This window comes from Burkholderia metallica, assembly GCF_001718555.1.
In the GTDB taxonomy this organism is placed as follows: Bacteria; Pseudomonadota; Gammaproteobacteria; order Burkholderiales; family Burkholderiaceae; genus Burkholderia; species Burkholderia metallica.
Genome location: NZ_CP013403.1, coordinates 1 through 56,960, shown reverse-complemented (window position 1 = coordinate 56,960; position 56,960 = coordinate 1). Strand labels below are relative to the sequence as shown.

The 56,960-nt window shown below is 63.5% G+C and carries 54 protein-coding genes; 23 read left to right on the top strand and 31 right to left on the bottom strand.

The features are described from left to right. The first annotated feature begins 127 nt into the window (after positions 1-127). The 3 genes from WJ16_RS20100 to WJ16_RS20090 all read left to right on the top strand — a co-directional run bounded on the left by WJ16_RS20100 (position 128) and on the right by WJ16_RS20090 (position 4,124). Positions 128-1,075, top strand: coding sequence for an aldo/keto reductase (locus WJ16_RS20100; RefSeq protein WP_069258874.1), 948 nt, complete (start codon positions 128-130; stop codon positions 1,073-1,075). A gap of 357 nt (positions 1,076-1,432) precedes the next feature. After that, positions 1,433-2,413, top strand: a complete 981-nt coding sequence (locus WJ16_RS20095) for a helix-turn-helix domain-containing protein (protein ID WP_069258873.1) — start codon at positions 1,433-1,435, stop codon at positions 2,411-2,413. A 145-nt stretch (positions 2,414-2,558) separates the two neighbouring features. After that, positions 2,559-4,124 carry a GMC family oxidoreductase gene (locus WJ16_RS20090; protein ID WP_069258872.1) on the top strand — a complete coding sequence of 522 codons (1,566 nt, stop codon included), beginning with the start codon at positions 2,559-2,561 and terminating at the stop codon, positions 4,122-4,124. A gap of 74 nt (positions 4,125-4,198) precedes the next feature. Here the strand turns inward: WJ16_RS20090 and WJ16_RS20085 are convergent, their stop codons facing one another. Continuing rightward, positions 4,199-5,176, bottom strand: a complete 978-nt coding sequence (locus tag WJ16_RS20085; RefSeq protein WP_069258871.1) for a helix-turn-helix domain-containing protein — start codon at positions 5,174-5,176, stop codon at positions 4,199-4,201. A gap of 178 nt (positions 5,177-5,354) precedes the next feature. Here WJ16_RS20085 and WJ16_RS20080 point away from each other — a divergent pair, with 178 nt between their 5' ends. From WJ16_RS20080 to WJ16_RS20060, 5 genes are all read left to right on the top strand, one after another. Continuing rightward, entirely contained in the window at positions 5,355-5,888 is a 534-nt protein-coding gene (locus WJ16_RS20080; RefSeq protein ID WP_069258870.1) for a 2,4'-dihydroxyacetophenone dioxygenase family protein, read from the top strand. 18 nt (positions 5,889-5,906) lie between these two features. Further along, a complete protein-coding gene (locus WJ16_RS20075; RefSeq protein ID WP_069258869.1) occupies positions 5,907-7,208 on the top strand; it encodes an MFS transporter in 1,302 nt (433 codons plus the stop codon). 1 nt (position 7,209) lies between these two features. Then, a complete protein-coding gene (locus WJ16_RS20070) occupies positions 7,210-8,331 on the top strand; it encodes a 2,3-butanediol dehydrogenase (RefSeq protein WP_069258868.1) in 1,122 nt (373 codons plus the stop codon). Continuing rightward, the gene (locus WJ16_RS20065; protein ID WP_069258867.1) at positions 8,309-9,031 is read left to right on the top strand and encodes an SDR family NAD(P)-dependent oxidoreductase; all 723 of its coding nucleotides are present in this window, start codon (positions 8,309-8,311) and stop codon (positions 9,029-9,031) included. The genes WJ16_RS20070 and WJ16_RS20065 overlap by 23 nt, the downstream gene beginning before the upstream one ends. A 138-nt stretch (positions 9,032-9,169) precedes the next feature. Further along, positions 9,170-10,261: a porin gene (locus tag WJ16_RS20060; RefSeq protein ID WP_069258866.1), complete on the top strand. Its 1,092-nt coding sequence runs from the start codon at positions 9,170-9,172 to the stop codon at positions 10,259-10,261. A gap of 307 nt (positions 10,262-10,568) precedes the next feature. On the opposite strand, the gene WJ16_RS34960 is transcribed toward WJ16_RS20060, so the two are convergent. The 22 genes from WJ16_RS34960 to WJ16_RS19960 form a co-directional block, all read right to left on the bottom strand. Then, positions 10,569-10,733: a hypothetical protein gene (locus WJ16_RS34960; protein ID WP_157126837.1), complete on the bottom strand. Its 165-nt coding sequence runs from the start codon at positions 10,731-10,733 to the stop codon at positions 10,569-10,571. Between the two features lie 122 nt (positions 10,734-10,855). Further along, positions 10,856-12,643, bottom strand: coding sequence for an acyl-CoA dehydrogenase C-terminal domain-containing protein (locus tag WJ16_RS20055; RefSeq protein WP_069258865.1), 1,788 nt, complete (start codon positions 12,641-12,643; stop codon positions 10,856-10,858). Between the two features lie 45 nt (positions 12,644-12,688). Then, positions 12,689-13,474 carry an SDR family oxidoreductase gene (locus WJ16_RS20050; RefSeq protein ID WP_069258864.1) on the bottom strand — a complete coding sequence of 262 codons (786 nt, stop codon included), beginning with the start codon at positions 13,472-13,474 and terminating at the stop codon, positions 12,689-12,691. Positions 13,475-13,524: 50 nt separating this feature from the next. Then, positions 13,525-14,703 carry an acetyl-CoA C-acyltransferase gene (locus WJ16_RS20045; RefSeq protein ID WP_069261046.1) on the bottom strand — a complete coding sequence of 393 codons (1,179 nt, stop codon included), beginning with the start codon at positions 14,701-14,703 and terminating at the stop codon, positions 13,525-13,527. Between the two features lie 14 nt (positions 14,704-14,717). Continuing rightward, on the bottom strand, positions 14,718-16,799 hold the full coding sequence (locus tag WJ16_RS20040; RefSeq protein ID WP_069261045.1) for a 3-hydroxyacyl-CoA dehydrogenase NAD-binding domain-containing protein: 2,082 nt from the start codon (positions 16,797-16,799) through the stop codon (positions 14,718-14,720). Positions 16,800-17,022: 223 nt separating this feature from the next. Continuing rightward, positions 17,023-17,787, bottom strand: coding sequence for an enoyl-CoA hydratase-related protein (locus tag WJ16_RS20035; protein ID WP_069258863.1), 765 nt, complete (start codon positions 17,785-17,787; stop codon positions 17,023-17,025). 47 nt (positions 17,788-17,834) lie between these two features. Continuing rightward, the gene (locus WJ16_RS33525) at positions 17,835-18,599 is read right to left on the bottom strand and encodes an OmpW/AlkL family protein (RefSeq protein ID WP_076605975.1); all 765 of its coding nucleotides are present in this window, start codon (positions 18,597-18,599) and stop codon (positions 17,835-17,837) included. Between the two features lie 184 nt (positions 18,600-18,783). Further along, complete coding sequence (gene dmpG, locus WJ16_RS20030; RefSeq protein WP_069258862.1) at positions 18,784-19,806, bottom strand: 4-hydroxy-2-oxovalerate aldolase; 1,023 nt, start codon at positions 19,804-19,806, stop codon at positions 18,784-18,786. A gap of 12 nt (positions 19,807-19,818) precedes the next feature. Then, positions 19,819-20,769, bottom strand: coding sequence for an acetaldehyde dehydrogenase (acetylating) (locus WJ16_RS20025; protein WP_069258861.1), 951 nt, complete (start codon positions 20,767-20,769; stop codon positions 19,819-19,821). Positions 20,770-20,798: 29 nt separating this feature from the next. After that, the gene (locus WJ16_RS20020; RefSeq protein ID WP_069258860.1) at positions 20,799-21,578 is read right to left on the bottom strand and encodes a 2-keto-4-pentenoate hydratase; all 780 of its coding nucleotides are present in this window, start codon (positions 21,576-21,578) and stop codon (positions 20,799-20,801) included. Between the two features lie 96 nt (positions 21,579-21,674). Beyond that, a complete protein-coding gene (locus tag WJ16_RS20015) occupies positions 21,675-23,300 on the bottom strand; it encodes a 3-(methylthio)propionyl-CoA ligase (RefSeq protein ID WP_069258859.1) in 1,626 nt (541 codons plus the stop codon). Between the two features lie 80 nt (positions 23,301-23,380). Beyond that, positions 23,381-24,223 carry an alpha/beta fold hydrolase gene (locus tag WJ16_RS20010; RefSeq protein ID WP_069258858.1) on the bottom strand — a complete coding sequence of 281 codons (843 nt, stop codon included), beginning with the start codon at positions 24,221-24,223 and terminating at the stop codon, positions 23,381-23,383. Between the two features lie 15 nt (positions 24,224-24,238). Beyond that, positions 24,239-25,111, bottom strand: a complete 873-nt coding sequence (locus WJ16_RS20005) for a VOC family protein (RefSeq protein ID WP_069258857.1) — start codon at positions 25,109-25,111, stop codon at positions 24,239-24,241. Next, on the bottom strand, positions 25,108-25,956 hold the full coding sequence (gene hcaB, locus WJ16_RS20000) for a 3-(cis-5,6-dihydroxycyclohexa-1,3-dien-1-yl)propanoate dehydrogenase (RefSeq protein ID WP_069258856.1): 849 nt from the start codon (positions 25,954-25,956) through the stop codon (positions 25,108-25,110). Before hcaB ends, WJ16_RS20005 begins: the two co-directional genes overlap by 4 nt. Next, on the bottom strand, positions 25,957-27,168 hold the full coding sequence (locus tag WJ16_RS19995; RefSeq protein WP_069258855.1) for an NAD(P)/FAD-dependent oxidoreductase: 1,212 nt from the start codon (positions 27,166-27,168) through the stop codon (positions 25,957-25,959). It abuts the gene before it with no gap. Next, positions 27,165-27,488 carry a bifunctional 3-phenylpropionate/cinnamic acid dioxygenase ferredoxin subunit gene (locus WJ16_RS19990; protein WP_006752837.1) on the bottom strand — a complete coding sequence of 108 codons (324 nt, stop codon included), beginning with the start codon at positions 27,486-27,488 and terminating at the stop codon, positions 27,165-27,167. Before WJ16_RS19990 ends, WJ16_RS19995 begins: the two co-directional genes overlap by 4 nt. 11 nt (positions 27,489-27,499) lie before the next feature. After that, positions 27,500-28,048 (bottom strand): aromatic-ring-hydroxylating dioxygenase subunit beta, encoded by a 549-nt coding sequence (locus tag WJ16_RS19985; RefSeq protein WP_069258854.1) that lies wholly within the window; start codon positions 28,046-28,048, stop codon positions 27,500-27,502. After that, a complete protein-coding gene (locus tag WJ16_RS19980) occupies positions 28,038-29,360 on the bottom strand; it encodes an aromatic ring-hydroxylating oxygenase subunit alpha (RefSeq protein ID WP_069258853.1) in 1,323 nt (440 codons plus the stop codon). Before WJ16_RS19980 ends, WJ16_RS19985 begins: the two co-directional genes overlap by 11 nt. 362 nt (positions 29,361-29,722) lie before the next feature. Beyond that, positions 29,723-30,748 (bottom strand): helix-turn-helix domain-containing protein, encoded by a 1,026-nt coding sequence (locus tag WJ16_RS19975; RefSeq protein ID WP_069258852.1) that lies wholly within the window; start codon positions 30,746-30,748, stop codon positions 29,723-29,725. A gap of 55 nt (positions 30,749-30,803) precedes the next feature. Further along, on the bottom strand, positions 30,804-31,457 hold the full coding sequence (locus WJ16_RS19970) for a TetR/AcrR family transcriptional regulator (RefSeq protein WP_069258851.1): 654 nt from the start codon (positions 31,455-31,457) through the stop codon (positions 30,804-30,806). A gap of 1,091 nt (positions 31,458-32,548) precedes the next feature. Beyond that, the gene (locus WJ16_RS19965) at positions 32,549-32,839 is read right to left on the bottom strand and encodes a CopG family ribbon-helix-helix protein (RefSeq protein ID WP_069258850.1); all 291 of its coding nucleotides are present in this window, start codon (positions 32,837-32,839) and stop codon (positions 32,549-32,551) included. A 50-nt stretch (positions 32,840-32,889) separates the two neighbouring features. Beyond that, a complete protein-coding gene (locus WJ16_RS19960) occupies positions 32,890-33,534 on the bottom strand; it encodes a hypothetical protein (RefSeq protein ID WP_069258849.1) in 645 nt (214 codons plus the stop codon). A 217-nt stretch (positions 33,535-33,751) separates the two neighbouring features. On the opposite strand from WJ16_RS19960, the gene WJ16_RS19955 reads away from it, so the two are divergent. The 3 genes from WJ16_RS19955 (at position 33,752) to WJ16_RS19945 (ending at position 35,717) form a co-directional block, all read left to right on the top strand. Then, positions 33,752-34,462 (top strand): PadR family transcriptional regulator, encoded by a 711-nt coding sequence (locus tag WJ16_RS19955; protein ID WP_069258848.1) that lies wholly within the window; start codon positions 33,752-33,754, stop codon positions 34,460-34,462. A gap of 38 nt (positions 34,463-34,500) precedes the next feature. Then, on the top strand, positions 34,501-35,322 hold the full coding sequence (locus tag WJ16_RS19950) for a siderophore-interacting protein (RefSeq protein WP_069258847.1): 822 nt from the start codon (positions 34,501-34,503) through the stop codon (positions 35,320-35,322). A gap of 167 nt (positions 35,323-35,489) precedes the next feature. Continuing rightward, positions 35,490-35,717 (top strand): hypothetical protein, encoded by a 228-nt coding sequence (locus tag WJ16_RS19945; protein ID WP_069258846.1) that lies wholly within the window; start codon positions 35,490-35,492, stop codon positions 35,715-35,717. 29 nt (positions 35,718-35,746) lie between these two features. Here the strand turns inward: WJ16_RS19945 and WJ16_RS19940 are convergent, their stop codons facing one another. Beyond that, complete coding sequence (locus tag WJ16_RS19940; RefSeq protein WP_069258845.1) at positions 35,747-36,328, bottom strand: undecaprenyl-diphosphatase; 582 nt, start codon at positions 36,326-36,328, stop codon at positions 35,747-35,749. A 453-nt stretch (positions 36,329-36,781) separates the two neighbouring features. Between WJ16_RS19940 and WJ16_RS19935 the strand changes: the two genes are divergently transcribed. The 4 genes from WJ16_RS19935 (at position 36,782) to WJ16_RS19920 (ending at position 40,226) form a co-directional block, all read left to right on the top strand. After that, positions 36,782-37,522: an acetoacetate decarboxylase gene (locus tag WJ16_RS19935; RefSeq protein ID WP_069258844.1), complete on the top strand. Its 741-nt coding sequence runs from the start codon at positions 36,782-36,784 to the stop codon at positions 37,520-37,522. 54 nt (positions 37,523-37,576) lie between these two features. Next, entirely contained in the window at positions 37,577-38,362 is a 786-nt protein-coding gene (locus WJ16_RS19930; protein WP_069258843.1) for a 3-hydroxybutyrate dehydrogenase, read from the top strand. A gap of 121 nt (positions 38,363-38,483) precedes the next feature. Further along, a complete protein-coding gene (locus WJ16_RS19925) occupies positions 38,484-39,701 on the top strand; it encodes a patatin-like phospholipase family protein (protein ID WP_069258842.1) in 1,218 nt (405 codons plus the stop codon). 60 nt (positions 39,702-39,761) lie between these two features. After that, entirely contained in the window at positions 39,762-40,226 is a 465-nt protein-coding gene (locus WJ16_RS19920; protein ID WP_069258841.1) for a hypothetical protein, read from the top strand. 77 nt (positions 40,227-40,303) lie between these two features. On the opposite strand, the gene WJ16_RS19915 is transcribed toward WJ16_RS19920, so the two are convergent. Beyond that, positions 40,304-41,188, bottom strand: a complete 885-nt coding sequence (locus WJ16_RS19915) for a LysR family transcriptional regulator (protein ID WP_069258840.1) — start codon at positions 41,186-41,188, stop codon at positions 40,304-40,306. A 118-nt stretch (positions 41,189-41,306) separates the two neighbouring features. Between WJ16_RS19915 and argC the strand changes: the two genes are divergently transcribed. Then, the gene (gene argC, locus WJ16_RS19910) at positions 41,307-42,245 is read left to right on the top strand and encodes an N-acetyl-gamma-glutamyl-phosphate reductase (protein WP_069258839.1); all 939 of its coding nucleotides are present in this window, start codon (positions 41,307-41,309) and stop codon (positions 42,243-42,245) included. Positions 42,246-42,360: 115 nt separating this feature from the next. Here the strand turns inward: argC and WJ16_RS19905 are convergent, their stop codons facing one another. Next, positions 42,361-43,284 (bottom strand): LysR substrate-binding domain-containing protein, encoded by a 924-nt coding sequence (locus WJ16_RS19905; RefSeq protein ID WP_069258838.1) that lies wholly within the window; start codon positions 43,282-43,284, stop codon positions 42,361-42,363. A gap of 127 nt (positions 43,285-43,411) precedes the next feature. On the opposite strand from WJ16_RS19905, the gene WJ16_RS19900 reads away from it, so the two are divergent. Continuing rightward, complete coding sequence (locus WJ16_RS19900; protein WP_069258837.1) at positions 43,412-44,500, top strand: tartrate dehydrogenase; 1,089 nt, start codon at positions 43,412-43,414, stop codon at positions 44,498-44,500. 500 nt (positions 44,501-45,000) lie between these two features. Here WJ16_RS19900 and WJ16_RS19895 read toward each other — a convergent pair whose 3' ends face one another. Together WJ16_RS19895 and WJ16_RS19890 are read right to left on the bottom strand one after the other, a co-directional pair. Further along, positions 45,001-45,480 carry a nuclear transport factor 2 family protein gene (locus WJ16_RS19895; RefSeq protein ID WP_069258836.1) on the bottom strand — a complete coding sequence of 160 codons (480 nt, stop codon included), beginning with the start codon at positions 45,478-45,480 and terminating at the stop codon, positions 45,001-45,003. 63 nt (positions 45,481-45,543) lie between these two features. After that, complete coding sequence (locus WJ16_RS19890) at positions 45,544-46,149, bottom strand: TetR/AcrR family transcriptional regulator (protein WP_069258835.1); 606 nt, start codon at positions 46,147-46,149, stop codon at positions 45,544-45,546. A 182-nt stretch (positions 46,150-46,331) separates the two neighbouring features. On the opposite strand from WJ16_RS19890, the gene WJ16_RS19885 reads away from it, so the two are divergent. Beyond that, positions 46,332-46,970: a GNAT family N-acetyltransferase gene (locus WJ16_RS19885; RefSeq protein ID WP_069258834.1), complete on the top strand. Its 639-nt coding sequence runs from the start codon at positions 46,332-46,334 to the stop codon at positions 46,968-46,970. Next, a complete protein-coding gene (locus tag WJ16_RS19880; protein WP_069258833.1) occupies positions 46,967-47,383 on the top strand; it encodes a hypothetical protein in 417 nt (138 codons plus the stop codon). The genes WJ16_RS19885 and WJ16_RS19880 overlap by 4 nt, the downstream gene beginning before the upstream one ends. Before the next feature lie 405 nt (positions 47,384-47,788). Here the strand turns inward: WJ16_RS19880 and tdh are convergent, their stop codons facing one another. Continuing rightward, entirely contained in the window at positions 47,789-48,817 is a 1,029-nt protein-coding gene (gene tdh / locus WJ16_RS19875; RefSeq protein ID WP_047902093.1) for an L-threonine 3-dehydrogenase, read from the bottom strand. 13 nt (positions 48,818-48,830) lie between these two features. After that, positions 48,831-50,030 (bottom strand): glycine C-acetyltransferase, encoded by a 1,200-nt coding sequence (locus WJ16_RS19870; protein WP_069258832.1) that lies wholly within the window; start codon positions 50,028-50,030, stop codon positions 48,831-48,833. A gap of 161 nt (positions 50,031-50,191) precedes the next feature. Here WJ16_RS19870 and WJ16_RS19865 point away from each other — a divergent pair, with 161 nt between their 5' ends. The 3 genes from WJ16_RS19865 to WJ16_RS19855 all read left to right on the top strand — a co-directional run bounded on the left by WJ16_RS19865 (position 50,192) and on the right by WJ16_RS19855 (position 52,452). After that, positions 50,192-50,803 (top strand): helix-turn-helix domain-containing protein, encoded by a 612-nt coding sequence (locus tag WJ16_RS19865; RefSeq protein WP_069258831.1) that lies wholly within the window; start codon positions 50,192-50,194, stop codon positions 50,801-50,803. Positions 50,804-50,951: 148 nt separating this feature from the next. Then, positions 50,952-51,329, top strand: coding sequence for a DUF2471 family protein (locus WJ16_RS19860; protein WP_069258830.1), 378 nt, complete (start codon positions 50,952-50,954; stop codon positions 51,327-51,329). Between the two features lie 103 nt (positions 51,330-51,432). Continuing rightward, the gene (locus WJ16_RS19855; protein WP_069258829.1) at positions 51,433-52,452 is read left to right on the top strand and encodes a tyrosine-type recombinase/integrase; all 1,020 of its coding nucleotides are present in this window, start codon (positions 51,433-51,435) and stop codon (positions 52,450-52,452) included. Between the two features lie 136 nt (positions 52,453-52,588). On the opposite strand, the gene WJ16_RS19850 is transcribed toward WJ16_RS19855, so the two are convergent. Beyond that, the gene (locus WJ16_RS19850; protein ID WP_069258828.1) at positions 52,589-53,770 is read right to left on the bottom strand and encodes a DNA-binding protein; all 1,182 of its coding nucleotides are present in this window, start codon (positions 53,768-53,770) and stop codon (positions 52,589-52,591) included. Positions 53,771-55,592: 1,822 nt separating this feature from the next. Between WJ16_RS19850 and WJ16_RS19845 the strand changes: the two genes are divergently transcribed. Then, positions 55,593-56,960 carry a replication initiation protein gene (locus tag WJ16_RS19845; RefSeq protein WP_069258827.1) on the top strand — a complete coding sequence of 456 codons (1,368 nt, stop codon included), beginning with the start codon at positions 55,593-55,595 and terminating at the stop codon, positions 56,958-56,960.

Sequence of the window (56,960 nt, the reverse complement as noted above, 5' to 3'; positions counted from 1 at the left end):
CGCGCGCGCACGAAACTCGCCGGTGGGTGCGCCGGCGACGGAACCTGCCACGCGCTTCGCCGTCTCAACGCGACCGGCTTCACGTCCCGCAGTCCCCTCCCGTCACCCGCAGCTTACGGAGCAGAACATGGCACATCGCACCCTCGGTACATCCAGCATCCAGGTTTCGCCGCTCGCGTTCGGCGGCAACGTCTTCGGCTGGACCGTCGACGAAAACGCGTCGTTCGCGCTGCTCGACGCGCTCGCCGACACCGGCATCAACTTCATCGACACGGCCGACGTCTATTCGGCCTGGGTTCCCGGCAACCACGGCGGCGAATCGGAAACGATCATCGGCAAGTGGCTCAAGCGCTCCGGCAAGCGCGAGCAGGTCGTGATCGCGACCAAGGTCGGCCTGCTGGCCGCGCGCGCGGGGCTGTCGAAAGACAACATCCTGAAGGCCGTCGACGATTCGCTGCGCCGCCTGCAGACCGACTACATCGACCTGTATTTCTCGCACCGCGACCTCGCCGATACGGCCCCGCTCGAAGAAACGCTCGGCGCGTATCAAACGCTGATCGACGCGGGCAAGGTGCGCATCATCGGCGCATCGAACTACAGCGGCGCGCGCCTGCGCGAAGCCGCCGCCATCAGCGAGCGCGACGGGCTGCCCGCGTACCAGGTCATCCAGCCCGAATACAACCTGATCGACCGCGCCGACTACGAACGCGATCTCGAGCCGGTCGTGCGCGACCTGAAGCTCGGCGTCGTCAACTATTACGCTCTCGCGAGCGGGTTCCTGTCGGGCAAGTACCGCAGCGAGGCCGACCTGAAGAAGAGCGTGCGCGGCGATCGCGTCGCCGGCTATCTCAATGAACGCGGGCTGCGCATTCTCGCGGCGCTCGACGCGGCCGCGGAGAAGCACGGCACGCAACCGGCCGCGATCGCGCTCGCGTGGCAGATCGCACGGCCGACGATCACCGCGCCGATCGCGAGCGCGACGTCGCTTGCGCAGCTGAAATCGCTCGGCGATGCGATCCGCGTGCAGCTCGACGAGGACGACATTCGACGGATCGACGCGGCCAGCGCGGGCTGAAGCCGACGGTAGCGGGCCGCCGACACGATCGCGCGATTTGCACAGTCCGCGCGGATGCGCGGCGGCCCGGCCACGTCAGCGTCGCGTTCCGCGGGGCAAGATGGGCGACGAGCAGGACGTGTCGCTCGGGCTCCAATCGTCGTCATCGAAGTAAACCGGCACGACCTAACCCAAAATCGCATCGATGTTTTGACTGAAACGGCCGCTTCCGTTGACCCGGCCGGACATCGATCGCGCGTCCGCCCGCAGCGCCCCGCTGCACGCGCGTCACACGCCCGTCCCGGGTCTTTCACGGATTGACCGCGCCGTTCGGCGTGCCCGAGACTGCGCCGCTCAGGCGGTCATTGGGAGAACGTCATGCCGGACACCAGCACGGAGAGCGTCACGGTGTCGACGCGCGCCGTACGCGGCGCCGAGCGCGTCGACTTCTGGGTCGACCACGTCGCGCGCACGCTCGTGCGGATCGAATGCAGCGGGAAGTCGTCCGAAGGCATCGACGCGTCGATGCGCAGGCGCGATCTCGGGCTGTTCGGCGCGTGCGACATCGTCGCGAACCGGCACGCGGTCGTGCGCACGCCGCACACCATCCATGCGGACCCGCGCGACGCCGTGTTCATCTGCCTGATGCATGCGGGGCACGGCTATACGTTCCAGGACGTCGACTGCATGCAGCACGGCCCCGGCGACCTCGTCATGTACGACACGTCGATGCCGTACGGCCACGGCTTTCCCGCCGACATGGCGATGACCGTGCTCGACGTGCCGCGCGACGTATTCGAAGCGCGCGTCGGCCCGTGGCGCTACCGCAGCCTCGTCAAGATCGACCGCAACGACGGTATCGCGTCGTCGGCCGTGCGGCAGGTCTATGCGCTGCTCGCCGCGCCGACGGAACCGACGCCCGATGCGCGCGAGGGGCGCGCCGCCGCGATCCTCGATCTCGTGCGCTCGACGCTGCGGCTACGCGACGGCGACGCCTCGCCGACCAAGTCGACCGTGCATACGCTGTCGCGCGCGAAGGCGTTCATCGACAGCCATCTCGCCGACGACGACCTCGACAGCCAATCGGTGAGCCGCGCGATCAACCTGTCGCCGCGCCAGCTCGCGCGCGTATTCGAAATCGAAGGGATGCCGCTCACGCGCTACATCCTCGCGCGTAGGCTCGAACGCTGCCGTGCCGACCTGCGCGACCGGTCGCTCAGGCACCTGACGGTCAGCGAGATCGCGTTCCGCTGGGGCTTCAACAACAGCGCGCATTTCAGCCGCAGCTATCGCGCGCGCTTCGGCGAGACGCCGAGCGAGACGCGCGCGCCCGCGCCGGCACCGGCCGACGCGCGATAGTCCGCCCGTCGTCACGCTTGAACGTGTCCGTGCGAGGCAAGCACGGCGTCCGTCCCGGTCAAATCGTCCCGCAACCCGCTCGCTAAGCTGGCTTCCTGCGCGGCGGCATTCGTTTCGCCGCCCGACTGCAAGGAGAAGAAGCGGGATGGAGACGTACGACCATATCGTCGTCGGCGGCGGTTCGGCCGGCTGCACGGTCGCGCACCGGCTGGTGAAGGCCGGCAGGCGTGTGCTGCTGCTCGAAGACGGCCCGAAGGACGACAGCCTGTTCATCCGGATTCCGGCGACGTTCATCCGCGTGCTCGGCACGCGGCGCACGGTCACGTTCGAGAGCGAGCCGCAGCCCGGGGCGGCGGGACGCAAGACCTACGTGCCGCAGGGCCGCACGCTCGGCGGCGGCAGTTCGGTCAACGCGATGCTGTACGTGCGCGGCACGCGCGACGACTATGACGACTGGGCCGCGCTCGGCTGCACCGGCTGGGGCTGGGACGACGTGCTGCCCGTGTTCAAGCGCGCCGAATCGCATCTGCGGCTCGCCGAGCCGTTTCACGGCACCGACGGGCCGCTGAAGGTGGGCGACACGCGCTTCCGGCATCCGCTGAGCCTCGCGTTCGTGAAGGCCGCGCAGGAAGCCGGCATCGCGTACAACGACGATTTCAACGGCGCCGCGCAGCACGGCGCCGGCTTCTATCACACGACGATCTTCGACGGACAACGCGGCAGTACCGCGGCCACCTATCTCGCCGACGCGATCGGCCACCCGAACCTGCGCGTGCTGACCGGCTGCCGCGTCACGCGCATCCGGTTCGACGGCCGCCGCGCGACCGGTGTCGAATGGCGCACGGAAAGCGGCGCGACGGGTTCGGCCGCCGCGCGCGCCGACGTCGTGCTCGCGGCCGGTGCGCTGAGCACGCCGAAGCTGCTGATGCTGTCGGGTATCGGGCCCGGCGCGCACCTGCACGCGCACGGCATCGACGTGCTGCACGACAGCCGCGACGTCGGTGCGAACTATCAGGACCACCTCGAAGTGTCGATCTACGGCCGCAGTCACGCGCCGGTCAGCCTGCTGGGCGAGGATCGCGGGCTGAAGGCGCTGCGCCACGGGCTGCAGTGGATGCTGTGCCGCACGGGCCTGCTGACGTCGAACGTCGTCGAATCCGGCGCATTCGTCGATACGACCGGCAGCGGCCGCCCGGACATCCAGTTCCACGTGCTGCCGACGCTCGTCGGCGACGTCGATCGCGCACCGCTGCCCGGCCACGGCCTGTCGATCAACCCGTGCCTGCTCAGGCCGCGCTCGCGCGGTGCCGTGCGACTGCGCGGCAACGATCCGGCCGCGCCGATCCTGTTCGACAGCGGCGCGCTGTCCGATCCGGCCGACGTCGACGGGCTCGTGCGCGGCGTCGCGCTTGCACGGCAGATCCTCCGCGCGCCGTCGCTCGCGCGCATCGTTCGCGAAGCCGAGACGCTGACCGACACCGCACTCGCCGACTACGTGCGGCACCGCGCGAAAACCGTCTATCACCCGGCCGGCACCTGCCGGATGGGCAACGACGCGCACGCGGTCGTGACGCCGCGCCTCGCGGTGCGCGGGGTCAACGGGTTGCGGATCTGCGATGCGTCGGTGATGCCGCGCATCGTGTCCGGCAACACGAACGCGCCGACGATCATGATCGCCGAGCGCTGCGCCGAGTTCATGCTGGCGGCGTGACGCGGCCCCGCGCCGAAAGCGAAAGCGGCGCGTGAAGCACGCGCCGCCGCAGCTGCATCCGACCCGCGTTCGGTTCAACCGCTCGCGCGCGCCGCGTCGCGCAGCGCCATCGGCGACGCGCCGTAGCGCTCGCGGATCGCACGGCTGAAGTGCGCCTGGCTCGAAAAGCCCCAGCGAAATGCGATTTCGCCGACGCTCGTCTTGCGCAGCCGCGCATCGGTCAGTTCGCGATGCGCATGCGACAGCCGTTCCGACCAGATGTGCTGCGTGATCGATTCGCCTTCGGCCGCGAAGAGCCGGCCCAGATGCCGCAGCGACAGCCCGACCGCGTCGGCGACCGCCTGCGGCCCGAGTTCCGGATCGCCGAGATGCGTCGCGATGTATTGCTTCGCGGTCAGCAGGTACGACAGCGACGCACGCGATGCGCCCGCGCCGTTCACCTCCGCATCGATCAGCTCGGCGATCAGCGTGCGCGTGTGTTCGGCGAAGCGCGCGGCGTCGCGCTCGAGCGGCTCCTTCATGAACCGCTCGACGCTCGCGCGCAACGTCGTGCCGAGCATCGCGCCCGCGCCGGGCTTCGGCGCGATCCGCAGCGGCAGCGCGGCCAGTTCCGCATCGAGCCGGTCGTCGAAGGTCGTGACCGGAATATCGATCAGCAACTGCCGCATCGGTGTCAGGAATCCGAACAGATAGGGCACGCGCGTGTCGTAGACGACCACATCGCCCGCTTCCGCGAGCAGGCAGCGCTCGCGCTGGATGAAATACGCGCGCCCGCTCAGGATCTGGCACGCGAACAGCGATTCCTTCGGCAACTGGCGCACCAGCGCGGGGCTGCGCTCGATCACGTGATCCTGCCCGCTGATGTCGGCGACGCCGAGGCCCGGCAGCGCGATGTCGGTTTTCTCGACCTCGAGCCCGGCCGGCGAAAGCGACGAGCAACGCAACCCGACCAGCGTCGCCGCGTTGAACGCGTCCCAGTACGCCATCCTGTCGCGCGCCGGCACGTCGGCCGTCGAGCCTCGCGTGCGTGAAAGAACGGTCGAATTCGTCACGTCGCCTCCTGCGGGCGCCTGTCGTGCGGAGCGGCGCGGATTGGGGGATGGTTCGTCTGGATTCTGGTGCGATGCAATGTCCGGCGCGGTCAAGCAATTCGTCCCGCCCAGTCAAGAGCGGCGCGCTCCGGCTGGCTAAAGTCGAGCCCACGACAACCAACGCACCAGGAGACACGCCGTGGTCGACAAAGCCGTATCCGAATTCTGGCAAAACATTCCGCCGATTGCCAATCCGTTCAAGCCCGATGCGCTGCCCGAAGCGTACATCGCGAACGCGGCCACCGACGACGAACGCTATTACGTTCCGTTCACCGAAACGGTTTCGTCGCGGCCGCTGTGGATCTCGCCGTCGCAGAACAAATGGTGCGACATCCTGACGGCCAAGGAAGCCGGGCTCGTGAACCGGCACTATCACCCGCACGAGGTGTTCGCTTACACGCTGTCAGGGAAATGGGGCTATCTGGAGCACGAATGGACTGCGACGCGCGGCGATTTCGTGTACGAGACACCGGGCGAGGGCCACACGCTCGTCGCGTTCGACCACCCCGAACCGATGCGCGCGTTCTTCATCGTCAAGGGGCCGCTGATCTGGCTCGACGAAGCAGGCAATCCCGACGGCTACTTCGACGTGCATTCGTACATCGCGATGTGCAAGGCGCATTACGAGAAGGTCGGCCTCGGCGCGCACGCGATCGAGAAGCTGTTCCGCTGACGCGCGACGAGGCCCGCCATGACATCCGCTTCTTCGTCCCGATCCGCCTGCACGTACGAGAACAGGCTGCTGCTGATCCTGTTCATGACGTTCGGCTTTGTGTTCTTCGACCGCCTCGCGCTGTCGTTCCTGTTCCCGTTCATGTCGGCCGAGCTGCACCTGACGAATGCGCAGCTCGGCATGGTGTCGTCCGCGCTCGCGCTCACGTGGGCGCTGTCGGGCGCCGCCACCGGCGCGTGGTCCGACGCGCGCGGCACGCGCAAGCCGCTGCTGGTCGCGGCCGTGCTCGGTTTTTCCGTGTGCTCGGCGTTGTCCGGGCTCGTCGGCGGCTTCGCGAGCCTGATCGCGTTTCGCGCGCTGATGGGCATCGCCGAAGGCCCCGTGCTGCCGCTGTCGCAGTCGCTGATGGTCGAGAGTTCGACCCCCAGCCGCCGCGGGCTGAACATGGGCCTGCTGCAAGGCTCCGCCGCCGGCCTGCTCGGCGCGATGATCGGGCCGCCGGTGGTCATCGGCATCGCGACCGTGTACGGCTGGCGCGAAGCGTTCTACGTGTCGTGCATTCCGGGCTTCCTGATCGCGTTCTGCATCTGGCGCTGGGTGCGCGAAGTGCCGCCCGGCGGCGTGCGGCACGCACAGGCCGATACCGCCGGCGCGGCGGCCGCGAGCGGCGCCGCGGTCAGCCGCTGGGCACTGCTGAAGGAACGCAACATCCTGCTCTGCGTGCTGATCAGCTGCTTTTTTCTCACGTGGTTCGTCGTGATCATCTCGTTCGCGCCGGTATTCCTCGTGGAGAGCCGCCACCTGTCGCCGTCCGACATGGGCGTCGTGATGACCTGCCTCGGCGCCGCGTGGGTGTTCTGGGGCTTCGCGGTGCCGGCGATCTCCGACCGGATCGGCCGCAAGCCGACGATGATCGTGTTCGCGCTGATCGCGGCCGCATGCCCGATGGTGATGATCCACGTCGGCTCGGTCTGGGCGCTCGGCGCGCTCGTGTTCGTCACCTACACGGGCCTCGGCTGCTTCACGCTGTTCATGGCGACGATCCCGGCCGAGACGGTGCCGCCGCGCGCAATCGCGAGCGCGCTCGGGCTGATCATGGGCGCGGGCGAGCTGATCGGCGGCTTCGTCGCGCCGACCGTCGCGGGCTTCGCGGCGGACAGGTACGGCCTGCAATTCGCGATGTGGACGTCGACCACCGGCGCGATCCTCGCGTGCGTGCTGTCGTTCGGCCTCGTCGAAACCGCGCCCGCCGTGTTGCGCAAGCGCGCGCCCGCCGGCGCCGCCGGCCGTCTCGACACGCAAAACCTCGGAGGACGCTGACATGCGCGCACTTCAATGGCATGGCCCGCGCGACGTCCGTCTCGTGGAAATCGACACGCCGCGCGTCGGCGCCGGCGACGTGCGCATCGCGGTCGCATATTGCGGGATCTGCGGCAGCGACCTGCACGAATATGCGGACGGCCCGCATGCGATCCCGGTCGATGCACCGCATCCGCTGTCGCACCGCACCGCGCCGCTGACGCTCGGCCACGAGTTCTGCGGCACCGTCGTCGAAGTCGGCGAAGACGTGACGTCACTGCGCGCGGGCGACCGTGTCGCCGTCGAACCCGAATACCGCTGCAGCCAGTGCGCGTACTGCCGCTCGGGGTCGTACAACCTGTGCGTGTCGATGGGCTTCGCCGGACTGATGGGCGACGGCGGGATGGCCGACTTCGCGGTCGTGCCGGCCTACATGCTGCATCGTCTGCCGGACGACGTGAGTCTCGAACAGGCCGCGGTGATGGAGCCGGCCGCCGTCGCGCTGCACGCGCTGCGCCGCGGCCAACTGCGGCTCGGCGAAACCTGTGCGGTATTCGGCCTCGGGCCGATCGGCCTGCTGCTGATCATGCTCGCGAAGCTGCAGGGCGCAACCACGATCGTGGCCGTCGACGTATCGCCCGAACGGCTCGCGGCAGCCACGCGCTTTGGCGCGACGCATGCGTTCGATGCGCGGGCGTACGACGCACCGGCGCTGCAGGACGCCATCCGCGCGGCCACCGGCGGGCTCGGCGTCGACGCGAGTTTCGAAGCGGCCGGGTTGCAGGCCACGTTCGAATCGGCGATGCGGGCGTTGCGCAAGGGCGGCCGCGTCGTGATGGTCGGCCTGATGCCGCATGCGGGCTTCGACGCGTTCCGCGCGGTCAACGACGAGCTGACCTTCACGGCAAGCGTCGGCTACCGGCATGCGTACGAAGACCTGCTGCGCATCGTCGCATCGGGCGCGCTCGACCTCACGTCGATCGTCACGCGCACCGTGTCGCTCGAAGACGCCATCACCGACGGCTTCGACGCACTGCTCGCCGATCGCACGCAGATCAAGATCCTCGTTTCACCCGCGCAGCGGCCGGCCCGTCGCGCACACGTCACCGGGAGCGTCGAGCATGAGTCGTCAGTGGACGTTTGAGGGCCGGTCCGTCGTCGTGACGGGCGGCACGTCGGGCATCGGTGCCCGCACGGCGCTGCGGTTCGCGCAAGCGGGCGCGTCGGTCGTCGCGCTCGGGCTCGATGCGGCCGGCCCGCATGCGCCCGTGCATGCGGGCATCCGGTGTGTGGAACTCGACGTGACCGACAGCGATGCGCTGACGCGCACGATCGCGGCGCTGCCGCGGCTCGACGTGCTCGTCAACGGCGTCGGCATCAGCCGGCACGCGGACGAATACCGGATGGACCAGTTCGAGCTCGTGCTGAACGTGAACCTGACGTCGGTGATGCGTGCATCGGACGCCGCCTGGCCGGCGCTGTCCGCGCACGGCGGCAGCATCGTCAACGTCGCGTCGATGTACACGTACTTCGGCAGCAAGGACCGCCCCGCGTACAGCGCGAGCAAGGGCGGCATCGCGCAGCTCACGCGCTCGCTCGCGCAGGCGTGGGCCGATCGCGGCATCCGCGTGAACGCGGTCGCGCCCGGCTGGATCGATACGCCGCTCAGCCGCGGCCTGATGGCCGACACGCACGCGTCGCGGCGCATCCTCGAACGCACGCCGCTCGGGCGCTGGGGCACGGCCGACGAAGTCGCGGACGTGATCCTGTTCCTGTGCTCGCCCGGTGCGTCGTTCGTGACCGGTGCGGTCGTGCCGGTCGACGGCGGGTATTCGACGGTCTAGTGCAGTGTGCGCGGGCCGCGGCTTTCTTCGGCCGCGGTCGAATCGGCACCTCGGCCGATTCAGGTTTGTTCATACTAATCAGTAGTCCAATCAAAAAATATCCGACCCGATCGGAAACATGTGAGGAGCACATTGGAGATGACGAAAAAGACCCTTCTGGCGTTTGCGGCATGCGCCATTCCCGCCGCGTCGTTCGCACAAAGCAGCGTGACGATGTTCGGGCTGATGGATGCCGGCATCAGCTATGTCAGCAATCAAGGCGGCCACGGCGCCGCGAAATTCGACGACAACATCTTCTTTCCGAACCTGCTCGGTTTCGAAGGCAAGGAGGATCTCGGCGCGGGCACGCGTGCGATCTTCCGGCTCGTCAACCAGTATTCGCTCGGCAACGGGTCGATCATCGGCGGCGGGCTGTTTGCCCGCACCGCCTATGTCGGGTTGCAGAACGATCGCTACGGCACGCTGACACTAGGCAATCAGTACGAGTTCATGGTCGATTCGCTGGCCGCGAGCGGCAACGAGATCGCGCAGGATCTCGTCGGCCTGTACGGCTTTCGCAACGGGCCGTTCGACAAGCTCGCGCTGCCGAACAACCCGACCGGCGCCTTCGACTGGGACCGCGTCGCGGGCAGCAATCGCGTCGCGAATTCGGTCAAGTACACGAGCCCGTCGCTGGCGGGCCTCACGTTCGGCGCGCTGTACGGCTTCGGCAACGTCGCGGGGTCGGTCGGCGCGAACAACACGGTCAGCGTCGGCGCAAGCTACGACAACGGCCCGTTCGGCGCGGGCGCCGCCTATACGAACCAGAAATACGGCGCGGCCGGCGGGCTGCCGCCCACCAGCGTGCGCAACTGGGGCGCGGGCATGCACTACACGGTCGGCACGGTCACCGCAAAGGCGCTCTTCACGACCGTGCGCAACGCGCAGAACGGCGCGGGCGCATGGTCGGCGGAAACCGGTGCCGCGTGGCGCCCGTCGCCCGCGTGGGTGGTCGGCGCGAGTTACACGTACATGAAAGGCAACGACACGCTCGACGATGCGCACGCACACCAGTTCCTGGCTGCCGTCCAGTACTGGCTGTCGAAACGCACGATGGTGTACGTCGCGGGCGTTCATCAGCGAGCCGGTCATGGCAGCAGCGCGCAGATCAACGGCGTGATGGATGCCGAGGGCGCATCGAGCGGCGCGCAGCAGTCGATCGCGCGGATCGGGTTCAGTACGCGGTTCTGACTGTAGGTTCGCAGAAAAGGTGGCCTCCGACCGAAGCAAACTTTATAACGCCCGAAAAATCAATCCCTTACGCACAGATCAGGCCCCCGTGAACAAGTGGCTCTCGTGGATCGAGGCGGCGGCCCTTAGGCCGCACACGAACTCGTTGACCGTCAAATCGTTGGAGAATGTGCGCTTAAACATCGAGCAACGGTACGGACGGCGGCGAGTTCGAATAGATTCGGTCACTCTGATCACGCATGTTTGACCTGCAGTGCCAGATAGAGATTGCCTCGACGTTCGAGCCTGCGAGAGATCACGGTAATCATCAACTGTATAGGCCGGGAGCGTCGACTTTTCGCTTCAGTTCGGTATATGTCGCGCCGTAACCGTAGTATGAAATCGCGTTTTTTTCTGGATGGCGAGTCGCAGCAACATCGAGGTTGGAATACAGTGAAGCACCCGACGACGGTAAATTGGCGAAACGGCTCATATGAGTCTCCTCGAACACACTGGTACGGTTCACCGCGCCGTTCAGCTGCTTCCGTGGTTGGCGGACATGATCACACTCTCACAACTTGACGAAAGCACAGCTCCGCACGCACTGGGCTTCGTTCAAAATAGTGCCTCGTCAATCCCCATGATGGTCGTCGCACCGGAACGTGCTGCATGGATCGTGGTTTCGGTCTCGGGCAACAGTTTCGCGAAATAGAAACGTGCAGTAGCAAGCTTGGATTGATAGAACGCATCACCCGTCGCAATCTTGTCGAGGGCGATGCGCGCCATGCGAGCCCAGAAATACGAGAAAACGAGATGTCCCACCGTACGCAGATAAGGCACTGCCGCGGCACCGATTTCGTCTGGATCGCTGGCGGCCCTCATGCTCACTTCGTTCGTGAGCTGTTGAATCTTCTCGAGGAGACTAGAAAGAGGATGAACGAACTCTTCCATGTCGGGTCGCCCGTCGTGTTCCTCGATGAAATCGGCCACGAGCTTTTCAAGGCATTTCAACTTCGCGCTCATGTTCGGGAGCACCTTACGCCCGAGCAAATCGAGAGCCTGGACCGCGTTCGTCCCCTCGTAGATCGCATGGATTCGCGTGTCGCGAACGTATTGCTCCATCCCCCACTCAGTAATGAAGCCATGACCGCCGAACACCTGTAGCGCGTGATTTGTACACTCGAACGCGTTGTCGGAGAGGAACGCCTTGGCAATCGGGGTCAACAGTGCGATCAGGTCCGACGCACCGCTCCTCACGGTTTCGTCCGGATGCCCATGTTCCTTGTCGATCTGTAGCGCAAGCCAATAGGTAAACGCACGGCCACCTTCCGCATAGGCCTTTTGCGTCAAAAGCATGCGGCGCACATCGGGGTGCACGATGATGGGGTCGGCGGGTTTTCCGGGCGCCTTCGGGCCCGAGAGCGAACGCATCTGCAAGCGCTCCCTCGCGTAGGCGCGCGCGTTCTGGTAGGCGACCTCGGTCAGGCCGAGACTCTGCATGCCCACGTTTAGTCGGGCTGCGTTCATCATGACGAACATCGCCTGAAGGCCCCGATTGACCTCGCCGACGAGCCACCCGCTTGCATCGTCAAGATTCATTACGCAAGTGGCATTGCCATGAATCCCCATCTTGTGCTCAATCGAACCACACTGGATACCGTTTCGCTCGCCGGGTTCACCGCTTTTCGTCGGGATAAACTTCGGCACGACAAAGAGCGAAATTCCCTTCGTGCCCACCGGTGCATCGGGCACGCGCGCAAGCACGAGATGAACAATGTTCTCGGCGAGATCATGCTCGCCGCCCGAGATAAAAATCTTGGTGCCCGTGACCGAGTACGAGCCGTCGCCTCGCGGCTCGGCCTTGGTACGCAGGATGCCGAGATCGGTACCGCAATGCGGCTCGGTCAGGCACATCGTGCCGGTCCAGATACCTGAAACGATCTTCGGCAGATAGACCTGTTTCTGCTCCGGCGTGCCATGCGCATGCAGGCATTCGTAAGCGTCGTGCGTGATCCCCGGATACATGGTCCACGCCTGATTTGCCGAGTTCAGCATCTCGTAGAGCGCATTATTGACGCACCCGGGTAGCCCCTGGCCGCCATAATCTGGATCACAGGAAAGCATCGGCCATCCGGCTTCAACATATTGGCGATATGCGTCTTTAAACCCAGTCGGCGTTCGGACGGCGCCGTTGCCGTCGTAGTGACAGCCCTCGCGATCGCCGCTTTGATTGAGCGGAAACAGTACGTCGGAGCAGAACTTCCCGGCTTCGTCGAGTACCTGATCAATGGTCTCCCTATCGAGTTCGGCATGTTTCGGCATGCCCTTCAACTCGGCTTCGACGCCGAGCAACTCATGAAGCACAAATTGCATGTCGCGCTGCGGCGCGGTGTAAAGCCCCATTACTTTCTCCGACGATTTTTTGCGTAAGATCTCTCTGCATCACGGTTACAGTACGGCGGTCGCGCCATCGTCTACTGCAAGGATCTGTCCGGTGATGTGCTTGCCTGCATCCGATGCGAACAATGCGACGGCGCCCTTCAGATCCTCGCTATCGCCAATGCGCCGTAATGGGATTCCTTCCGCAACCTTGTCCGCGCCCAATTGGGTGAGCAAGCCCCGTGTCATGTTGGACGGAAAAAAGCCCGGTGCAATCGCGTTGACCGTAATGCCGTATTGCCCCCACTCACCTGCTAGCGTTTGTGTGAAATCGACAACCGCTCCCTTGCTCGCGTTATAGGCAATGGTGCTCATCGCATCAGGCGGATTTCCCCTGAGGCCGCCGATCGACGCCATGTTGACGATTCGGCCGTATCCACGCGGGATCATCGACCGCTTGCCAATTTGCTGGGTGAGCAGGAAGAGGCCCCGGATGTTGAGGTTCATGACCTTATCCCATGCCTCGATCGGGTGGTCCTCGGCGGGCGCGCTCCAGACCGCGCCCGCGTTGTTCACGAGTATGTCGACGCGACCCAACCTGGCGAGCACCTCGTCAGCCAGACGACGAATATCTGCGTCGATGGAACCGTCCGCTGCGATGAAGTCCGCCTCAATGCCGAGCGACGCCAGATGCGCCTGCGCCTCTTGCAACTCGTCGGTTTTGCGCGCAGAAAGAACGATGCGCGCTCCAAGTTCGCCGAGTGACTCGGCGAGTTGAAGACCGAGGCCGCGTGAGCCGCCAGTTATGAGCGCGGTTTTTCCTGAAAGATCGAATAGTTGTTTGAGCGTACCCATGGTGTCTAATCCGCACTATTCCTGTTTCTGCGACGCTTCTTGCGCAGACATCAAAAAACCTCGAACAACCCCGCTGCGCCTTGGCCGCCCCCGATGCACATCGTAACGACGACATATCGAGCACCACGGCGCTTACCCTCCAACAGCGCATGCCCGACGAGGCGCGCACCGGAAACACCGTACGGATGTCCCAATGCAATGGCGCCGCCATTGACGTTGAGGCGCTCCATCGGAATGCCGAGCTTGTCGGCGCAGTAAAGCACCTGGACAGCGAATGCCTCGTTAAGCTCCCAAAGGCCGATGTCATCGACCGTTAAACCGGCCTTCGCAAGCAGCTTAGGTACGGCGAACACCGGCCCGATACCCATTTCGTCCGGCTCACATCCGGCAACGGCAAAACCCCGGAATGCGCCGAGTGGCTGCAGGCCGCGGGCGGAGGCCAGCTTGCCGTCCATGACGACAGCAGCTGATGCACCATCGGAGAACTGGCTCGCATTACCGGCCGTAATCACGCCACCCGGCAAAGAAGGACGAATTTTCGAAAGGCCTTCCAGCGTCGTATCGGCACGGATGCCTTCATCGACAGACACCGTGACTTCGCGTGTGCCGAGTGCTCCGGTCTTCGCGTCGGCGACACCCATCACTGTGGTGATCGGCACGATTTCGTCCGCAAACCTTCCGGCGGCAACGGCATCCGCCGCCCGCTGCTGGCTTCGAACGCCATACTCGTCCTGACGATCTCTCCCAATGTTGTAACGCCGGGCGACGGTTTCAGCGGTTTGCAGCATGCTCCAGTAGATGGTGGGCTTGTGCTTCTCAAGCCAGCCGTCGTTCAGCATGTGTCGGTTCATTTCCTGCTGGACACAGGAAATGGATTCGACACCACCCGCAACGAAGATATCGCCTTCACCGGCAATCACACGCTGCGCGGCCGTCGCAATCGCCTGCAGTCCAGAGGAGCAAAAGCGATTGATGGTTGCACCTGGCACGCTCGCCGGGCAGTCTGCACGCAATGCGATCTGCCGCCCGATGTTCCAGCCAGTCGCGCCTTCCGGAACGGCGCAGCCCATCAGAACGTCCTCGACTTCACCCGGCTCGATGTGCGCACGCTCGATCGCGTGTCTGACCACGTGCCCGCCGAGCGTAGCTCCGTGCGTCATGTTGAACGCGCCCTTCCAGCTCTTCGCGAGTGCCGTCCGAGCGGTGGAAACAATCACTGCTTCAGTCATATTCGTGCTCCACATCAATCGTTGAAACCTTTGCCCACTTCGGCCAGCCGCTCGAGCAACGGGGCCGTTTGCCACGCTTCGCCGCGATACCCGTTGCCGTAGCGGCGCGTCGCTTGCGCCACGTTGTAAAGGCCTACGGTGTCGGCATAGAACATTGGACCGCCGCGGAAGATTGGGAAGCCGTAGCCCGTGAGATAAACGACATCGATATCGGATGCTTTCGATGCGATGCCCTCTTCCAGTATCCGAGCACCTTCGTTCACAAGCGCATAGACAAGACGCTCGACGATTTCCTCGTCCGAAATAACACGCCGCTCCAGACCAATATCTCTGGATTGCTGGACGATCATGTCATTGACAACCGGTGACGGATACGCCTTGCGATCGCCCGCCTTGTAGTCGTACCAGCCTGCACCGGATTTTTGGCCGAACCGCCCCATCTCACAGAGCAGATGGGTGGTCTTCGAATACACGATATCCGGGTGTTCCACCGCATGGCGCTTTTGGATCGCCCAGACGATGTCGTTGCCGGACAGGTCGAGCATGCGGAACGGGCCCATCGCAAAGCCAAACTTCTCGATTGCACGATCGATCTGTTCCGGTAGCGCGCCCTCGTCCAGCAGATAGCCTGCTTGGCGCAGGTACTGATTGATCATCCGATTACCAATGAAGCCGTCGCAAACACCGGACACCACCGCCGTCTTGCCGATCTTCCTGGCGAGACTCATGGCTGTCGCCAGCACGTCGTGGGCGGTCTTCTCACCTCGTACGACCTCGAGAAGTTCCATCACGTTGGCCGGACTGAAGAAATGCATACCGACCACGTCGTAAGGCCGCTTCGTGAACGCGGCGATCTTGTCCACGTCCAGGGTCGAGGTGTTCGATGCCAGGATGGCTCCATGCTTTGCGACGGCATCCAGCGCCCGGAACACACTTTCCTTCACGCTCATTTCCTCGAACACCGCTTCAATAATGAGGTCGGCGTGCCGGAGGTCGTCATAGGAGAGTGTCGGTGTCAGAAGGGACATACGCTGCTCGACCTGTTCCTGCGTGAGCTTGCCCTTTCTGGCGTTGTCCTCGTAGTTCTTGCGGATCGCCGCGACACCGCGCTCGAGCGCGTCTTGCCGCGCCTCGAGAATCGTGACCTGGAGGCCCGCACTGAGAAAGTTCATTGCAATGCCCGCTCCCATCGTGCCCGCGCCGACGACAGCCACTTGCGTTACCGTCCGCACCGGTGTGTCGGTTGGCAGGTCAGGAATCTTCGCACCAGCACGTTTTCCGAAGAAGGCGTGACGAAGCGCTCGGGATTCCGATGTGTCCATCAGTTCCATGAACAGCTTGCGTTCGAACTTGATCCCATCGTCGAAGGCTTGCTGGACAGAAGCCTGCACGGCGTCGACACATTTGAGCGGCGCCGGAAAGGTGCGGCTCGCAGTTGCAATCGTGTTGCGCGCGAATTGCAGGAATCCGTTCGGATTGACATGCTCGATGCGGCGATCTCGCAGCCGCGGCAGTTCGTTCAGGTCCGCAGCCTGTTGTGCAAACCGCACCGCGCCTGTCAGCAGGTCGCCCTCGACGATCAGGTCGAACAGGCCAGTGTCTGCCAGTTTTTCCGAGCGTACGATTCGGCCGGATACGATCATGTCGAGCGCTGCCTCGAGACCGACGGCCCGCGGGAGGCGCTGCGTCCCCCCCGCTCCCGGAAGAACGCCGAGCTTCACTTCAGGTAGTGCAATCTGCGCACCCGGTGTGACAACACGAAAATGGCAACCCATTGCCAACTCCAGTCCACCGCCCATGGCCACCGAATGGATGGCGGCGACAACCGGCTTGGCGCTGGATTCGATCGCTCGTATGACCGTATGAATGCTCGGTTCCTGCGTTGCTTTCGGCGTGCCGAATTCCCGGATGTCCGCTCCGGCCGAGAAGCCGCTGTCTGCCCCAGTAATGACAATGGCCCGTACGCTCGCGTCCGCTGCTGCCGCGGCCATTGCCTCGACGATGGCGAGACGTGTCGCGTGCCCGAGCCCATTGACCGGCGGGTTGTCGAGCGTGATAACCGCCACGTCGTCGTGCACCCTGTAGTGCGCTGTCATGTTCCCTTCCTTTGTATGTGCGACGCACGGGACGGGGTACCCCGTCGTCAGCAAATAGGTTGAATTCGACTGGCCTCCCGAAAATTGCGATGCGTCGAGTGACCCGCTAAAACCACGCAAATTTCCACCTAGCCACGATTCCAATCGCCGCACGTCGAAATCAGGGGCTCGCCCCATGGCGGCCTCATGTGGACGAGTGTCAGTGTTACTTTTATCCATCACGTTATTGAAGCTTCGAGAAATCGGGACGACGCTTTTCCTTGAACGCGGCCAGGGCTTCGCTGCACTCGCTCCCTGCCAATTGCTTGTCGATCGCATCGAATTCCGCGTTCATTTGATCGATGACTCTCCTGCGCTCACTCATCAACCGTTTCGTCGCTCTGACCGCGCCCGGCGCCTTCGCAGCGATAACCGTCGCGATCGCCTTCGCTTCGGCTCGAAGCTGGTCAGCCGGCACCGATCGATTAGCGATTCCCCATTCCACGGCGGTCTGCGCATCGACAGAGCGGCCGAGCGCGATCATCTCGAACGCACGAATGCTTCCGATCTGCAACGGAAGCAGGTAGCCCGACGCCGCTTCAGGAACGAGCGCCAGGTCGACAAACGGCGCGCTGAGTTGCGCGTCGTTCGCAACGATGACGTAGTCGCAATGCAACAGCATGGTGGCGCCGACGCCAATGGCTTTCCCCTGTACGGCGGCCACGACGGGAATCTCCATCGTCGCCAGATATCGGATAAACCGCGCACCGCGGCTCTTGCCGATGCCGTCACGAATTGCTTCGGCGGAGAATTCGCTCAGGTCGCTTCCGGCCGAGAACGTGTCGCCATCAGATTGGATGAGGACGGCGTTCACGCGCTCGTGCGCAGTTGATTCAAGCGCATCCGCAAGCGCGCCGTACATCGCACCGGTCAACGCATTCTTCTTTTCTGGCCTCGATATCGTGACGATCAGCACCCGCCCGTCAACTTGGACTTTTATGTCGCCCACGGTGAAATCTCCTGTTTCGCTATACCCGTTCAGACTCGATCCGCCGCTCAGAATCGATAGGAAACCCCAACGAATCCGATGATTGGATTGGCCGTGATGCGCGCCGTGTTGCTCAAAACGGTCGTTCCGTTGGCGCTGACTGCATCGAATTTTCCGGTCGTCTTTAGCGGGATGTAGGTGATCGATCCCAGCACGGACCATCTACCGTTGAGGCGATACGTCACGCCGGCCGTGAAGGCTGGGTTCCACGACGAGCTGGCCGATGCATCAACCCTTCCACCCGGTCCGGCAAATTGACCGAGTGCTCCGCTGAATGCGGGATGAACCTGGACGGAGCTGAACCACGTGTAATTCATGCCGACACCCAGAAATGGGCGCCACACACTGTCCTTCTTTCCAAAGTAATACTTCACGAACACTGTGGGCGCCCACACCCGTGCCGTCACCAACGGCTTCAGATCACCCACGGGCATTGCCGGCCCCTGGGGCCCAAGGGGGGTGGCGACCCCGTGGGAGAAAAAATTCAGCTTCGGAGGAAATCCCACGGCACTTTCGATCGCAATATGCTCCGTTGCGAAGTAGGTAACGAGGAGCTCTCCCGTGAAGGTGTTATGAATTTCGGCGCCTGTTCCAGGAGAAGTGAAAGTGCCGAACTGGGAACTGCTTTTCAGTTCTTGAGAGCTCGATTGCCTCATGTCGATCCACGCGGCGCCACCGGTTACCACAACGCTACCCACCTCCTGTGCGTATGCCGTACCCGCGAGACCGCACATCGAAACCGCCAGTGCGATCGAATTCAGTTGCTTCCTCATACTTCGTCTCCTCCGTTTTACGGTGACCTCAGTCCCGAAAGGTGCCGACCGGGCTCTCAACGGCCATCATTCGTCGGCATTTAATTAGTATCACGAATTACATAACGTACTTCTCCGAGTATTTCTGTCGATCGAAAATATCTCGCTTGAGCGATCCGCAGCTCTCCGCGGACCACCAAGCTCCCTACGACTGTCGAGCGCGAAGAAGGTCGAGCGCCACGTCGACGATCATGTCCTCCTGCCCGCCAACCATGCGGCGTCGCCCCAATTCGACAAGGATGTCGACGGTCTTCAATCCGTATTTCCGAGCGGCGCCTTCGGAGTGGCGAAGGAAGCTCGAATAGACGCCTGCATAACCCAGCGCCAGCGTTTCGCGATCGACACGAACGGGCCGGTCCTGTAGCGGACGAACGAGGTCATCGGCAGCATCCATCAGGCTATAAAGATCACATCCGTGATTCCAACCGAGCCGTTCGGCCGCGGCGATAAACACTTCGAGCGGCGCGTTTCCGGCACCGGCGCCCATGCCAGCAAGGCTTGCATCGACGCGGTCGCAGCCTTCCTCGACGGCGACAATGCTGTTGGCGACGCCAAGGCTCAAATTGTGATGGGCATGAATGCCTGTCTCGGTCTCCGGCTTCAACACGTCCTTGAAGGCGCGAAAGCGCTCGCGTACGTCGTTCATTCCCAGTGCACCACCGGAATCGACGACGTAGCAACACGTCGCCCCGTAGCTCTCCATGAGCTTCGCCTGCTGTGCAAGGTCGTGCGGGGTGGTCATGTGGCTCATCATGAGGAAGCCCACCGCCTCCATCCCGAGCTCGCGCGCGTACTCGATGTGTTGTTTGGAGATGTCGGCCTCGGTGCAATGCGTGGCTACGCGGACAATACGAGCGCCAGCGTCATAGGCGGCACGCAAATCGTGAATCGTGCCGATCCCGGGCAGCAGCAACGTCGCGACCTTCGCGTGCTTGACCGTTTCCGCCACCGCGGCAATCCATTCGAGATCGGTATGAGCGCCGAATCCATAGTTGAAACTCGAACCTTGCAGCCCGTCTCCATGCGCCACCTCGATCGAATCGACCTTGGCTTCGTCGAGCGCTTTCGCAATCGCCGCCGCCTGTTGCACGCTGTATTGATGACGAATCGCATGCGAACCGTCTCGCAGCGTCACGTCGGAGATGTACAGTTTTTTGCCGAGTGTCATGCCGTGTTTCCCCTAGGTCGTAGCATGGGCGACCATCTCGGCGGCCATGCGCTCAGCACAAGCCTTCGCCGCGGAGGTCATGATGTCGAGATTGCCGGCGTAGGACGGCAGATAATGCGCGGCGCCCTCCACCTCGAGGAACACCGAGGTTTTGAGCCCTGTCATACGCGCGCCCACACCCGGGATATTCAAGGGTGCATGGGCTTCTATCCGATCGAATTGCACCCGTTGCTTGAGGCGATAGCCGGGCACATAGCGATTGACGGCGGCGACCATGTCCTCGATCGACCGCTCCACCGCCTCTTCGTCGGCCGAATCGGACAGACAATAAACCGTGTCACGCATGATGAGGGGCGGATCGGCCGGATTGAGGATGATGATGGCTTTCCCCTTTGCCGCGCCGCCAACCTGCTCGATCGCTTTGGACGTCGTCTCCGTGAACTCGTCGATGTTCGCGCGCGTGCCGGGCCCAGCGGATTTGCTCGAAATGGACGCAATGATCTCGCCGTAATGCACTTTTGCGACGCGCGACACCGCTGCCACCATCGGAATGGTCGCCTGGCCGCCGCACGTCACCATATTGACGTTCAGCGTATTGACGTGCGCGTCGAGATTCACAACCGGCACGCAGTACGGGCCGATCGCGGCCGGCGTCAGGTCGATCATGCGAACGTTTGGCTTGAGCCCCCGCAAGAATGCGTCGTTCTTCACATGCGCTGCCGCGCTCGTCGCGTCAAAGACGATATCGATATCCCCAAACACCGGCAGGCGCGTAAGCCCCTCGACGCCTTCGTGCGTCGTCGCGACGCCCATGCGTGCCGCGCGCGCGAGACCGTCGGAAGCGGCATCGATGCCGACCATCGCCCCCATCTCGAGATGATCACCGTGTCGCATGATTTTGATCATCAGATCGGTGCCGATGTTGCCCGACCCGATGATCGCGACTTTCAACTTGCCAGCCATGGATTCTCCCGCTCGTTAAAATCGATCGCCTACGCAGCGATACAGGAAACTTTGCCTAGCCCGCCGACTTCCAGCTGCAATGCGTCGCCTTCGCGTACAGGGAACATCGGCCCCAACGCACCCGACAGCACGACATCGCCAGCGCGAAGCGGATCGCCGAGTTGTTGCATCGTCCGGGCGAGCCACCAGGCGGCAAGAAGCGGATGGCCCAGACACGCGGCCCCATGCCCCTCCGAGACAAGCTCGTCCGTTTTCAGGAAGCGCATCTTGCAAGTAGCGAGATCGAGATCGGAAATGCGTTTCGGATCCGTGCCCAGGACATAAAGGCCGCACGAGGCGTTGTCCGCCACCGTATCGACGAGCGTGATGCTCCAGTTCTCGATCGCGCTGTCGACAACCTCGATCGCGGGCAATGCGTACTCGATGCCATGCAGGAATCGGCCCCAGCTCAGTTCCTCGGTCAGGTCGCGCCCGATGACGAAAGCCACCTCGCCCTCGGCCTTGGGCTGAATCAGGCGACTAACCGGAATGTCTGCGCCGCTGACAAACTCCATATCCGTGAACAGGACGCCGAAATCCGGCTGGTCGACCCCGAGTTGTCGCTGGACCGCAACCGATGTCAGGCCGACTTTCTTCCCGCAAATTCGTTTCCCCGCTTCGACAGCACGGTTCGTGTTGATCGCCGCTACCCGATACGCGTCGTGCAGACTCTCGATCCCGAACCTTTCCGAAATCCTGGAAACCGGGATACGCGTACTGCGGGCTTCGTACAAGGCATCCGCGGCTTGCTGAATAGAAGAATTAGCCATACGTCCAAACCTCATCTACCAAGATCTCCGGCGCGGACCGGCGTTCGTTCCGCAGCCTTGGAATAGGTGGTGTGTTTCATCAATAAGCTTCGAAATTCAGGCCGTCGGCAATCGATGCTCCTTGAACTTCTCCCGCAGTGCGGCTTTTTGAAATTTCCCGGTCGCGGTCATGGGCATGGCGTCGACGAAAACCACATCGTCCGGAACCCACCACTTCGCAACCTTGCCTTCAAAAAACTGCAGCAATTCATCTCGACTGACATTCGCGTCGGCTTTTTTCACCGCGACCAGTAATGGGCGCTCGCCCCATTTCGGATGACGCACGGCAATGCACGCGGCCATATGTACCGCTGGGTGAGCCGCTGCGATGTTCTCGATGTCTATCGACGAGATCCATTCGCCTCCTGATTTGACGACGTCCTTGCTGCGGTCGGTGATCTGCATGTAGCCATCCGCATCGATCGTCGCCACGTCGCCAGTGGGAAACCAGCCGTCCTCCAGCGGAGACGTGTCTTTGCCGTAGTACGAATCTATGATCCACGGGCCGCGAACAAGCAGATCGCCCGCCGTCTTGCCGTCCCAGGGCAACTCGTGACCCTGGCCGTCCACGATCTTCATGTCTATGCCCGGAATCACGGTACCTTGCTTCTCGAGGACCTTTTCCTGCTCGGATTCGGAAAGCCCGGCATGCTGACGTCGCAGCGTGCAGCTGGCGCCCATCGCCGATGTCTCCGTCATGCCCCAACCATGAGCCACGTCGACACCCAATTCCTTGAAGGCGCGAATCATCGATCGGGAGACGGCCGACCCGCCGATACCTGTTCGACGGAATGTCGAAAACTTCAGATCGTTCGATCGCACATGTTCGAGCAGGCCGAGCCACACGGTCGGCACGCCCGCGGAGTAGGTAACCTGCTCGCCCTCGATCAACTCGTAGAGGGAAGCGCCGTCGAGCCTTTGCCCCGGAAGCACCAGCTTCGCGCCGACCAAAGGCGCGGAATACGGCAGCTCCCATGCATTCACGTGAAACATGGGAACCACCGGCATGATGACCTCCGACGCCGAACAATTCAGCGAATCGGGCAATGCGGAAGAATAGGAATGCAGAACGGTTGAACGATGCGAGTACAGCACACCCTTCGGGTTTCCGGTCGTACCGGACGTATAGCAGAGGCCCGATGCGAGGTTTTCGTCCAACACCGGCCATTCGTAATTTCCATCCTGCGCACCGATCGATTCTTCGTAGCAGAGCAAGGAAGCCGTGCTAGCGGCGGGCATGTCCTCGCGACCGGCCATCATGATCCACGCCTTGACGCCTGGGCACCGTCCTGCGATTTCCTCGACGAGGGGCAGGAATTGAACGTCGAAACACACGTACGTGTCTTCGGCATCGTTGACGATATGGACGATCTGCTCGGGAAACAATCGTGGATTGATGGTATGGCAGACCGCACCCGCCCCTGGCACGGCGTAGTAAAGCTCCAAATGGCGATAGCTATTCCATGCCAGTGTGCCGATGCGATCGCCTTGTCGCACGCCGAGCGCCTCCAACGCCTGGGCCAGCTTACGCGCGCGAAGTTCGCACTCCCGATAGGTATAGCGATGAATGCCGCCGTCACTGTCGCGCGAAACAATCTCGACGCCGCCGCTGTATCGCGCCGCGCGCCTGATGATCGAAGAGATGAGCAGGGGCGTACTCATCATCCGGCCTGTCATTGCCATGGAAAATCCCAGTTAGGTCGTGATTCAACAGCCGTCGGCATCGTGTTCCCGTCGGCCGTCCAGTGCCTGTCGCGCGCTCGTCAACGCGCTTCCGAGAGGAAGGACGAGACGACTCGATTGAATCGATCCGCCCATTCCCACTGCGCCCAGTGGCCGCACTTCGGGAAGGTGTTGAGTTGCGCATTGGGGATGCGCTTCAAATAGATCATCCCGGTATCGAGCGGAACCACGCGGTCCTCCCTCCCCCAGATGATCAGCGTCTCATGCGGCATCGTGGCAAGGCCCGGATCTCGCCAAAGCTCTTCAAACGGTTGTCCTGACTCGAGGCGCATCGGTGGCTGAGCAATGATGCGCGGGTCCATCGCCGCCTCCAATCTGCCCTTCACGAGTTCGTCCGTGATCGCGGATTGATCGAACAGGCTCTCGCTGATGAAACTCTTCACCTTTTCCGCCGTAATGCCATCGCCCTCATAGGCGGTCGCCAACGTGCGGATCGCGGGCGTGGGCCATTGGCCCAGCGTCGGGAAGCCGCCGGCCGGTCCCATCAGCACGAGCCGGTCGACACGGTCCGGAGCAGTCAAGGCCATCTTCAGGGCAATCATTCCTCCGAGCGAATTACCGATGATGTCGGCCTGAGTAATGGACAGGGAATCCATGAGACCGAGAATCGAGTTCGTCCACCAGCCCGGAATCGATACGCCAATCGGCCTCATGTCGGATTTGCCCCATCCGGCAAGGTCAGGCACGATGACACGATGGCTGCGCGCGAAGAACGGCGCATTGCGGCTATAGTTCGACCACCCGGACGCGCCCGGCCCCGATCCCTGAAGCATGATCAGAGCCGGACCTTCACCGGCCTCCTGGTAGTGGATTCGGGTGCCTTCGAACTCGACAAACGCGCTGCGGAAATTCACTTCACTCATGTTGTTCTCCCAATCTCACTGGCCGGTACGGTGATGGCCCCACACGCTGATCCGATCGTGATTCACCACCGTCCACGACTCGTCGACGCTCACCGCTCCCGCACCGTATTCGACTTCGAATCCTGACGGTGTTCTCGCGTAAAAGGACACCATCTGGTCATTGGTGTGGCGACCCAACGTCATCGTGACCGGCACGCTCTGCTGCTCTGCGCGATCGAGCGCGAAGCCGACGTCGTCGATCGACGGCACCTGCAACATGAAGTGCTGGAGGCGCTTCGGCGCCGGCATTTCGGCGAAAGCCAACGTGTGATGCCTCGGGTTGCAGTGAAGGAAATGCAGTTCGAGCGTGCGGTCGGGACCGATCGGCATCGTGATGATGTCGGATAGCTTGAAGCCCAATCCCTGGCAGTAGAATTTGAGTGCTGCTTTGAGGTCGGGAACGAGCAGCACGATATGCCCGAGCCCTTGGTCGCCGGTTTCGAAACCGTCGACCACCGCCGATCGAAACGGTGCTTCGCCGCGTTCGGTCGCACCCCAGTACAGTTCCACTGGCAAGCCGGACGGATCGGCGCAACGTGCCAGCCCGCGCACCTGCCGGCGACGTGCGAGTTCGCCGGAATCGCTTTCGACGCTGTAACCCAGGTCCCGCAGGTGTCCGGCCATATGCGCGAGTGCTTCCGGCCCTTCCAGTTCGAATCCGACATAGGCGATGTCATCGCACTCACCTGGTTCCACCGAAATCCGCCAGAGACGGTTATCGATACGGTAGCGATCGCCGGACGCGCCATTTTCTCCGGGCATCAAACCCAGGAACTCGGTCGCGTACCGTTTCCAGGCGGACAAGTCGGAAGCGTCGATTCCGATATAACCCAACGATTGCACCTTCATGCGACTGTCTCCTGATTAATTGCAAGTTTTTCGAGCAAGCCGGCTCCACCGCGGCAATCGATAAACCCTTGAACGGCCAACCCACCGTCGTGTCGCAGGACCGTTCCCGTCGCCGGCACGTTGTCTTCGCGCGACGCAAAGAAAACATAGGCGCCGGTGTAGTCGGCCGGAGTCGGCAGATGACCGATAGGCACCACATGGCGCGCCATTTCGACGAACGGCTCCGCCGGAATCGTGGCATCCGAGAGTCCGAGCGACTTCACGCCGCTGAGGTTCGTGATCATTCCCCCCGGAGCAACGGCGTTGACGCGGACGAACGGCGCCAATTCGAAAGCGAGTTGCGTAACGATGCCGCGAATTGCGTGCTTGCTGGCCGTGTAGAGGACGCCGCCACCGTCCGACTGAAACGAAGCGTTCGATGCCGTAAAGATCAGACTCCCGCGACTTTCGGCCAGCGCTTTCAAAGCGGCCTTGGCGAGCAGAAGATAGCCCTTCACGTTCACGGCGAACAATTCGTCGAACGCCGAAGAGAGTTTGTCTTCCGAGAGGTCGACCAGTGCGGTCTTGAAATCCCAAATCCCGGCGTTCCCGATCGCGCAATCCAGGCGGCCGAACTGAGCGATCAATCCATTCACTGCGCGAAGGTTGTCCTCATACGACGTAACATCGCCCTGGAAGCCCATCACAGCATTGCCGAGTGCATCGCGGATTTCGGCGATCCGATCAGCCGAGCGGTCAAGCACGCCTACCCGCGCGCCCTCCGAAACGAACCGCTCGACGATGGCGCGGCCCAGGCCAGATGCGCCGCCTGTCACCAGCACGACCTGGTTTTCCAGTTTTTTCATTTAGTTCACCTTGTAGCTAAGCAAGCTGCGAAGCTCGGTAGAGGAATCGGCCAGCAGATTGGTCTGCACCGCGATTCGCGACTCGACGAGCCGCTTGGCCGTTGCGTATTCACGCGGGGCGTCGACTGTCGCAACGCCTGCCACCCGTCCGTTCGATACGCGGAATACGGAAAAGGACGCGCCTGTCTCATCGCCCCGAATAACCATCTCTCCCGAGCCGGTGAGATCGCCTGCAAGTTGAATCTTTCGCCCGGCGATTTCGGTCCACGAAAGCGCGGTCTGAGGCTGCTCGTTCACGCGCCCGATCATTGCGCATGCTGCGACGGCCGCCTGCGCCTGGCTGTTGAGAAAACTCTCGAGAGAGCGGCGCCCGCCTTCTACGAGCGGCCACGAGGCAACGTCACCGGCAGCGAAAATTCCAGGAATGGTGCTGCGGCCAGCGGCATCGACGACCACGCCGCGCATACACGCCGCACCTGCGGCTTGTGCGAGTTCGTCGCATGGCTGGGCTCCCACACTCAGGACAACGACGTCAGCCGGCAAGTACGCGCCGTTCGACAATCTCACGCCGCGCGCCCGTGCATGGCCTTCGATCGAGGCGACCGTCGCGGATCGATGAACGACCACACCGAGTTGCTGGAGTTGGACCCGCGCCCAAAGCCCCATCATTCGCCCGAGCGCACGCTCCATCAGTTCCTCGCCAGACTCGACGACAGTGACCGCATGCCCTGCCTTCCGCGCGGTGCTGGCGACCTCGCACCCAATCAGGCCGCCACCGATGACGACGATCTCGCTCTGCGCCGCCAGCGCGTCTCGAAGCGCGAACGCATCATCCAGCGCACGTAGCGTATGGACGCCTGGCAACGACACGCCGGGCAAGTCGACCTTGCGAGCCCGAGCGCCGGTCGCCAGCAAAATGCCGTCGGTCGCCACCGACGTGCCGTCGTCAAGCGCGAGTACGCCTCCGTCAATCGACACCGCGCGCGACCCTCGACGCCAGTCGAGCTCCAATGTATTCAGGTCTTCCGTCGAGCACAGCGCCGGCGGAGCGCCCCCGCACAGTGCTTCCTTCGATAACGCAGGTCGCTCGTACGGGTGCTGAGCCTCCTCGCCGACCAGGATGATTCTGTCGCTATACCCATTGGCACGAAGCGTCTGCGCCGCGCGTACACCGGCGAGGCCCGAACCGACAATCGCAAGCGGCTGTTTCATATGCCGGCCTCAGGTTCAAGATCGATCAGTACCCGGTCACCCACTACCTTGATCGGAAACACCTTGACGTCGCGTATAGCCGGCGGAGCACAGACCTTCCCGGTCTTCACGCAGAACTTCGCCATATGCAAGCTGCATTCGATCAGGCCGTCATCCAGATAGCCGTCTGACAAGGACCAGTCGCCGTGGGGACACTTGTCCTCGATCGCGTAGAAATCTCCGTCGATCTTGAACACGGCGACCGCCTCGGGTCCGGCATCAATCCTCAACCCGGCGTCGCTCGGGACGTCCGACACTGAGCAAACATCGGTAAACGACATTGCGCTCACCCTCAAAGGAAGAAACTGAGGTTGTTCGCGAGAAACGTCGTCTGATCGAGCAAGATGCGCCGACTGACGATCTGAAATCCCGCGTCCGTATCGACGCAGCGCAGGCGATCGTGGCGTTCCCCAATCAAGTAGTCGGTTTGTCGTTCCGACCTGTTGCGATATGCGAGGAAGTTCGAGCTGACGAGGTATTCGCCCTGCCCGGCAGCGCTTGCGCGGACGTTCGTGATCAGATGCCGCGTGTGAGACGGCGGCTCCTCGGCCCATGCGGCGCCCGATTGGAGTTTGCGTAGACGAAGCTTGAGGTTTTCCTTGCTTTCGTCGAAATACGCGAGTTCATCAGGACTGGTCCATTCCACTTTTCGCTCGCGCGGCCCCACGTTGCGGCGGATCGGCATCACGTAACGGAGGTCGTCGGCCATCAGCTCGATCCACGCCGCGATGTTCCTGCCGTCGAGAAGCTCGGCTTCGAGAAAGAGGAACTGTTCGATCGCAAAGTGCTCTGCTGCCGAAACGGCGTTCGCGCGCGTCGAGGCGATTTCGTTAGCAACCATGGCCGGCCTCCTTGGCGCACGTATCGCGTTGCGTCGGAATACACATCAACTTGAGCCAGTGGCTATAGAGTCGCCGTGCGGCCTCCTCGCTGTAGCAGCCCTCGACAGTGCCGGGGAACGCGGGATCCGCAGCGGGATTGATATCCTTACCCATCTGAATGCTCATGGTGGTACGGCGCGCCTGATGCCCGCGCAGCACACGCTGGATCTCGACCCAGTTCTCGCCGTCGTCCTGTTCCCAGGTTCCAGCCGGAGAGAAGGTACGCAACGTGGCTTGCCGGAGTTGCTCCTTCTCGGCAGGTGAAGCGTCGGAGTCGACCAGACAGAACGCCCAGACCTCGATTTCGCCAGGGCCGCGCGGATGCCAGACGCGGCAGCTGTGCACGCCTCCGAAAAATGAGAACGTGGGAAACACGGTCATGTGTTGCGCGGTCACCGCGCTCACGCCCGCATTGTGAGCGGCATGCCGCTGAGCAAGGGCCACCGAATCGTATCCCGGCTCGCGCTGGCCAGCCTGCGACACAATCCAGTCTTCGTGAAGGCCCGGGGCAAGGAAAAAGCCCGTGCCATGTCCTTGGTCCGATAACAGTTGACGGCCCGGCAGCGGCAGTTCCTTGCCCGCATACTCCGGTGTTGTCGCGACTTGCACAGACACATGCGACATGACCCCGTGGTGCATATCGCTGGCGAATTGCTCAGCGGCAAGTTTCCAGTTGCAGGGGATGACCCACTTGTAGATCCCGCCGATCGGCTCCGTACCGGCAGGCGACCGATCGAGCAGTGCGTCCAGATACAGCACAGCTTCGCCGAGCGATTCTTTCAGCGATTGCGCATGCTCGTCCCAGTTGGCGAAGATCAGGCCCTTGTAGCTTTCAACTCGAGGGACGCGCCTTGCAGGCCACTCTTCCTTGTTGAAACACGGCCCGTAGTGCTCCTCTGACGGGACGTTCACGAGAGCGCCGTCAATCCCATAGGCCCAACCGTGGTAACTGCATGTGAATGCCTTTGCGTTGCCCTGATCCGCACGGCAAATCTTCATGCCGCGATGACGGCACTGATTGAGCAAGACGGCGACCGACCCGTCCTTTTGCCGAACTGCAACGACGGGATCTTCCGCCATGTACGTGGAAAAGAAATCCCCGGTCTTGGGAATATGTTTCTCGTGAGCGATGAACAGCCACGACCGCCCGAAAATGCGATCCAGTTCCTGCTCGTAGATACCCTGGTCGGAGTAGACCAGCGGACTGATCGTCCCCGCCTCTTCGTCGAACAGCGCAGAAGCAGGATGGCCTTGAATGGTGGTATCAGGCACTTGCGTCTCCTAGATAGTTGCCCATGGCGAAGCATCGGCTCTTATTGCGGTATGCGGCCGTTGGTGTAAGCGTCGCGCGCATTTCCGTTACAGGAACAATAGGCGTTCTCGAACTGTCCGCCTTTGCTCACAGCGCGGAAAAGCTTTGCTTGTCGGGCAGCGACATCCGCGGATCACATGGCGATGCTTCGCGCGACAGCATCGATGGACGATGCTGCCGGCTGCAGAGTGGAAACGTTGGGAGGGATGCCCGGTGTGACGGCATGACGAGCGTCATGCCGCAGAGGGCGATGGACTTTAGTTGATCGCGCGTTCGCGCGGTGGAACGTGGTGCGTCAGCGCGGGCACGGGCACACGGATGCTCACATGACTTCCAGCTGGACGCCCCTTTCAGCGTCGACTGATGAAAGGCCCTCGCGGCGGATACGATCTCTCAGTTGGCCCGGGCTTTCGCCAAATCGATTCTTGAAGGCTCGATTGAAGTGGCTAATGTTCTTGAATCCTTCTTCGTACGCAACCTGGCAAATTGTTTCCTTAACCTGGCTTCTGAGAAGCAATCGTCTTCTGCATCGCTCGAGTCGCTCCGCGATGATCCACTCCGTTACCGTCGTCTGACATTGAGCGAAGAGTTCATTCAGGCGACGCACGCTTATGCCCATGGCGCTTGCGATGGAGGATGGGGTAAGGGTGTCGTCGTGCAACCTAGTGACGATGTGAGATTTGATGCGCTGCAGAGTCGCGCGACTATACATCGTTGCACGCCCCTCTCTCGCCACAACCGAACTGGCGCTTACCGCCGCCACGATGAGATCCAGCAAGCTGCTCTCCAACCACGGGACGCTATCGCCTGCAATCGAGTTCGCCGACTCGTATGTGGTCAGCAGCGTTCTCAACAGCACATGCATGATCCCGTGCCGGCTATCGAATTTTCTGTCTACCGCATCCTGAAAGATCACGCGTCGAATGTGTGATTCGATTTTCGGAAGACGTACCCATAGCCCATCGAAGCCTGCCGAGAACTCCATCCGGCTAGGATGCTCCGGGCCGATGAGCGCAATGTCGCCCTCGGCCAGCGTGTAGTAGCTGTTCCCGATCTCGCATGACAGTTGATTTGCCAGGACGACAACCAGAATCAACTCGTCCTGCCCACCTCTGCCGCTTTTCGAATCTCGACGGATTCCAAACGGACGACTGGAGGTCGCCGCCTCGGAGCGCAGCATTTCAATGCTGCTTAATCGGCGCCTCGTAATCTTTCCGACCGGCTCAAGCCGATTCCGGGAAGCCTCGAGTTCCAACCGCTCGCCGTCAAACGCCTCGCACAACCGCTGCGATGTCAGACGCTCGAAGTCTTGTGGATCGGACGACAACTGTTGAACAGGTGCGTACATGTGTCTCCCCCATCATTAGTGGGTCATTTACGTTGTATTCCCTTCTCGTGCCGCGCTACTGTGGAGCGTAGCTGAGCGCCCTCCAGACAGCCTTCGTCGCAGCGCGAAGTGCTTCATCGTCTGAAGATGCGCCATGTGCCGGCCGGACTAAAACGATCAAACCGGCCAAATGGGAGTACAGCAGACGACCGCGTAACGCGCACTCCCGCGGTGTAAGCGATCGATTGATCTTGGCCAGCAATCGAGCGAACGTCTCCTGAAATCGACGGTTGAAACCTGCAACCAAGTCTCGGGCAAATTCTTCGCGCTCGGCCATGCTCCAGACTTCCAGGCAAAATGGTGCAATGTGTGTGCCACGCTTGACCAACTCGTCAAAGGCGATATCTGCGATGGCATCTAGCCGAGCCTCCGGCGATAGATCATCGTCGTCGACCACACTTTCATAGAGCGTCAGATATCGTGTTGCCACGGCCTCCGACGCCGCTCGCAAAAGGTCTTCTCTGGTCGGAAAGTAGTACTGCAAGGTCGCCAGGTGGATCCCAACATCGCTCGCCACGCGGCGCAAAGCGAACCCGACGTTACCGTACTGCGCGAGCACATTGATCGCGGCCTCCACGATTTCGGGGATTCGTGTCGTTCTGTTGCCGCGGCGCTTTGGCTCGTCGGCCAACTCTTTAGCCCCTGTCAGTTCAATCGCCAGTTCCCTCATCTTTGACCTCTTGCCGGCAGCCGCCGGTGCGCGCTTCGGACAGTCCAACCGCTCAAATATCGACCTTCCCTCGACCGAGCGATCGCAGTCACTTCATCGGTCCTCGCCCAAGCCACCATGACGAGCACCACCTTGTCACAAAGAATATGTCACGCGACTGATAATTACCAGTCAATCGAGCGCACAGAGATCAGACCCCATAAATATTTCTTATATTTATCAGGTAGATAGTGATTTTCCTAGGGGTCGCGACATTGATATATCAGTCGCATGACTATATAAATCAGTCATGCGACTGATAATTACCGCCCGACACCAGCCTGGAAGTCAAGTTACTCGAGGGCAAATCGGAGCACCCGCGCCTTGACGGTACCGCATGTGCCAAGGTGCGGGCTCACAAGGTGGTCGAGTCGCGGTGACGGGTCATGGAGAGTGCGATGAACTACGACGGGTATTGTTTGCGCAGGTTGATCGACAAGTGGCTTGCCCCCTCCGACACGTCACCGATTCGCATCAAGCGCTTCCAGTTCAGCGACAAGGTATATCGCGAAGGACGCTGTGTCTGTGTTGAGTCCGCCAACCCTGGCCGATCGTTATCGATATTTTTCTTCCGACACGATGACGGCTTATGGTATGTATTTCCCCCAGCAGCAACACGACCGACGATGCGCGCCGCTTGACCTGATGATTGAGTTCCCAGATAGCAGTCGCGCATCGCCCGATGCTCAGCTCTACTTCCTATTCATCGAGCCAGGAGCCGTCCGGATGCGGGATTACTGCTGCACACTGGCCATCACACCGCTGTTACGTGAACTGTTTCGCCACCTGGCCCGCCGAGAACCGGCATACCAGGGTGGGAGCAAAACGGAAAGAGTAGGGGCCGTGTTGCTGGACCAATTGGCGGAGGCACGCCCGCTGGACCTGTCCTTTTTGCCCCGAGCAATAACAGGCTATTCAGTTTGCAACCCTCGACCGTGTGGTTGGCATCAGTCGCAAGTTCGACGTTGCTCTCGGGCGCGAGTACACCGGAGGCATGCCACCTAAGGTGCTAGCGAAGCTTCCAAAGATCCAGCAGGCGGTCCAGAACAGATCTAGTACTTCGCCGCGTCTAGCCGGCGACGTGTTGCAGCCCGACGCATTGCGAATTCGGTGTCGACTTCGGCAGCCGGCACCAAATTGCCAATGTCGGCTGAGACTCGCGACCGCTCGACCTTGACGCGCAGCCATGCGTCGTATCCCACCGCTTCTTGTTGCTGCTTTACGTAGTCCCGCATGAAGTCCCGCAAGAGCTGCGCACCTGTTTGGTCATGAGCCTTGGCCGCAGTCGTAAACGCAGTTATCAGGGCATTATCGGCCCGAAACGTAAAGTTGGTTTCGCTCATAGCGATATCCCTTTGTTCTATGTCGCGCCCACAAAATGGCGGACAGGTCCTTATCCAGTTATCTCTCCGACCGCTGCCGGAGATAGCACTCGCTCTAGCGCCACTTGCGAATCGCCCAGGCGCCCAGGTGCTTCCGGCGTACCGATGATTTCCTTTAACCGCGTATAGGTCGTCCCCGCCAAATACCGCTGCGCGTAGCTTGCTTCGTCCTCGTCATGTCGGGCTAACGTCTGGGCTTCATCACGTGCGGTCGTCTGGTCACGGGCGATGCCTTCACGTTTGAGTCGCAACGCCGTCTGTTTGTCACTTCGAAGAACGGGTTCAGTATCCATCTGCTCGTTGAAATGGCCGACAAAGTCGTTGAACTTGTCCATGCCAAACAACGCCGCGATGAGTTCAGTGCGTTGCGCTGGGGGCCGGGCGGCCATCCGGGAGAAGGCATCAATCCGGTTTTTTTCGATAAAACTAAATCGATAACCGTCGGCGTCGGCAATCACCTGAATGTCATTGCCATTCGCGGCCGTCGCGACGAGGCGCGGCTCGACAAAGTTGCGCGTATGGATATTCGCGAGATATCGCCGCTCGTCGATGCGCTTGAGTTCCGCCTCCTCAACCGAACCCAATAGGTCCCGTTCCAATGCCTCGCAAAGACTGGTCTTCCCGCTCCCGTTTGGCCCATAAGCCTGACTGGTCATCCCGACCAGACAAAAATACTGGGATGCACAATGAAAACTATCAAAACATAAAATCAATAGTTTTGTTCAAATACTGCAAAAAAGCCACCTTTTCTGCAAACCGACATCTGACTTGGGCATGTCTGACCTGCCCCCATCCACCCCCAATAATTTCCCTTGACGCCCTATCTTTCGATATATATCTTTAGATATGTTTTACGACATATAGGACTCGATCATGCGACACAACCACTTCCGCGGCCATGCCCGATGCGACGGTCATGGTACGCATGCCCACCCCGAAGGATTCGCCGGTCTCTGGTACGCGATCGGCCGCCACCGTCGCGGCCACGATCCATTCGGCGGCGGCTCGTTCGGGGGCCGTGGCGGGCGCGGCGGCTTCGGTGATTTCGGTGACGACGGCATGCCGCGCGGCCGCCAGTTCAGCTCCGACGATCTGCAACTGATGTTGCTCGCGCTCGTCGCCGAGCAGCCGAGCCACGGCTACGAACTGATCAAGGGGCTCGACACGCGTTCGAACGGTTTCTACAGCCCGAGCCCCGGCATGGTGTATCCGGCGCTCACGTACCTCGAAGAAGTCGGCTTCGTCGCGTCGCAGGCAGAGGGCAACCGCAAACGCTATGCCCTGACCGACGCGGGCCGCGCGCATCTCGACGCGCAGCGCGAACGCGTCGACACGCTGTTCGCGCGCCTCACGTACCTCGCCCGCAGAATGGAGTTCATGCGCCGCGCGTTCGCCGGGGAATCGGCGGGCAACGAAGCGCAGGACGATACGCAGGCGGGCTGGCTGCCGGAGTTCGTCGAGGCACGCGTCGCGCTCAAGCGCGCGCTGCTCCACAAGAGCGGCGCCGACGCCGAAGAACAGCGCCGCATCGCGGCTATCATGCGCCGCGCGACGGCCGAAATCGAAGGCGGCACCGGCGCGTAATCCGCGCCGCCCCGTCACCACTCAAGGAGTACGGATTGATGCAGAACACATCCGAGCGCACCGTGACCCGCGTGCGCCACACCCTCAAGTTCCGCTTGCTGCAGGTCCTGCGCGTGCACGCCGTGACGCCGCACCTGCTGCGCGTCACGCTCGGCGGCCCCGATCTCGCGGATTTCGAATCCGCGTCGTTCGACGATCACGTCAAGGTGTTTTTCCCGCCGCCCGGCGCCGAACGGCCCGCGATGCCGACGCTCGGCGCGAACGGTCCCGAGTTTCCGGAAGGCGAACCGAAGCCGGTCGCGCGAGACTTCACGCCGCGCCGCTTCGATCGCGCGGCCTGCGAACTCGATCTGGAATTCGTGCTGAACCATCCGGGCCCCGCGTCGCAATGGGCCGCACAGGCACGCGTCGGGCAATGGCTCGGCATCGGCGGTCCGCGCGGTTCGTTCGTCGTCCCGACCGGTTTCGACTGGTACCTGCTGATCGGCGACGATACGGCGCTGCCGGCGGTCGCGCGGCGTCTCGAGGAATTGCCGGCCGGCTCGCGCGCGGCCGTCGTGCTCGAAGTCGCCGATCGCACCGCGCAGATCGCGTTCAACACGCGCGCCGACGTGCATGAAATCTGGCGCTTTCGCGCCGAAGCCGACGCAGCGGACGGCGACGTGCTGTTGAACGCCGTGCGTGACCTGCCGCTGCCGCCGTCCGGCGAAGGCTACGTGTGGGCGGCGGGCGAAGCGCTGTCGATGCGCGCGGTACGCCAGCACCTGACCGGCGAGCGCGGTGTCGACAAGTCGCGCATCCGCGCGGCGGCCTACTGGAAGCGCGGCGCGGCGGCCGTGCACGAAACGCTGGAAGACTGACGGATGCGGGTACCCGGCAAAGCGGTACCCGGTTGACCGGCGGGTGACACAATCGTGGCGTCGGCGCACCAGCGGGCCTGGCACCGCCATCGCGGCTGGTATATATCTGTGGGAGCGACGCCGCTGTCGGGCGACAGCCGCCGCAGCCCGCCCAGGAGCGCCCGGTCATGACAAAAGAAAGCCACGCTTCGCCGTTCCTTCGCAACCTGAAGATCGCCGGCTATTGCGGCCTTGCCGCGGTGGTACTCGCGCTGTTCGTCGCGATGTGCGCGATCCTGAAAGAAAGCGCCCTCGACCGCGATGCCGCGCGGCACCCGGCCGATACGCCTGAACTGCACGACGCGGGCGGCGGCCCGTCCGCCTCGGTCGAATCGTCGGCCAAGACCCCCGGCTGACGGCGTCCCGCCCGGCTGTTTCCTTCCCTTTACGGCGCGTGCCGGCGCCCCATCACGACGGCATGCACCGAATCGCCGAGCCGTTCGAGCAGCGCGGTCGCGCGTTGCGCGTACAGGTGCGCGGCCAGCGCGCCCGCCGTGCCGACCAGCACGCCGCCGGCCATGTCGAACGGCCAGTGCACGCCCGCATAGACACGCCCCCACGCAATCGCCACGGCCAGCGCGGCCATCACGAACCCGGTGAGCCGGGTCGTACCGCCGAGCATCAGGCCGACCGCCATGCTCCACGCAAACGTCATGTGATCGCTCGGAAACGAGCTGTCCGGCGCGTGCGGAATCAGTTGCGTGCCGACGCCGGCCATGAACGGGCGCGGCGAGAACCAGAAATGTCCGATGACCTGCGCGAGCACCAGCGCGACGCAGACGCCGACGCCGGCTTCGATCGCCTGGCGCCGCGCTGGGCGCGCACCGAAGATCCAGGTCAGCAGCAGCATGGCGGGCAACACGTAGACGAGCCAGTCGGCGGCAAAGATCGCAAGGCGGGCAACGCCCGGCTGCGGCGCCACCCCGGCGTTCAGGGCGGAAAAGAGGGTGAGGTTGACGGTCTGCATGAATCGGTTGCGTGGGGCGTAGAAAAACGGCCGGTTGCCCGGCCCGATACGAACGATGCTAGGGCGCGCCCGCTTAAGCGATGCTTAATGCGGCAGCGGCGCGAAACGAAGGAAGCCGCGAAGCCGCCGCGGCGAACGCACTTAGAGTTCGCATTGCAACACTAGTTCACACAATTGTCATATTCCGGCGCGACCGTCTCCCGTAAAGGCTCACCTAGCCTCCCGTAAAACCTCACCTTTTTCACATCGTGGCGTCATCGAGCTATGCCAGCATCGGGACGCCGGATGCTACCCACGCCGTTTGCACCATTCATCTCAATATTTACCCTGCGAACCCCTCGAAATCGGCAACAATTAATTCCAAATGCGGCATCGCACAACGGCAGCGCACAGGCATAGGATTACGAGCTTACGAGCACTCATCCACGAAGCGATCAACAACAAGGAGTCCGCATGAAAACCAGCGATGTCCGATCGAAAGCGTTTGCGATGCCGTTGACCAGCCCTGCCTTCCCGATGGGCCCTTACCGTTTCGTCGACCGTGAGTTCCTGATCATCACGTATCGCACCGATCCGGACCGTCTCCGCGAAATCGTCCCCGAGCCGCTGCAGGTCACCGAGCCGCTCGTGCATTACGAATTCATCCGCATGGCCGATTCGACCGGTTTCGGCGACTACACCGAAAGCGGCCAGGTCATTCCCGTCGAATACAACGGCCAGCCGGGCGGCTACACGCTCGCGATGTATCTCGACGATCACCCGCCGATCGCCGGCGGCCGCGAGCTGTGGGGCTTCCCGAAGAAACTCGCGTCGCCCACGCTGCACGTGAACACCGACCACCTCCTCGGCACGCTCGACTACGGCAAGGTGCGCGTCGCCACCGGCACGATGGGCTACAAGCACAAGGAACTCGACATCGACGAGCAGACGAAGCGTCTCGCCGGCCCCAATTTCCTGCTGAAGATCATTCCGCACGTCGACGGCACCGCGCGTGTCTGCGAACTGGTGCGCTACTACATGCAGGACATCAAGATGAAGGGCGCGTGGACGGGCCCCGCATCGCTCGAGCTGGCGCCGCACGCGCTCGCGCCCGTGGCCGATCTGCCCGTGCTCGAAATCGTCGAAGCCCGCCACCTGGTCGCGGATTTGACGCTGGGCCTCGGCGAAGTCGTCTACGATTACCTGGCTCAGTAACACACGTCCGCAGTCCTTTCTCCCTGTCAATCCTTTCACCACGGGAATTCGAACATGAGCAACTTGAATGGCAAGACCGCAGTCGTCACGGGCGCCGCGAGCGGCATCGGCAAGGAAATCGCACTCGAGCTTGCAAAAGCGGGCGCGGCCGTCGCGATCGCCGACCTGAACCAGGACGGCGCCAATGCGGTCGCCGACGAGATCGTCAAGGCCGGCGGCAAGGCGATCGGCGTCGCGATGGACGTGACCAACGAGGATGCCGTGAACAGCGGCATCGACAAGGTGGCCGCCACGTTCGGCTCGGTCGACATCCTCGTGTCGAACGCGGGCATCCAGATCGTCAACCCGATCGAGAACTACTCGTTCTCCGACTGGAAGAAGATGCAGGCGATCCACGTCGACGGCGCGTTCCTGACGACCAAGGCCGCGCTCAAGCACATGTACAAGGACGATCGCGGCGGCGTCGTGATCTACATGGGTTCGGTGCACTCGCACGAAGCGTCGCCGCTGAAGTCGGCATACGTGACGGCCAAGCACGGCCTGCTGGGTCTCGCCCGCGTGCTGGCGAAGGAAGGCGCGAAGCACAACGTGCGCTCGCACGTGGTGTGTCCGGGCTTCGTGCGCACGCCGCTGGTCGACAAGCAGATTCCGGAGCAGGCGAAGGAGCTCGGGATCAGCGAAGAGGAAGTGGTGAAGAAGGTGATGCTCGGCAATACGGTGGACGGCGTGTTCACGACGGTGCAGGACGTCGCGCAGACGGTGCTGTTCCTGTCGGCGTTCCCGAGCGCGGCGCTCACGGGCCAGTCGTTCATCGTCAGCCACGGCTGGTTCATGCAGTAACGCCCCCGCCTCCCGTCAGGGAGGCGATTTCCGCATCACCGCCCATTCTCACGACGGAGTGCCGCCGCTCGGCGCCACTCCTTCTTCCCGCCATCCATGGCGGGTTTTCTCGGAGCAACTGATGAAACCGCACGCCCGAACAGAAAAGCAGGCCGTCGACGCGGCGGACCTGCATCACGAGGCCGGCGCACCCGCCGCCGCGCGCACGCCGCCTTACGAGACGATCGCGCTCGTGCTGCAAGGCGGCGGCGCGCTGGGCGCATACCAGGCCGGCGTGTTCGAAGGGCTGCACGAAGCAGGCATTCCGCTCGACTGGATCGCGGGCATCTCGATCGGCGCGCTCAACACCGCGCTGATCGCCGGCAATGCGCCCGAGCATCGCGTCGAGCGGTTGCGCGAGTTCTGGGAAACGATCTGCAAGCCGGCGTTCTTCCCGACGGTTCCGGCCGCGTTCGAATCCGCGCTGTTCAACAGCATCGACCAGGTCCGCACGTTCTTCACCGCATCGCAGGCCGCGAGCGCGATGATGCAGGGCCAGCAGGGCTTCTTCGTGCCGCGCTTCCCGCCGCCGCTGCCGGGCGTGTCGGATCATCCGGAGAAGATCAGCTGGTACGACACGTCGCAACTGCGCGCCACGCTGCTGAAACTGTGCGATTTCGACCGGATCAATTCGGGCGAAACACGCGTGTCGGTCGGCGCGGTCAACGTCGGCACCGGCAACTTCGTGTACTTCGACAACTCGCGCATCCGTCTCGCGCCCGAGCATTTCATGGCGTCCGGCGCGCTGCCGCCCGCGTTCCCGCCCGTCGAAATCGACGGCGAGTATTACTGGGACGGCGGCGTCGTGTCGAACACGCCGCTGATGGAAGTGCTGCGCGCCCATCCGCGCCGCGACACGCTCGCGTTCCAGGTCGACCTGTGGAGCGCGCGCGGGCCGCTGCCACGCACGATGGCCGACGTCGCCGAACGCACGAAGGACGTGCAGTATTCGAGCCGCACGCGTTTCGTCACCGACACGCTGCAGCGCGAACAGCGCTACCGCAACGTGCTGCGCCACGTGCTCGAACAGGTGCCGGAAGCGCAGCGCAAGAACGACCCGTGGTGCGTCGAAGCCGAAGCGATGTCGAGCGGGAAGAAGTACAACATCCAGCACCTGATCTATCAGCAGAAGGCGTACGAGCATCACTACAAGGACTATCAGTTCGGTCTGTCGACGATGCGCGACCACTGGTCCGCGGGTCTCGACGACATCCGCAAGACGCTCTCGGTGAAGGACGGCCTCGCGCTGCCCGTCAACGATGCGGGCTTCGTCACGCACGACATTCACCGCCGCCGGTAATGCCGTGTGCAACGGGCCGGCGCGCGCCACGCGCCGGCCCGTCTTTATTTCAGATTCGACATGCCGATTTTCATCGCCCTGTTCGCGCTCATCGCCCTCGGATGGGGCGCGGTTCACCTGTTTCACGTCATCGCCGCGCAGTTCGGCCAGCCGGTGGCGATCGCGGCCGCCGTGCTCGCCGCCGCGAGCCTGATCGCGCTGGTCGCGTGGTGGCTCAAGCGCCGCCGCGACATCGCACCGAATACGAAGGAAGACGGCTGGACCCATGTCGTGCATCGCGCATGGGGCGAGCTGCGCGTATCCGCGACGCAGGGGCTGCTGTGGCTGTCGCACGACGGCGCGGACGGCCGCTACACGCTGCCGCAGCTCGACGGTTGCCAGGTTGCCCCGATCGGCGGCCGCTGGCATCTCGTCGTGCGCGTGCGCGACGCGGTGCGCAGCGAATGGAAGCTGCCGATGACTGACAAGCGCGATGCTCAGCGCTGGGCACGCGTGCTGACGCTCGCGAAGGACAACCGGCTCTGAAGCGGCACTCGGCGGATGCGGATGCGCATGCGCGCGCCGCACGCGCCGCCGCGCCGGCAATCCCCCAATGACACGCGTCAGCGTGCCTTCAACGCCCACAACGCCTCGAGCACGTGCTCGGTCGCCCGCTCGACCGGCCCCGCCCGATGGGCGATACCCAGTTCACGCCACAACGCCGGACGCAGCGGCCGCATCACGATGCGCGCATCGGGCAGCGGGGCGCCCGCCTCGTGCGGCAGCAGTGTCGCGCCGTAACCTGCGGCGACCAGGCTCTTGATCGCATCGTTGTAGTTGAGTTCGATCCGCGGTTCGGGCAGATGGCCGCCGAGCGCGAACCATTCCGTCGTGAGCCGCGACAGACGCGTGGTCGCATCGTTGAGAATCAGCGGGCGCGCGGCCAGATAGCCGGGCGTCACGCGCGCCGGAAGCGGCCAGTCCGCCGGCAGGAACGCCATCACCGGATCGCGCCGCCACGCACGAATCGACAGCCCAGCGACCGCCGCCTGCGGCAGCGCCACCAGGCCGATATCGAGCGTGCCCTGCGCAATGCGCGCCAGCGCGTCGTGCGACGTGAGCACCGCGATCTGCACATCGATGTCCGGATGCTGCTCGCGCAAGCGGGCCACCGCCTGCGGCAACAGGTGCGCGATCGCGCCGGTCGACGCGCCGAGGCGGACGCGCCCGGTCAACCCCTGCACTTGGCGCTGCACATCGTCCAGCGTGGATTCGACCTCGGCCAGCAGGCGGCGCGCCCGCTCCACCAGCACTTCGCCGATGGGCGACGGCCGCACGTTTCCACGCGTACGGGACAGCAATGGTGCGCCGATGCGGCTTTCCAGTTCGGCAATGTGAAGACTGACGGTCGGCGGCGCGAGATGAAGCGCTTGCGCGGCCGCGACGAAGGACCCTTGGTCGGCGATGGCGACCAGCGTGCGCAGGCGGTCCAGGCTGATCTCGCGCATTTCCACCTCTCGTTCAAGAAAACTGAATCTGACGGTCAGTAAATTCAACTTTTTCTATTCTAGGCGCTCGGGTGACGATACGGCTTTCCCGACCACGAACGCAAGGAACGCGACCATCATGAGCCAGCCCACGGTCTACATCGACGGCGATCAAGGCACGACCGGATTGCAGATCCACGCGCGCCTGCACGGGCGCACCGACCTGCGGCTCGTCTCGCTGCCGGATGCCGAGCGCAAGAACCCCGTGCGGCGCGCCGAAGCGATCAACGCAGCCGACGTCGCGATTCTGTGCCTGCCCGACGCGGCCGCGCGCGAAGCGGTCGGCTTCATCCGGAATCCGGCGGTACGCGTGATCGACGCGAGTTCGGCGCACCGCACGCAGCCGGAATGGGTCTATGGCTTCCCCGAGATGGCGGACGGGCACGCGCAGACGATCGCGCACGCGCGGCGCGTCACCAATCCGGGCTGCTACCCGACCGGCGCGATCGCGCTGTTGCGGCCCCTGCAACGAGCCGGCCTGCTGCCGCGCGACTACCCGGTGAGCATCCATGCGGTGTCCGGATACTCGGGCGGCGGGCGGGCCGCCGTCGACGCCTTCGAAGCGGGCGACGCATCGCACGCGAAACCGCTGCAGATCTACGGCCTCGCCCTCGCGCACAAGCACGCGCCCGAAATCCAGCTGCATGCGGGCCTCGCGAACCGCCCGTTGTTCGTGCCCGCCTACGGTGCCTATCGGCAAGGCATCGTACTCACCATCCCGATCGAGTTGCGCCTGCTCGGCGCCGGCGTGACCGGCGAGCAGCTGCATGCCTGTCTCGCGCATCATTACGCCGATGCGCGCCACGTCGACGTGACGCCGCTCGCGGAAACCCGTGCGATCACGCATCTCGATCCGCAAGCGCTGAACGGCACCAACGACCTGCGGCTCGGCGTGTTCGTCAACGCCGAGCATGGCCAGGTGCTGCTGTCCGCCGTGTTCGACAATCTCGGCAAAGGGGCATCCGGTGCGGCCGTGCAGAATCTCGACCTGATGCTCGGCGCGTCGCACGCGGCGTGAGCAGGGTGCGCATGCAGGCACGGTCGAAAGCCGGCGGGGCAGGCCGATCCGCGTCGCGGCAGGCGACGCTGCCGTGCCTGCCCATCCTCCCGTAAAAGCTCACCTTTAGCCGGTTTCAGCCCATGTCGTCGCGCGCCGCGGCCGTCAGGCCGGCCAGCTTCTCCATCAGAAAATCGACGCACACGCGCACTTTCGCCGACGCGGCGACGCGTTCCGGATACACGGCCCAGATGTTCGCGGGCTGGATCGCGTCGGGCAGCACGCGGCACAGTACCCCGCGTTCGATCAGCGGGCCGGCCTCCCAGATCGAGCGCAACACGATGCCGCGCCCGGCCAGCGCCCATTGCACGGCCACCTCGCCGTGATTCGTCGACAGCGCGCCGCCGACCTTCACCGTCGCCGTTTCGCCGCGCACGTTCAGCCGCCATACGCCGAACGGATGATCGCGCTCCTTGATCGCAAGACAGTCGTGCGACGCGAGATCCGCGAGCGAGCGCGGCGTGCCGCGCCGCGCGAGATAGTCGGGCGATGCACAGAGCACGCGATAGTTCGCGGCGAGGCGGCGCGCGATCAGGTGATCGGCGATCTCGTCGCCGATACGCACGTCGAGGTCGTAGCCTTCGCCCGCGACGTCGACGAGCCGGTCGAACAAATCGAGCCGCACGTTCAGTTGCGGATAGCGCGCGGTGAAGTCGAGCAGCGCCGGCGCGATGATGTGCCGGCCGAAGCCGAAGCTGCTCGACATGCGCAGCGTGCCGCGCGGCACCGTGCGCGTGGTCGACACGTCTTCGACGAGATGATCGACGTCGTCGAGAATCTTCTCGGCGCGCGCGAACACGCGTTCGCCGGCTTCCGTGACCGTCACGCGGCGCGTCGAGCGATGCAGCAGGCGCGTGCCGAGCTGCGCCTCGAGCAGCGCGATGCGCTTGCTGACATAGGCGGGCGACACCGCGAGCTGCTCGGCGGCCGCGCTGAAGCTGGTCAGGCGGACGACCAGGCTGAACACGCGCAGGTCGTCGAGATTTGGCGATTTGTTCACGATTCGTGGAAAGTCGATTAACCTTTCGCACGATTTTAATCCGAATGGAAATAAATAGAATGGCGTCATGATCCGCTGCGCGCCACGCCGGCAGCGGCCCGACCCACGAAAAAGGAGGAGCACCCGCATGAACGACAGGACTTACCGGATCGCCGTCATCCCCGGCGACGGGATCGGCCGTGAAGTGATGCCCGAGGGCCTGCGCGCGCTCGACGCCGTGACCGCGCGCTTCGGCGTGCGCTTCGACTTCGTCCAGATCGACTGGGCGAGCTGCGACTACTACGCGCAGCACGGCAAGATGATGCCGGACGACTGGAAGGCCCAGTTGTCGGGGATGGACGCGATCCTGTTCGGCGCGGTCGGCTGGCCCGCGACGGTGCCCGATCACGTTTCGCTGTGGGGCTCGCTGCTGAAATTCCGCCGCGAGTTCGACCAGTACATCAACCTGCGGCCCGCGCGCCTGTTCGACGGCGTGCCGTCGCCGCTCGCCGGCCGCCGCGCGGGCGACATCGACTTCATGATCGTGCGCGAGAACACCGAAGGCGAATATTCGTCGGTCGGCGGCACGATGTTCGAAGGCACCGACCGCGAAATCGTGATGCAGCAGTCGATCTTCACGCGCCACGGCACCGAGCGCGTGCTGAAATTCGCATTCGACCTCGCGCAGCGGCGCGCGAAGCGCCTCACCGTCGCGACGAAAAGCAACGGCATCGCGATCAGCATGCCGTGGTGGGACGCACGCACGGCCGAGATGGCCGAACGCTATCCCGACATCGCCGTCGACAAGCAGCACATCGACATCCTGTGCGCGCGCTTCGTGCTGCAGCCGGACCGCTTCGACGTCGTCGTCGCGTCAAACCTGTTCGGCGACATCCTGTCGGACCTCGGGCCGGCCTGTACGGGCACGATCGGCATCGCGCCTTCGGCGAACCTGAACCCCGACCGCACGTTTCCGTCGCTGTTCGAACCCGTGCACGGCTCCGCGCCCGATATCGCCGGGCAGTTCATCGCGAATCCGGTCGCGATGATCTGGTCGGCCGCGCTGATGCTCGACTTCCTCGGCAACGGGACGGGCCGCGAGCGCGACGCGCACGATGCGATCGTCGCCGCGATCGAAGACGTGCTGCGCGACGGGCCGCGTACGCGCGATCTCGGGGGCAACGCGGGGACGCAGGAAGTGGGTGAGGCGGTCGCCGCGCGGATCGCGGGCCGATGAGGGTTGCCCGATGCGCATCTGCGCGCCGGGCGGTGACGGAGGGAAGCGGCAAGCGGTGAGCAGCTAGAAGTGAACAACACGCAAAGGATGTGCGCACGCGTGCGGCTTCCGATTCGTGTCGGGTGAAGTCGAGCGGTGAGCGATGTCACGCCGCAATGCGCACGGCTTGCGCTGTTTGCCGATTGAATCGATCCGATCGGTGAGTTGCACACCGCGTTCGTACACACCGATCGTCGCTGGTACTGCCCGCGCGGTTCGACCGGTGAGACGCATCACGCGGTAAAGCACACCGCTTCATGCCGACACATGCGTCGCGTCGCGCGATCCCGACGTGCGTGACATGTCGCTTTGCCCGCTGCGAAATCGCGTCGAACGGCTCGAAGCACACAGTCCGACGCGACGTTTCACCGCGTCCCGAAAAATCTCACCTTGCGTGCACCGACTCCCGAATTTCCTCACCGTTAAACGCCGGTGAGGTATACGTCGAGTCGATGCGCACCTCACAGCCCGAGGTCGGACAGCCCCGGATGATCGTCCGGACGACGGCCGAGCGGCCAGCGATAAAGACGATCCTGCTCGCGAATCGGCAGATCGTTGATGCTCGCGTGACGATGTGCCATCAGGCCGTTCTCGTCGAACTCCCAGTTCTCGTTGCCGTACGAACGGAACCAGTTGCCGGCGTCGTCGTGCCATTCGTATGCGAAGCGCACCGCGATGCGATTGCCGCCGAATGCCCACAGCTCCTTGATCAGCCGATAGTCGAGCTCGCGCGCCCACTTGCGCTGCAGCAGCCCGACGATCTCGTCACGACCGGTCACGAATTCCGCACGATTGCGCCACCGGCTTTGCGGCGTATAGGCGAGCGACACGCGCTGCGGATCGCGCGTGTTCCATGCATCCTCGGCGGCGCGCACCTTCTGGCGGGCCGTCTCGAGCGTGAAGGGGGGAACGGGCGGGCGGACTTCGGGGGAAGCGGACATGGGTTGCTCCTGTTCAGGTAATGGCCACGGACGCCCGCGGCCGGTTCGGATTCGCTGCTTCGACTAGCGCGATACCGCGTCGAGCAGCAGTTCGGCCGTCGCGCGCGCATCGCGCGCGGCGTTCGCATCGCCGGTCACGAGCGCCACGCCGATCGCGCCGTCGATCAGCACGAGCCACTGGCGCGCCACGCGCGCAAGCCCGCGGCGCTCGATTCCCGTTGCGTCGGCATACGCATCGAATCGCTCGCGCACGAATGCCAGCAGGCGCGCCTTGTGCACACGTGCGACGACGCGCACGGGATCGTCCGCGTCGGGAATCTCGCCCGCAGCATTCAGGAACGCGCAACCGTGAAAATCGGGCTGCCCGAACCAGTCGCGCAGCACGTCGAACATCGCGAGCAGCTGCGCGCGCGGCGCGTTGCCGCGCGCAAGCGTTGCATCGACGAACCAGCGCATCCAGCGTGCGTCGCGACGCTCGAGCGCGGCCACGACCAGCGCCTCTTTCGATTCGAAATGCGTATAAAAGCTCTTTCGTGCCGCGCCGGATCGCTTGACGATCGCGTCGACGCCGGTCGCATGGATGCCGCCCGAATAGATCAGCGCTTCAGCCGCATCGAGCAGCCGGTCGCGAACGCCCGGTTCGCCGGAGGGGTCGTGTGGTGTGTTCATGGGTTTACGGTAGAACGATCGTTCTCCGCCGTCAACACCCGCGCGAAAAAGCCCTGTCGACGGGAGGGCTGAATCGCGGCCCGGCCGGATGAGGCGGGCCGCCGCGTTTACGACATTTTTTCTTGAAGCGGGCCCGCGACGCTCACTACACTGCGGTCACCCTGTCTGGGCGAAAGGACATCATGCAGCGACCGGAATCCGCGCGCCCCGCGCGTGCCTATGCGGCTTATGCCAAGCGGCTCGACGGCCGCATCGTCGTGCGGCGCTTCGACCCGCGCAACGATTCGTACGACACGTTGACCGCGCTGCTGCATCGCGCGTTCGCACCGCTCGGCGCGCTGGGCTTGAACTGCCCGTGCGTCGATCAGCCGGCTGCGGCGACGCGCGAACGCGTGCTCACCGGCGAGTGCTTCGTCGCGCTCGGCAACGCACATCTGGTCGCGACGATGACGATGTATTCGCACGATCCCGATTCCCGTTGCGATCCGTACCGCAGCCGGCACGTTGCGACGCTCGGCCAACTGGCCGTCGATCCCGTCTGGCAAGATCGCGGCATCGGCCGCGCGCTGCTCGCCTTCGCGCAACGGCGAGCGGCCGCGCGCGGCGCGACGCACCTCGCACTCGACGCGCCGTACGCGGCGGTGCGGCTCATCGATTTCTATCGCCGCGAAGGCTTTCAACCGGTCGACGTGATGCGCTTTCCGGGACACAACTACGACAGCACGATCCTGTGCAAATCCGTCAGCATTGCGAACGGTCGCTTCGTTGCCGGCGATACGATGCAGATCGACGTCACGCGGCACGCGGGTGCGGCTTCATGAAGCACGATATGCCGAAGCACGACAGCAGCGACGATCGCGCCCGGCTCGCCGTCCGGCAGGCACGCGTGCGCGCGGCGCTGCGGCTGCGCGGCGTGATCAAGCTGACGATCGTGGCGATCGCGGTCGCGCAAGCGCTGGCGTTCGCGTTCGACAGCCTGCTGGTCGCGGCCGGTTTCGCGCCGGAGGCCGCGACGGTGCTGCTGTTCCGCTTCGTGACGTGCGCGCTCGTCAGCTTCTGGCTTCAGGGGGATGCGTTGCGTGCGTATCGGTACGCGACGCAGCACGGGTTCGTCACCGGTCCCGGCGCGCACGGCGAACCGGTCGAAGTCGCACCGCAGTGCCCGAAGCGCTGGCTCGTCGTGTTGAGCCTTCAGCTCGACCCGCGCGGGTTGAACGGTGAGCGGATCAGGTAATGGCCTGCGCACCGATCGAAGTCGATCGAGGTCGATCGCTTCGCGCACGAGTGAGTAGCAATGTCCCGTGGGAGCTCACGGTTGATGGAGCGGGTCGGCACGACATCGGGTAGCGTGTATCGTGAACGACCGCGCGGCAAGCGCGACCAGCGCGGCAGGAAAGCGTGTGAAAGAGAGGGAACAGGCGCGAAACGGCGTGATGGCAAGAAACGTGGCGGCTGGCGACAGGTGAAGTGAGCGTGCGTTGGCGGGTCACCGAAGTGCAATCGCATCGCGATTCGGCGCGCAAACGCAGCTCCCGAATAATCTCACCTTGAGCGTGACTTCGCGCGTTTCGGCTTCGAATACGCGGACGTAAACGAAAGCGGGGCAGGCGGTGAACACACCACGCTGCCCCTGCGGCACTCAGGCCGTCCAGTCGAGAATCACCTTGCCGCTTTCACCGGACAGCATCGCGGCGAAGCCTTTCTCGTAATCGTCGGCCGCAAAGCGGTGCGTGATGATCGGCGACAGGTCGAGGCCGCTCTGCAGCATCGCGACCATCTTGTACCAGGTCTCGAACATCTCGCGGCCGTAGATCCCCTTGATCTCGAGCCCCTTGAAGATCACCTGGTTCCAGTCGATCGCCGTCTGCGCGGGCGGAATGCCGAGCAGCGCGACCTTGCCGCCGTGGTTCATCGCCTCGAGCATGCTCGTGAACGCGCTCGGCACGCCCGACATTTCGAGGCCGACATCGAAGCCTTCGGTCATGTGCAGGTCGGCCATCACGTCGCGCAGCGACTCGCGCGCGACGTTGACCGCGCGCGTCGCGCCCATCTTGCGCGCAAGTTCCAGCCGGTAGTCGTTGATGTCGGTGATCACGACGTTGCGCGCGCCGACGTGCTTCGCGATCGCGACGGCCATGATGCCGATCGGGCCCGCGCCGGTGATCAGCACGTCTTCGCCGACGAGGTTGAACGACAGCGCCGTGTGCGTCGCGTTGCCGAACGGATCGAAGATCGACGCCAGATCGTCGGAGATCTCCGGCGGAATCTTGAACGCGTTGAATGCCGGAATCGCCAGATACTCGGCGAACGCGCCTTCTCGGTTCACGCCGACGCCGACCGTGTTGCGGCACAGATGCCGGCGCCCCGCGCGACAGTTGCGGCAGAAGCCGCACGTGATGTGGCCTTCGCCGGACACGCGATCGCCGATCGCGAAGCCGCGCACCTCCTGTCCCATCTCGACGATCTCGCCGACATACTCGTGACCGACGTGCATCGGCACGGGAATCGTCTTCTGCGCCCAGTCGTCCCACTTCCAGATATGGATGTCGGTGCCGCAGATCGCGGTGCGGCGGATCTTGATCAGCACGTCGTTGTGGCCGACTTCGGGACGCTTCACGCGCGTGAGCGTGAGGCCGGGGCCGCGTTCGAGCTTTGCCAGTGCTTTCATGGTCGCGCCTCCGTCAGATGATGCCGAGCGACTTGCCGACGCGCACGAACGCGGCGACCGTCCGGTCGATCTGCTCGGGCGTATGCGCGGCGCTCATCTGCGTACGGATGCGCGCGCGCCCGCGCGGCACGACGGGGAACGAGAATCCGATCACGTAGACGCCTTCGTCGAGCAGCTTGTCGGCCATGTTCGTCGCGAGCTGCGCGTCGCCGAGCATCACCGGGATGATCGGATGCGCGCCCGGCACGAGCGTGAAGCCCGCTTCGGTCATCTGCTTGCGGAACCGCGCGCCGTTTTCGCGCACGCGCTCGCGCAGTTTCGCGCCTTCGTCGCTGCCGAGCAGTTCGAGCACCTTCAGCGATGCCGCGGCGATGCTCGGCGTGAGCGTGTTCGAGAACAGGTACGGGCGCGAGCGCTGGCGCAGCAGCTCGATCACCTCGCGACGCGCGGCGACGTAGCCGCCCGATGCGCCGCCCAGCGCCTTGCCGAGCGTGCCCGTGATGATATCGACGCGCCCTTCGACGCCGCAGTGCTCGGGCGTGCCGCGGCCGTGCGTGCCGATGAAGCCGACCGCGTGCGAATCGTCGACCATCACGATCGCGCCGTAGCGGTCGGCGAGGTCGCAGATGCCTTTGAGGTCGGCGATGATGCCGTCCATCGAGAACACGCCGTCGGTCGCGATCAGCTTGTGGCGCGCGCCCGCCGCATCGGCTTCCTTGAGCTTCGCCTCGAGATCGGACAGGTCGTTGTTCTTGTAGCGGAAGCGCTTCGCCTTGCAGAGACGAACGCCGTCGATGATGCTTGCGTGGTTCAGCTCGTCGCTGATCACCGCGTCGTTCTCGTCGAGCAGCGTTTCGAACAGCCCGCCGTTCGCGTCGAAGCAGCTCGAGTAGAGGATGCTGTCCTCGGTGCCGAGGAACGCGGCCAGTGCGCTTTCCAGTTGCTTGTGCACGGTTTGCGTGCCGCAGATGAAGCGGACCGATGCCATGCCGAAGCCGTCCTGGTCGAGCCCGGCCTTCGCCGCGTCGATCAGGCGCGCGTCGTTCGCCAGACCCAGATAGTTGTTCGCGCAGAAATTGAGCACGCCGGCACCGCCGGCGAGCCTCACGTCCGCCGCCTGGGGACTCGCGATCTCGCGCTCGGTCTTGTAAAAACCGTCCGCGCGGATCTGGTCCAGCGTCCCGCGCACCTGGGCGAGAAAGGCATCACGCATCGCAAAGCTCCTGACAGGGTTTCGCATTCCGCAACGCGCCACTCGTGGCGGCGGCGCAACGGCCTGCTACTGTTATAGTCGGTCGTTCGGTTGACCGCATTTATCCGATATTCCGAACTAAAATTCGAAATACCGAACAACTCTAAGCGAACGGAATCCAAATGGCAAGTTCCCCCGGTTCGCGGCGCACGCCCGCCAGCACCGCCCCGCAACCGCCGGCCGCCACGCCGCCGCGCGTCGGCGAGCAGATCCAGCGGCTGCGCAACGAGCGCAAGCTGACGCTCGACGACCTGTCGCGCGCGGCCGGCGTATCGAAATCGATGCTCTCCGAAATCGAACGCGACAAGGCCAACCCGACGATCGCCGTGGCGTGGCGCCTGACGAACGCGCTCGGCATCACGCTCGACGAGCTGTTCTCGCAGCCGAAGGCGCCCGAAACCATCCGCGTGGACGGCCCGCACGACATTCCGACGCTCGCCGGCCACGACGGCCGCTACCAGTTGCGCGTATGGGGCCCGATCGACCTCGCCGGCAAGTTCGAGTGGTACGAGCTGACGTTGCCGGGCGGCGGCGCGTTGATATCGAACGCACACGAGCCCGGCACGCGCGAGCACCTCACCGTGCTGCAGGGCGCGATGGAGATCGAAGCCGCGGCGGCCAGCCGGCGCCTGAAGGTGGGCGACACCGCGCGCTACCCGGCCGACGAGCCGCACGCGATCCGCAATCCCGGCAAGGCCGAGGCGCGCGCACTGCTTATCGTGATACACCGCTGACGGCACGAATAGCTGGCCGAACGGCCAGGGGGATCTGTCGCAGGCCAGTTGCGGAAATCACTGTATATTTGTACAGTATACGGACATTCCGCCATGCACGGGCCGGAGCCGGCGCACCGAGGCGCCGCCCGGTCGACAGGAGCCTGCAATGACAGAAGAACAAGATTTGGCCGCGCTCAGCTTCAAGGCTGCCGCGCACGACCTCGAGCTGATCGTTCGGCATATCGCCGGGCGCTACATCCGCCAGCGCGTCCCGCTGACGTGGCGCCTGCTGCACGCAATCGAAGCCGAGGCGCTCGCCGATCTCGGCTTTGCCAGCCGGCACGAGGCCGGCATGCGTCAACTGTTCGAACGGCCGTCGGACATGACGTTTCCCGAAACGGACGATCCGATCGACTTCGGGCGCTCGAATGCGCTGCCCGCCGTATTTTCGTTCGCGGTCCTCGCGTACGAAGCGGCGTCGGCGTCGCACGACGCCGCGCATCGCGAGCGTGTTCACCGTCCGTCCAAGGCGTGGGGCGACTGATCGCCGGCCACGGGCTGCCATGCGTGGCGGCCTTGCTCATTTTCTTGCTGCCCGAGACGTTGCGGAAAGGGCTACCATATACGCAACTAACGGAATAAATCACATGTCCCTTCCCGCCTCTCCCGACACCCCGGCACGCCCGGAAGAAACGGACCTGTTCGACCGCGGCGCATCCGACTGGATCGTCTCGCCCGAAGCCGCATTCGATGCGTGGCTCGCGATGCAGGACTATCGCCGCTCGTCGGCCGACGTCTATCGCGCGCAGTGGGGCGCGTTTCTCACGTGGATGCGGGCGCACCAGAAAACCCTCGAAACGGTCGATACCGCCACCATCGCGAATTTCGTCGGCGAACTGCCGATCCGGAAAACCCAACGAATGCGCTATTTACGGCTGATCGAGCGCGTGCTCGACCACATCCGGCGCACCGAATACGCGTCGACCAACCCGGCCCGGTTCATTGCTCAGGATGGCGAAGCGAACTGGCGCAAGGCGCGCGACAACGAACCGACCGGTTTCCTCACGCCGGCCGAGCGCGCGACGTTGCTCGCATACCTGTTTTCACCGATCGGCGTATCGGGTTCCGCGTACTGGAAAGAGCGGCGCGACCGCGCGCTCGTCGCTGCGTTTCTCGGCGCGGGCATCAAAACCGGCGAAGCCCGTGCACTCACGATTAGTTGCATCAATACGAGCGGCACGTCGCTGCGGATCGCGTCGACGCATCCGGATTTCGCGCGCGAAACCCACCTCGCGTCATTCGCGATCGCGCTGCTCGAAGCCTGGCTCACCGAACGCAAGCGTCAGGACATTCCCGGTGAACTCGTGTTCCCGGCCTCCCACACGGGGCGTCCGATGCACAAGGCGACGATGCTGCGCGCGATCGACGCGATCGTCGAATCCGCCGGGCTCACGTCGTCGCGCACCGCCCGCGCGAGCCCGCAAACGCTGCGCAATACCTACGCGGCCGAACTGTTCGAACACGACGTGCCGCCCGAACGCGTCGGCAAATGGCTCGGCTTCGTGCGGCCGGTCTCGTCGAATCGCCTGCATCGTGCGTGGAAAAACTGGCGCGACGGGCTGGCCGACAGCAACGGTGACGCGTCCGACAGCGACGAAACTCACTGATCGCCGAACGGCTGCTCACGCGAAGCGATCCGTGAGCAGCCTCGTGTGGCACAGCCTCACCGTTTCACAGCTCCCGAAAAACCTCACCTCAAGCGTCCCGGATCGTCTCACCTGTGCGGTGCGGCCGAACCTTGCGTCACGAGTGCGCAAAACGGGCGGCCGCTTCGAATCGCGACGGCCATGCGCCCGACGCGTGCTCACACTCGGGGCACGTCACTTCAAAACCATCTTCTCCATGTGACAACTCCGGCTCGCCGTCGCAATGCGGACATTGAGCCGGCACCGGAATGTCGTGATCCAGCGACGTGCCGATCGCGGCAAACGCTTCGGCATCCAGTTGCCCGGCATCGGCCAGGCGACGGATCAGCGCGGCGATTTCCGGATTCATGCCGCGGCTCGCGCGCAATGCGTTCGCCTCGCGCGTCGCACGTTCCAGTTCGTCGCCCTGGGTGCGCAATTGATCTTCGAGCCGGTCGGCGCGCGCCTTCGCCGAACTCAATTGCTGCAGGAAATCGAACTCCTTGCGCTGAACGTCGCGCAAGCCGCTCTGATAGGTCGCTGCCATGCTGCGCAACGAATCCAGCTCGACCAGCATCGGCTTGACGCGGCGTTCGGCTTCGGCCACCGCGTCCTTGATCTGCTGCGCGTAGTGCTCGGTGCGCTGTTGCAGTTCCGCTTGCAGGGCATCGATGCGGTCGCGCAACGTGGCGTTATGAGCCTGTTCGGCTTCGACGCGCACGCCGGCCGCGGCCAGCTCTTTCTCCAGTCGAGCGATTGTGGTGAGCAACGTCGCTTCGCTTGCCGAACCGTGTGTCGTTTGCGACGCGAGCTGGACCTCGAGTTCCGTCACGCGCGCCTGCAATTGCTCGTTTTTCGCTTCGCCGCGCACGAGTGCGGCTTCGAGGGTTTCCTGGCGCACGGTTGCATCACGCAACCGCTGTTCGGCGTCGGCGATGCTGGCGCGAACCTGCTCGCGATCGCCGTCGAGGCTGTCCCGCGCGGCTTTCAACGCTTCTTCATAGAGTGCGCCGAGCAACGCGCCGGCTTTTTCCTCGACGGCTTTCGGGATGGCGGCGCCGTCGAGCCTGACTCGGGAAGCCGAACGGATGCGTTCCCAGAAATGGTCGATGTCTTTTGGGATGTCGCTCGCGCTGCCGGTCTGGGTGAGATCGCGGACGTTGGCAGCCGACGGCCGAATGCCCAGATCGAAGAACAACCGCTTGCACGCGTGCAGCGACAATTCCTGCCGTCGCGCGCCGCTTGCACGCAGCGATTCCAGTTCGTCCCGAATGGCGTGGCGGATTTCGTCCAGGGTCATCGCTGTGCTCACAGACATTGAAATGTGGCAATCATAACGAAATACGTAGCTATCGATACTGATTCCCGGTCGACGTTGTGAATTTACGTCGCTCTGCACAGAAATCAGGGCTGTGAGCGAATCCAGACGACTGTGGTGCAGGATTCCGTGAAACAAAGCGAAGAAAGTGAGCCAAGTCCTTGTCGCGCAAGCATTTTCCAGCAGACCCCGAATTTGGGCATTTGTTTCACATGACGGGGCCTCCGGTCGGCTGCGGGTGTTCAGGGGTTCGGGTGTCTGTGGAAAACTCTGCAGCGGATGGCTTGAGAGTATTAGAAGTAAACACCCTTGAACCCTTAGTTAAAAACGTTAACGCCACGGCACAGCCTTATGCAGCAAGGCTTTCCGGCCGACAAGGTGAAGTTTTACGGGAGCCAAGGTGATCTTCTGCGGGAGCTGACGTGATGGGGTTCAGGGAACTGCGTGAGCCGTTGCGGGAAAGGTCGTGAGCGGATTCGGGATCACAGTGAAATGCAAGTTTTCCCAAAGGTGAGGTTTTTCGGGGCCTCACAGCCACAGAACCCGCGCGGTGCCTGACTGCACAGTTTTCTGCCTGTGCAGACATAGGTGAGAATTTGCAGGACCCTCTTCGTGCCCCGTTTCTGCCCATCTTTTAGGCAGATTCTGTGAAAGGTGAGATTTCACGGGACTCCGCGGTCATTTGGTGTGAGGTTTTCCGGGAAACGAACGCCATTGTGCACAGCAAAAGTGCGCTCGGGGGGCCGTGATGCCCTAAAGGTGAGGCTTTACGGGAGGGAAATCGGGGTTTTCCTGCCCGGATCCCGTTGAGGTGAGCTTTTTCGGGGCCCGGATCACAGGCTGTGATTCGGAGTAAAGGTGAGCCTTTTCGGGAATGGACTGTGCCCAATAATTGGTCATAGGTGAGGCTTTTCGGGAGCTGTGAGCCGCCGGATTCGCCGAAAAGCCCGCCAGGACTGGGAGAAATCTCGTTTTTGCTGTGCCACTTTTTGGCACAGGTGAGATTTTTCGGGGGCCGACACAGGGTTGTCGTATGAAGGATTTCCGTCGAACGGTGAGGCTTTTCGGGGGATGTCCGCCGCGGGCCGCCAAATGCCTTGTGCGCATAAGTATCGGAAGACATTGGGATTTTTGATACCGCGGCAGTTACGGTGAGATTTTTCGGGAGCGATTTCCGTGCCTGTGGGAGCACAGCGATTTTTGGGTAAGGTGAGCGTTTTCGGGAGACTCCGGCAGCGGACCCCGCGTGTGTCGGGCATTCCGCGACCTCCCGACGAATCGACATGCTGTGCTGAAGGTGAGCATTTTCGGGACCAGACCCGGTTCGTGCGCTGTACAATGCGCGCCCGGGCCGGCAAAGGAGGTCCGATCGGCTCGCGCCAGCAAGGTTCACAGGCTTCTTCCGGGATGTCGGACCCATTGCGAATCTCGCCGGAAGTCACGCCTGTACATGCATACAGGCCGACACAAGCCGATCGCGAGGCGCGTTCAACCGGGATCGCAACTCTGTGTCGAACACACAGCGTGCGCAGTCGTAAAATTGCGACAAATCGAAAGGTGAGCCGATACGGGAGCACATTTCGCACGTGTCGCGCACAGGTGAAATTCTGTGAATCGGCGTCTCCCGCAGCACGTCTGGACGAGTCCGGAACGCTGCAAATCCGGACCGGTGAGGGTTTTCGGGAGTGCTTGGGGTGAGTGCCGTTTTGCGCGAGCGCTTCACCCGCTATGGTGAGCATGTCGTTCTGGACGCACATCACCGCAGGCGCTATCCTTCCGGGAAACTTCTCCTCCGACCCGACGTATGGCCACGACGAAGCGCGCCAAGAAAACCGATGTGGATGTGGTGAGTGCCAGTTCTGCCGAATTGCGTAAGGCCGTCGAGGCGATCGCCATTCAGCCGAAGAGCGGCAAGATCACGCTCCTCACTCGCAAGCTGTTCAATGTCCTGCTGGCCGTGGCGCAGCAGGCCGACGACTCGGGCGATACGTATCGTGCGCTGCTGTCGGACATCGTCGCCAACTCCGCTTTCGATTCGAACGACACCGCGCTGGTGAAGGAACACCTGCGCCGCATGGTGTCGGTGCAGGTCGAATGGAGTACGGGCACATCGAGCCAGAAGCCGGGCCGCAAGTGGGGGATCTCGACGCTGATCGCCGACGCCGAAATTCTCGAGGATCCGACGACCCGCCGTGTGTGGGTCGAATTCTCGTTCGCGCCGAAGATCAAGAAGAAACTGCTCGACCCGGTGCAGTATGCACGTCTGAGCCTGCAGTTCCAGAGCCAGCTGCGCAGCAGCGCCGGTCTCGCGCTGTACGAAATCTGCGTGCGCTACCTGACGAATCCGAGCCACCTGACGATGCGCGAGCCGTGGGAATGGTGGCGGCCGATCTTGTCGGGCACGCCCGATACGGAAGCCGGCGACGAGGCGAAGCGCGAGTACAAGTATTTCAAGCGCGACTACCTGCGTCCCGCGATCGCGGAAGTCAACGCGGTCACCAACATCTTCGTCGAGCTGATCGAGCACCGCGAAGGGCGGCGGGTCGCCGAAATCCAGTTCCGCGTGACCGAGCGCAAGCAGCCGATGCTCGCGCTCGACGAACACCCGAACGTGTTCGACAGCACGCTGGTCGACCGGATGGTGAAGCTCGGGATCCCGCTGAAGGAAGCGCAGACGCTCTATGCGGACAGCGAGGAGAATCGCATTCGCGCCGCGCTGCAGATGACCGAGCAGCGGATGCGCAGCACGACGCTGCCGCCGGTGCGCAGCGCGCCCGCGTTGTTCAAGGATGCGCTGAAGAAGGGTTATGCGCCGCCGGTCGAGTCGGTCGACGCACTGCCGGCCGGCACGCCGGCCGCGAAGATGGCGGCGGCCCAGCCGGACGATCTGAAGGCGCGCCTGCTGAGCGAGTTCGCGGCGTTCCGCCGCAAGGAAGCGAAGGTGCTGTACGAAGAGCAGGGCGACGCCGAGCGCGAAGTGGCGCGCGAGTCGTTCGAATCGGAGGCGCTGCCGACGATGGGCTCGCACCTGCGCGACGACTGGCGCAAGCGCGGCCTCGATTCCAAGCTGGCCGAGACGGCCTTTTTCGACTGGCTGGCCCAGAAGACCTGGGGCGAGCCGACGGACGGCGACCTGCTGTCGTTCACGCTGAACCAGTCGCGGGCCGCCTGA

Bases quoted from the DNA above. Each gene is read 5' to 3' on its own strand.
- WJ16_RS20100 (WP_069258874.1), top strand. From the start codon at position 128: ATGGCACATCGCACCCTCGGTACATCCAGCATCCAGGTTTCGCCGCTC.
- WJ16_RS20095 (WP_069258873.1), top strand. From the start codon at position 1,433: ATGCCGGACACCAGCACGGAGAGCGTCACGGTGTCGACGCGCGCCGTA.
- WJ16_RS20090 (WP_069258872.1), top strand. From the start codon at position 2,559: ATGGAGACGTACGACCATATCGTCGTCGGCGGCGGTTCGGCCGGCTGC.
- WJ16_RS20075 (WP_069258869.1), top strand. From the start codon at position 5,907: ATGACATCCGCTTCTTCGTCCCGATCCGCCTGCACGTACGAGAACAGG.
- WJ16_RS20070 (WP_069258868.1), top strand. From the start codon at position 7,210: ATGCGCGCACTTCAATGGCATGGCCCGCGCGACGTCCGTCTCGTGGAA.
- WJ16_RS20065 (WP_069258867.1), top strand. From the start codon at position 8,309: ATGAGTCGTCAGTGGACGTTTGAGGGCCGGTCCGTCGTCGTGACGGGC.
- WJ16_RS20060 (WP_069258866.1), top strand. From the start codon at position 9,170: ATGACGAAAAAGACCCTTCTGGCGTTTGCGGCATGCGCCATTCCCGCC.
- WJ16_RS34960 (WP_157126837.1), bottom strand. From the start codon at position 10,733: ATGAGCCGTTTCGCCAATTTACCGTCGTCGGGTGCTTCACTGTATTCC.
- WJ16_RS20055 (WP_069258865.1), bottom strand. From the start codon at position 12,643: ATGGGGCTTTACACCGCGCCGCAGCGCGACATGCAATTTGTGCTTCAT.
- WJ16_RS20050 (WP_069258864.1), bottom strand. From the start codon at position 13,474: ATGGGTACGCTCAAACAACTATTCGATCTTTCAGGAAAAACCGCGCTC.
- WJ16_RS20045 (WP_069261046.1), bottom strand. From the start codon at position 14,703: ATGACTGAAGCAGTGATTGTTTCCACCGCTCGGACGGCACTCGCGAAG.
- WJ16_RS20040 (WP_069261045.1), bottom strand. From the start codon at position 16,799: ATGACAGCGCACTACAGGGTGCACGACGACGTGGCGGTTATCACGCTC.
- WJ16_RS33525 (WP_076605975.1), bottom strand. From the start codon at position 18,599: ATGAGGAAGCAACTGAATTCGATCGCACTGGCGGTTTCGATGTGCGGT.
- dmpG (WP_069258862.1), bottom strand. From the start codon at position 19,806: ATGACACTCGGCAAAAAACTGTACATCTCCGACGTGACGCTGCGAGAC.
- WJ16_RS20025 (WP_069258861.1), bottom strand. From the start codon at position 20,769: ATGGCTGGCAAGTTGAAAGTCGCGATCATCGGGTCGGGCAACATCGGC.
- WJ16_RS20020 (WP_069258860.1), bottom strand. From the start codon at position 21,578: ATGGCTAATTCTTCTATTCAGCAAGCCGCGGATGCCTTGTACGAAGCC.
- WJ16_RS20015 (WP_069258859.1), bottom strand. From the start codon at position 23,300: ATGGCAATGACAGGCCGGATGATGAGTACGCCCCTGCTCATCTCTTCG.
- WJ16_RS20010 (WP_069258858.1), bottom strand. From the start codon at position 24,223: ATGAGTGAAGTGAATTTCCGCAGCGCGTTTGTCGAGTTCGAAGGCACC.
- WJ16_RS20005 (WP_069258857.1), bottom strand. From the start codon at position 25,111: ATGAAGGTGCAATCGTTGGGTTATATCGGAATCGACGCTTCCGACTTG.
- hcaB (WP_069258856.1), bottom strand. From the start codon at position 25,956: ATGAAAAAACTGGAAAACCAGGTCGTGCTGGTGACAGGCGGCGCATCT.
- WJ16_RS19995 (WP_069258855.1), bottom strand. From the start codon at position 27,168: ATGAAACAGCCGCTTGCGATTGTCGGTTCGGGCCTCGCCGGTGTACGC.
- WJ16_RS19990 (WP_006752837.1), bottom strand. From the start codon at position 27,488: ATGTCGTTTACCGATGTTTGCTCAGTGTCGGACGTCCCGAGCGACGCC.
- WJ16_RS19985 (WP_069258854.1), bottom strand. From the start codon at position 28,048: ATGGTTGCTAACGAAATCGCCTCGACGCGCGCGAACGCCGTTTCGGCA.
- WJ16_RS19975 (WP_069258852.1), bottom strand. From the start codon at position 30,748: ATGTACGCACCTGTTCAACAGTTGTCGTCCGATCCACAAGACTTCGAG.
- WJ16_RS19970 (WP_069258851.1), bottom strand. From the start codon at position 31,457: ATGAGGGAACTGGCGATTGAACTGACAGGGGCTAAAGAGTTGGCCGAC.
- WJ16_RS19965 (WP_069258850.1), bottom strand. From the start codon at position 32,839: ATGAGCGAAACCAACTTTACGTTTCGGGCCGATAATGCCCTGATAACT.
- WJ16_RS19960 (WP_069258849.1), bottom strand. From the start codon at position 33,534: ATGACCAGTCAGGCTTATGGGCCAAACGGGAGCGGGAAGACCAGTCTT.
- WJ16_RS19955 (WP_069258848.1), top strand. From the start codon at position 33,752: ATGCGACACAACCACTTCCGCGGCCATGCCCGATGCGACGGTCATGGT.
- WJ16_RS19950 (WP_069258847.1), top strand. From the start codon at position 34,501: ATGCAGAACACATCCGAGCGCACCGTGACCCGCGTGCGCCACACCCTC.
- WJ16_RS19945 (WP_069258846.1), top strand. From the start codon at position 35,490: ATGACAAAAGAAAGCCACGCTTCGCCGTTCCTTCGCAACCTGAAGATC.
- WJ16_RS19940 (WP_069258845.1), bottom strand. From the start codon at position 36,328: ATGCAGACCGTCAACCTCACCCTCTTTTCCGCCCTGAACGCCGGGGTG.
- WJ16_RS19935 (WP_069258844.1), top strand. From the start codon at position 36,782: ATGAAAACCAGCGATGTCCGATCGAAAGCGTTTGCGATGCCGTTGACC.
- WJ16_RS19930 (WP_069258843.1), top strand. From the start codon at position 37,577: ATGAGCAACTTGAATGGCAAGACCGCAGTCGTCACGGGCGCCGCGAGC.
- WJ16_RS19925 (WP_069258842.1), top strand. From the start codon at position 38,484: ATGAAACCGCACGCCCGAACAGAAAAGCAGGCCGTCGACGCGGCGGAC.
- WJ16_RS19920 (WP_069258841.1), top strand. From the start codon at position 39,762: ATGCCGATTTTCATCGCCCTGTTCGCGCTCATCGCCCTCGGATGGGGC.
- WJ16_RS19915 (WP_069258840.1), bottom strand. From the start codon at position 41,188: ATGCGCGAGATCAGCCTGGACCGCCTGCGCACGCTGGTCGCCATCGCC.
- argC (WP_069258839.1), top strand. From the start codon at position 41,307: ATGAGCCAGCCCACGGTCTACATCGACGGCGATCAAGGCACGACCGGA.
- WJ16_RS19900 (WP_069258837.1), top strand. From the start codon at position 43,412: ATGAACGACAGGACTTACCGGATCGCCGTCATCCCCGGCGACGGGATC.
- WJ16_RS19895 (WP_069258836.1), bottom strand. From the start codon at position 45,480: ATGTCCGCTTCCCCCGAAGTCCGCCCGCCCGTTCCCCCCTTCACGCTC.
- WJ16_RS19890 (WP_069258835.1), bottom strand. From the start codon at position 46,149: ATGAACACACCACACGACCCCTCCGGCGAACCGGGCGTTCGCGACCGG.
- WJ16_RS19885 (WP_069258834.1), top strand. From the start codon at position 46,332: ATGCAGCGACCGGAATCCGCGCGCCCCGCGCGTGCCTATGCGGCTTAT.
- WJ16_RS19880 (WP_069258833.1), top strand. From the start codon at position 46,967: ATGAAGCACGATATGCCGAAGCACGACAGCAGCGACGATCGCGCCCGG.
- tdh (WP_047902093.1), bottom strand. From the start codon at position 48,817: ATGAAAGCACTGGCAAAGCTCGAACGCGGCCCCGGCCTCACGCTCACG.
- WJ16_RS19870 (WP_069258832.1), bottom strand. From the start codon at position 50,030: ATGCGTGATGCCTTTCTCGCCCAGGTGCGCGGGACGCTGGACCAGATC.
- WJ16_RS19865 (WP_069258831.1), top strand. From the start codon at position 50,192: ATGGCAAGTTCCCCCGGTTCGCGGCGCACGCCCGCCAGCACCGCCCCG.
- WJ16_RS19860 (WP_069258830.1), top strand. From the start codon at position 50,952: ATGACAGAAGAACAAGATTTGGCCGCGCTCAGCTTCAAGGCTGCCGCG.
- WJ16_RS19855 (WP_069258829.1), top strand. From the start codon at position 51,433: ATGTCCCTTCCCGCCTCTCCCGACACCCCGGCACGCCCGGAAGAAACG.
- WJ16_RS19850 (WP_069258828.1), bottom strand. From the start codon at position 53,770: ATGACCCTGGACGAAATCCGCCACGCCATTCGGGACGAACTGGAATCG.
- WJ16_RS19845 (WP_069258827.1), top strand. From the start codon at position 55,593: ATGGCCACGACGAAGCGCGCCAAGAAAACCGATGTGGATGTGGTGAGT.